Source organism: Ottowia sp. (assembly GCF_047601385.1).
In the GTDB taxonomy this organism is placed as follows: domain Bacteria; phylum Pseudomonadota; class Gammaproteobacteria; order Burkholderiales; family Burkholderiaceae_C; genus Ottowia.
On the sequence record NZ_JASGJP010000001.1, the window covers coordinates 3,528,350 to 3,583,216 of the forward strand.

The window sequence follows — 54,867 nt, forward strand, 5'->3', positions numbered from 1 at the left end:
CCGTGATGTCACCGCTGGCGCGGATGATGTGCTCCAGCTCTTCTCTTGTCATGCCGGCGCCTTGGCTGCCTTGCCAGACGGTTCTTTGGGCGCACCGCCGATTTCAATGCCTCGCCTGAGGTCGCTCGCTTGCCGCAGGATGCGCTGGCGGCTCTCTTCGGGGAGAGTCGTGACGAGCGGCGAGGCCTGCCTCAACTGCTGGGCATGCCGTGTGCGCCCCAGCACCTTGCGCCAGGTGCCTGCCTTCAGGATGTCTGCCCATTCGCGCCACAGGATGGCAGAGCGGACATCGCCGGCGGCGAGCCAGCGCTGGACGGTGTCCTGGGCTTGCCGAACCAGGGCCGGGTCGGCCTTGGCCAGCCGCACGGCTTCTTCATGGAGGGCCAGACTCTGCAAGTCCTGAAGCTGGTGCTTCGCCTGGTCCGCGGACACGCGGATCCGCACGACCGGCGCCGCACGCCGTGACCGTGCCGCGGCGGAATCCGCTGGCGCGGGCGCAAGCGTGTCACCAGCCAGCAAGGCCAGGTCGCCGCCGATGCCCAGCACGGACATGACGCGCAGATAGGTGCCGATGGCTGGCGCAGGATCGCCTGCTTCGACCGCGCGCAGGGTATTGCGGGCGATGCCGGCGCGTGCCGCGGCCTCCACGGTTCCCAGCCCTTGCGCCTTGCGCAGGCGTTTGAGACGGTCGCCCAGTTGCAGCAGGAGCTGTCGCTCCAGGACAAGGTGGATATCTGAATCGCTCATTTGATCATTGATTTGACCAAATCATCATTATTTGGTCAATATACTGATCAAATGAGCGGCCTCAAGGCGCCAGCCGCTCGCGCACCCAGGCGCCGCCGTCCAGCCGGTAGCACAGCCGGTCGTGCAGCCGGCTCTTGCGCCCCTGCCAGAACTCCCAGCGGTCGGGCTTCAGCCGGAAGCCGCCCCAGTGCGGCGGGCGCGGTGGGTTCAGCAGAAATTTGGCGCCGTACTTGGCGGCGGCGGCGACCAGCACGGAGCGGTCGGTGATGACCTCGCTCTGCGGGCTGGCCCAGGCGCCGATGCGGCTGTCGAGCGGGCGGCTGGCGTAGTAGGCGTCGCTCTCGGCGTCGCTCACCTTCTCCACCAGGCCCTCGATGCGCACCACGCGCTCCAGCTCCACCCAGTGGAACTGCAAGGCCGCGTAGGGGTTGCCGGCCAGCTGGCGGCCCTTGCGGCTGTCGTGGTTGGTGTACCAGACGATGCCGCGCGCGTCGAAGTCCTTGACCAGCACGATGCGCGTGCTGGGGCGCAGGTCGTGGCCGACGGTGGCCAGGGTCATGGCGTTGGGCTCGGGCACCTCGCCCCGGCGGGCCTCGTCGAACCACTGGGCGAACTGCGCCAGCGGGTCGGCGTGCGAGGCGCCCTCGGACAGCTCGGCGCGCTCGTAGCTCTTGCGCAGGTGGGCGATGTCGGCGGCGGTCATGCGGGCAGTATAGGAAGCGCGGGCTCGTCGGCGTGCGCCAGGATGCGGCCCAGGCGCCGGTCGTCGATGCCCTGCTCGCGCAGGCTGGCGTGCGTCTGGCGCGCGTAGTCCAGCGTGCTGCCGTAGCGCCCCTGCGCGTGGCGGAAGATGTGGCGGTACTGTTCCGCCGTCAGCTCGCCGGTGAACGAGGGGCTGCGGCGCGACAGGGTGAAGGCCAGCGCCGGCACCGGGCCGTGCGGCGTGGCGCAGGGCAGCCAGCGGGCGTCGTACACGCCGCTGGGCATCTCGCGCGCCCACAGGGTTTGCAGCACCGCCTCGGCATCGCGGTGGGGCACGCGGTAGACCACGCCCCGGCAGCTGCCGCCGGGCAGCAGGGCGAACACCAGGCCGGGCTGCTCGGGCGTGCCGCGGTTGACGCGGCTCCACATCGCCAGCGCGCGGTGCCAGCCGCGCACGCGGGCGGCGTGGCGCCCGGCGTGGTCGAAGTCGGGCCGCCAGATGAGCGAGGCGTAGCCGAACACCCACAGGTCGGCCTGCGCGCCGGCCTGCCGGTGCCACTGGGCGCGCGCGGCGTCCAGCATGCGCAGCGGGTCGCGCCCGGGCTGGCGCAGGTGGGCGTAGGGGGCGTGCGCGGAATCGTCGGCGGGGGCGGCGGGGGGCATGGGCGGACTTTATACAATCGCCCCACTTTTCATCGCCGGGCCGCCCCAGGATGAAAAAGCCCCCCAGGGGGCAGCGTGCCCTGCGAAGCAGGGGGGCGTGGGGGTCAATTTCTCTTTGGAGCATTCATGAGTACACAAGACGACGACTACCAGGGCGTGCTCTGGCCCGTGCTGTTCGGCATCCTGCTGCTGGTGATCGGGCTGGTGCTGGGCATCGCCATCTTCCGCACGGGCAAGCCGGCGGCCGCGCCGCTGGCGCCGGCCTCGGCATCGGCGTCCGGCGTGGTCTCTGGCGGCATGGTGCTGGGCACGGCGGCCACGGCCCTGCCCGACGGCGCCAGCGTGCGGGTGGAGGAGGGCGTCGTCAAGTTCTACTTCGCCAGCGGCAGCGCGGAACTGGCCGCCGGCGCCAAGGAGGCGCTGGCCGACGTGGTGATGGGCGTGGCGGCGGGCAGGAAGGCCGTGATCAGCGGCTACCACGACACCACCGGCGACCCGGCCCAGAACGAGGAGCTGGCCAAGCAGCGCGCCATCGCGGTGCGCGACACGCTGGCCGCGCTGGGCATTGGCGACGACAAGCTGGAGCTGAAGAAGCCCGAGGTGACCACCGCCACCGGCAGCAACGCCGAGGCGCGCCGCGTCGAGGTACGGCTGGAGTGAAGATACTATGAATAAGTGAGCTGCCGACGCTTGTCTGGCGGGCGCTGAAGGCACTTTTCATACTGAACCCGGCCGAGGCCGGGTTTTGTTTTGCCGAACGTCAGCGCAGGCCGCCGCCTGCGGCCTCGTCGCCGCGCTGGATCAGCTCGATCTTGTCGGTGGGGTGAGCGGCATCCCGATTGATTCCCAAATCATACGCAATGATATACAGAAAATGTCAACTTCCGCGTATGATTCGGGCGTGCCGTCCATTGAATCGTATTTCGAGGGGCATCTTGCCCAAGGCCGCGCCTACTTCACGCGAGAGGAGGCGCAGGCTGCGCTCGGCCTGTCGCCGCACGCCTTGAGCGTCGCGCTGATGCGGCAGGCCAAGAAAGGACGTCTCGCGCGTCCACGGCGCGGCTTCTATCTGATCCTGCGCCCGGAGGATCGCGCCTTCGGCGCTCCCGACCCGGCGCGCTGGGTCGACCCGCTGATGAAGTACCTCCAGCTTGACTACCGCGTGGCCTTGCTGCGTGCCGCGGCGTTCCACGGTGCGTCGCACCAGGCGGCGATGGTGTTTCAGGTCATCGTGCCTCGGCAGATGCGCGGTTTCGAGCTTGGACGGCAGCGGCTCGAATTTGTGTATCAGGGCGCGGAAGCCTTTGCCCAGGTCAACCGGCCCGGCTGGTTGGGCGCGATCAAGAGCGAGGCCGGGTTTGCGAAGGTCGCGGGTCTGGAGCTGACGCTGCTGGATTGCGCCCGCTACTTCCACAAGGCGGCGGGCATCAACGGCCTGGCGCAGATCGCCAAGGACCTGGGCGGGCAGGCCAAGCCCGACGATCTGGCACAGATCGCAGTGCACTACGAGAACTCGGCGGTGCGTCGCCTGGGCTATCTGCTGGAGCGGGCGGGCCATGTGGCGCAGGCCGATGCGCTGCGGCCGTTCGTGCGCCAGGCCAAGACGGCCGCGCTGCTCGACCCATCGGTGAAGCCGCTGGTGGAAGGGCTGTCCGACCTGCACGAGAAAGCGCCCGGCTGGCGCCTCATCGTCAACGAATCTGTCGAGGTCGATTTTTGATTCCCCAAGCCTATCTCCAAGCCTGGAGCGCGACGGCGCCGTGGCCCGACTTTCGACAGATCGAGCAGGATCTGATCATCTGCCGCGCCTTGTGCGATCTGTTCAACGCGCCAGCGCTGCGCGGCAAGATTGCGTTTCGCGGTGGCACCGCGATCAACAAGCTGCTGTTCGCGCAGCCGCTGCGCTACTCGGAAGACATCGACCTCGTACAAACGCAGCCGGAGCCGATCGGCGCCACTGTCGATGCGATCCGCGAGGCACTGGCATGGCTCGGGCCGTGCAAGCGCGAGCAGGCGGGGCATTCGATGCACCTGGTGTTCCGCTTCGCGCCGGAAGCCGACCCGCAGTCGATGCTCAAGCTGAAGGTCGAGATCAATACACGCGAGCACGAGTCCTTGCTCGGCGTGCAGTCCTATCCCTTCGCTGTGGAGAACGGCTGGTATCGGGGCCAAGCCGAGATCGCGTCCTTCGCGGCCGAGGAGTTGTTCGGGACCAAACTGCGCGCGCTGCTGCAACGGCGCAAGAACCGCGACCTGTTCGACCTGGCCCAGGGACTGGAGCAGTTGGCGTTCGACGTGGACAAGCTGGTGGCCGGCTTCGACCACTACCTCGCCCTGGAGGACAAGGCCATCACCCGTGCGATGGCCGAGCAGCGCATGCTGGAAAAGCTCACGCGCAACCTGACGGAAGACATTGCGCCGCTGCTGCCGGCGGGAGTCCGCTTCGACGAGGCCGATGCACTGCGGGCCTTCGAGTGTGTGTGGACCGGGTTGGTGGCACGGCTCAAGGGCGATCCGTGGAAGTCCACGGACAAGGTGGTGGCCGCACTGCGCGAGAAGGGCTATCCGGGGCTCCTGAAAAGCTGTTGAGCCTGTGAAAACGCCCTCCGCGGGGGAGGGCGTTGGAATCAAACCGGACCTCTTGGCTATCCCGACACATGGGTGGGGACCCCTTGCGGGGCGGGGTCAACGCACAGCATTCGCTGCTCCGTTCATACGCTGACGCTTCAACGGTAACGCATCGGTGGGCTTGGGGCAACCGCAGCCTGGTCCTCGGCGGCAAGGAACGGCGACGTTTGCCGTGATGCTCCCTCGCCGCATCCCAGTTTCTGTTGCCTATCTGCTATGCGTTGCGCAGTGGATCGGTGTTTTTGGCGGCTGACTGGCGGCTGTCATCGTAATTTGTTGATTTTGTTTGTATTAATTCGATCTTGTAGCCGTCCGGGTCGGTGACGAAGGCGATCACGGTGGTGCCGCCCTTCACCGGGCCGGGCTCGCGCGTGACGTTGCCGCCGGCGGCCTTGATCCTGTCGCAGGCGGCGTAGGCGTCGGGCACGCCGAGGGCGATGTGGCCGTAGGCGGTGCCTGGGTCGTAGCGGTCGGTGCCCCAGTTGTAGGTCAGCTCGATCTCGGCCTGGCCGGGGTTGCCGCCGCCGTAGCCGACGAAGGCCAGGCTGTACCTGTACTCGGGGTTCTCGCTGGTGCGCAGCAGGCTCATGCCGAGCACCCGGGTGTAGAAGTCGATGGAGCGCTGCAAGTCGCCGACGCGCAGCATGGTGTGCAGAAGTCGCATGGGGGTGGCCGTGTTGGTCGCGGGATAAGGTGCCGATTGTCGGTCCGCGCCGGGACCATGCATGAAAATCGGCCCCAGCGCCGGCCGGGAAAGCGCTGGAAGCTATACTAAAAGTAGCAAACGACGCCTGCGGCCGGCTTGGGCGCAGCGGTCAAGGGGGTCAGCACGGATGCGCGGCGCCGGCACAGGGCCGATACTGCGACGGCGGATCGATTCGACGCCGGCCGGCCAGCCGGCGCCCGGGTGCAGTGGGAGGAGCAAACCCTGATGAGTTCAGACAACCGAATGCGCGAAGGCCCCGTCGGCCGCACGCTGCACGTGCTGTGCGACGTGTGCGCCGTGGTCGGGGGCGCGGTGCTGATCGCCATGGCCGTCATGACCGTGGTCAGCGTGATCGGGCGCACCTTCTTCGATGCGCCGATCCTGGGCGACGTCGAGCTGGTGCAACTGGGCCTGGCGGTGTGCGTCGCCACCTTCCTGCCCTACACGCAGTTCCGCAGCGCCAACATCATCGTGGACTTCTTCACCACCAGGGCCACGCCGCGCACGCAGCGCTGGATGGACGGGCTGGGCTGCCTGCTGTATGCCCTGATGACGGCGCTGATCGCCTGGCGTGTCTACGCCGGCGGCATGCTGAGCATGGAGAACCAGGAGACCTCGATGCTGATGAGCCTGCCGATCTGGCTGCCCTACCTCCTGATGGTGCCTGGCCTGGTGCTGTGCACGCTGGTGGGGCTGTACCAGGCGGTCCGCTGCTGGACCACGCCGCCTGACGGCTCGCAGGTGCAGGCATGAGCGCGCCAGGCCGTTCCCAAGCGCGAATCCCGCAGCGCGCGGCGCGGAGGGCAGTCCCGTGAGCACCTTGACCATCGGCCTGCTGCTGTTCGCCTTCATGCTGGTGCTGATGGCCATCCGCGTGCCCATCGCGGTGGCCATGTTCGTGCCTGGCGCCGTGGGCTACGTCATCCTGTCGGGCTGGGACCCGCTGATGGCGCACCTGCGCGGCGCGGTCTATGGCCGGGTGTCGGTGTACGACCTGTCGGTCATCCCGCTGTTCATGCTGATGGGGGCGTTCGCCGTCAACGGCGGTTTGTCCAAGGCATTGTTCGACTTCGCCAACGCGCTGCTCGGCCGCTTCAAGGGCGGCATGGCGATGGCCGGCATCCTGGCCTGCGCGGCGTTCGGCGCCATCTCGGGCTCCACCGTGGCGACCACCGCCACCATCGCGCAGGTGGCGTACCCGGAGATGCGGCGCGTGCGCTACTCCGGCCGGCTGGCGACGGCCGCGCTGGCCACGGGCGGCACCATGGGCGTGCTGCTGCCGCCCTCGGTCACGCTGATGGTCTACGCCATCCTGACCGAGCAGAACATCACCAAGACCTTCCTGGCGGCCTACGTGCCGGCCATCCTGGCGGCGCTGGGCTATCTGGTGGTGATCGCCCTCTACGTGCGCCTGCGGCCCGGCCACGCGCCCGAGGCGCGCGCCGCGTCGGGCGCCGAGATCGCGCAGAACGCCGCCGGCGTGTGGCCGATCGCGCTGATCTTCGTGGCCGTGTTCGGCGGCATCTACGGCGGCTTCTTCACGCCCACCGAGGGCGCGGCCATCGGCGCCACGCTGACCTTCGTCATCACGCTGCTCAGGCGCCAGCTCACGCTGCAAAAGGCCATCGAGTCGATCCGCACCACGGCCGTCACCTCGGGCATGATCTTCATGATCTTCATCGGCGCCGACATGATGAACGCCGCGCTGGCGCTGTCGCAGCTGCCCAACCAGCTCGCAGACCTGATCGCCCACGCCGCCATCCCGCCGGTGGTGGTGATGGCGGTCATCATGCTGTTCTACGTGGCCTTGGGCTGCGTGATGGACGAGATGTCGATGATCCTGCTCACCGTGCCGGTGGTCTTCCCGGTCATCATGGGCATGGACTTCTTCGGGCTGGACGTGTCCGACAAGGCGCTGTGGTTCGGCATCCTCATCCTCACCGTGTGCGCCATCGGCATGATCTTCCCGCCGGTGGGCCTGAACGTGTACGTGATGAACGGCCTGGCCAAGGACGTGCCGATGGTCGAGACCTACAAGGGCGTGTTCATCTTCCTGGCCTGGGACTTCATTCGCCTGGCGCTGCTGATTCTGTTCCCTGGCATCACGCTGTGGCTGGTGCATCTGTTGACCTGAAGCCGTTGAAACAAGGAGACACTCTGATGGCCTCGACATTGACCAAACTGGCCGCCGCCGCGGCCCTGGCCTTCGCCGCCGGCGCCGCCGCGCAGGCGCAAACCATCCTGAAGGTGCACCACTTCCTGCCTTCGGGCGCCAGTTCGCACCAGAAGATCATCGCGCCCTGGTGCGCCAAGGTCGAGAAGGAATCCGGCGGCGAGCTGAAGTGCCAGATCTACCCCGCCATGCAGCTCGGCGGCACGCCGCCGCAGCTGCTGGACCAGGTGCGCGACGGCGTGGCCGACATCGTGTGGTCCGTGCCCACCTACACCGCCGGGCGCTACACCAAGTCGGAGGTGTTCGAGCTGCCCTTCATGGCCGTCAACGCCAAGCAGGGCTCGCAAGCGCTGTGGGAGTACACGCAGAAGTTCGCGCTGGACGAATACAAGGGCATCAAGCCGCTCTTCATGCACACCACCGAAGGCTACGTGCTGCACTCCAACAAGCCCATCCACAAGCTGGAGGACATGAAGGGCAAGAAGATCCGCACCGCCACCCGCATCAGCGCCCGCATGATGAGCGCGCTGGGCGGCACGCCGGTGCAGATGCCGCTGCCGCAGGTGGCCGACGCGCTGTCCAAGGGCGTGGTCGACGGCGTGCTGGTGCCGTGGGAGGCCATCCCCGCCACCAAGCTGCACGAGATCGTCAAGTACCACCTGGACGCGCCGCTGGGTTCGCCGCGCTTCGCCAACACCATCTTCATCTTCGGCATGAACCAGGCCAAGTACGACAGCCTGACGCCCAAGCAGAAGAAGGTGATCGACGACAACGCCGGCCTGGCCGTCTCGGCCTGGGCCGGCGAAGAAGGCTTCGACAACATCGTCGAGCCCTATTCCAAGCTGGCGCGCGACCGCGGCAACACCATCTCCGTCATCGATCCGGCCGAGCTGGCGCGCTGGGAGAAGGCCACCGCCGGCGTGGACGAGATCTGGCTGAAGGACGTGGCGGCCAAGGGCGGCGACGGCAAGAAGCTGATCGAGGAAGCCAAGGCGCTGCTGAAGAAATACGCGCCGGCCAAGTGACCGGAGGGCGGCCGGCGCCGCCTCTTCGCGCGAGACGGAAAGCCGCTGCGCCGCAGCGGCTTTTCTATTTTCGGGGGCGAGGATTTTGAATGATTTCGGCCTCCAGCGCTTATGTGGCAAGCGCCGGCAGCTATCGAATAGTGAGCAATCGATCTATGCCGGCACGGTGTAGTTCAGCGCCATGCGCCCGCCGTCCACCATGACGATCTCGCCGGTGACGTAGCTGGCCGCGTCGCTGGCCAGGAAGGCCACCACGTCGGCCACCTCGCCCGGCGCGCCCAGGCGCTTGAGTGGCGTGCGCATCATGATCTTCCGCTTGGCTTCCTCGCTGGTCAGCACCGCCTGGGCGGCCAGCTCGGTGGCGATGGTGCCGGGGCCGACGGCGTTGACGCGCACGCCCTTGTCCGCCAGCGCCAGCGCCATCGCGCGGGTGAGCTGGTTGATGCCGCCCTTGCTGACGTTGTAGCTGGCGATGCTGGGGATGGCCAGCACGCCGTTGACCGAGCTCATGTTGACGATGCTGCCGCGCCCGGCCCGCGCCATCACGCGCGCCACGGCCTGGCCCATCAGGAAGCTGCCCTTCAGGTTGACGCGCAGCACGGCGTCGAAGTCGGCCTCGGTCACGTCGAGGAAATCCGCCGCTTTGAAGATGCCGGCGTTGTTCACCAGCACGTCGATGCGGCCGTGCGCCTGCGCGACCTGCGCCACCAGGGCATCGACCTGGGTCTTGTCGCCCACGTCGCAGTGCAGGTAGCGCGCCTTCAGCTCGGCGGCCAGCGCCTGGCCGCGCGCGTCGGCCACGTCGGCGATGACGACCTCGGCGCCCTCGGCGGCGAAGCGCCGCGCGCAGGCTTCGCCGATGCCTTGCGCGGCGCCGGTGACGATGACGACGCGGCCTTGCAGGCCGAAGGAGATGGCGGCGGAGGGGGTGTTCATGCGGGACGGATGGGGTTGCGGGAGGATCAGGACTTGCCGCCGCTTTCGATGAAGCGCGCCAGCGCCTCGTGGCCGGCGCGGCGGGCGTGGTCGGCGGCGCTGAGGCCGGCGCGGTCGGCGCGGCGCGGGTCGGCGCCGGCCTCGATCAGCAGGCGCACGAGGGTCACGTCGCCGCGGCGCGCGGCCAGCATCAGCGCGGTGCGGCCGGCGCCGTCGGCGGCGTTGGCCGGGGCGCCTTGCTCCAGCGCGCTGCGCGCGGCGGCGGCCTGGCCGGAGGTGGCGGCGGCCAGCAGGCGCTGCTGCGGCGTGAGCGCGAGCGGCGCGGCCGGTGGCGCAGGCCGCGCGGCCTGCGTCGGGAAGGTGGTGCTTTCGCTGGCGGCGTCGGCGCTGCGGGGTGGGGCATCGGGCAGCGCCGCGCGCTCGCGGGAGAGCGTGGCAGGCGCGGCACCGGCGGGCGCGGGCTGGGGCGCTTCGGCCGTGCCGGCTTCAGCGCGGGCTGCTTCGGCTTTCTGTGCGGCGGCGCGCCGGGCCTCGGCACGCTTTTCCGCGGCCTGTTTCTCAGCGGCCCGCTTTTCCTCGGCGCGCCGGGCTTCGGCGCGCTGCTCCTCGGCTTTTTTCTCGGCCGCGCGTTTCTCGGCCGCACGCTTTTCGGCGGCGGCGCGCTGCTCCGCCGCCTGGCGTTCCTCGGCACGGGCCGCGTCGGCGGGCACGGCAACCGGTGGGGGCTCGGCAACCGGTGGGGGCTCGGCAGGCGCGGCTGGCGCGGAGGGTGGCGCCACGGGGCTGGCGGCGCCGGCTTGCGCTTCGGCAGGCGCCGGGGCCGGTGCGGGCATGGCGGCGGGGGGCGGGGCGGTGGCGGCCGGCCGGCCGAGCGCCAGGTCCTGCTCGTCGCCGCTGCCGCTGTCGAACTGCAAGGCCAGCAGGCCGGCCAGGCCCAGCACGGCCACGCTGGCGATGGCGGGGATGAACCAGCGCCGGTCGTTGGCGGCGTCGGCGTGCGGCGTCGGCGCCAGCGGTTGAGAGGAGAAATCGACCTCGGCGCCCGTCCCTCCAGCGCGGTCAGCTATGTTTTCAGGAGTCTTCGGGTCGTCGCTGGCCTCCTCGGCGCGCTTCCAGGCCAGTACCTGCGCCTGTGCCAGCACGGCGGCGCGCAGGTTGGCGTCGGGGACCGTGCCTTCCAGCGCGGCGGCCTCGTGGTAGCGGGCGACGATGTCGTCGTCGGTGGGGCGCGGCAGCGGTGTCGTCATCGAACTGCCCTCCGTCCTTCGGACTGCGGGTGCGAGCGCCTTCGGAGCGGCCGGGCGGCACTCATGCCATGTCCTCCAGGGCGCGGCGCAGGGCGGCGCGGGCGTAGCGCAGGCGGCTCTTGGCCGTCTCCAGCCCGACGCCGGCGGCGGCGGCGATCTCGGCCACGCTCATCCCGCCCTCGGCCTGCAGCAGGAAGGCGTCGCGCTGCGCGGCGGGCAGGGCGTCGAGCGCGGCCATCAACTGCGCCGCCTGCTGGCGGTTCTCGATGCGGCGCACGGGGCCGAAGCCGGACGGCGCGGCCAGGGTGTCGAGCAGGGTCTGCTCGTCCGCCAGCGGTTCGTCCAGGCTGGCGGCGGGGCGGCGCAGGCGCAGGTGGTCCACCACGCGGTGCCGCGCCAGGGTGAACAGCCAGGTGGTGAAGCGCGCCACCGGGCGGCCCTCGGCGCCGGCGCGCGGCGCGTAACCGGCGGCCTGGGTGGCCACGCGCAGCCACACGTCCTGCGCCAGCTCGTCGGCGGTGGCGGGGTCGTGCACGCTGCGCAGCACGTAGCGCCACACGCGCGTGGCGTGGCGGTCGTACAGCGTCTCGAAGGCATGGGCGTCCCCGGCGGCGTAGGCGCGCATGAGCTGCTCGTCGGCGGTGGCGGCCGGGGGGGACATGCGTCCGATTATGGCGAGCGCGCGCCAGCCCCTGGCCGCGTGGCCGCCACGGGCTTCTCAGCGCCAGGTGGGCGGGTCGGGCGTGTAGCCGCGCGCGGTGGATTCAGGGAACGGCGCCGGCCGCTGCGCCTGCGGCGGGTAGGCGGGGATGACGCCCATCGCGACCAGGTTCTCGTGGCTGTCGTAGCGGAGGGTGATGACCTCGTCCGGCCGGCTGGCGCGGCGCTCGAACCGGGTGTGGCTGACCCACGAGTCCTCGCGCGCGCCGTGGCCGGTGCCCAGGCGCGGCGCGGCCTGCTTGGCGACGGCGCTTTCCTCCATTTCGGCTGTGGCGGCCGAGGAGCGCGCCGCATCGCCGGCCGCGGGTGCCGCCTCGCGGCGCAGCGAGGGCGCGGGCATGGGCGCGATCGGCGGCGGCGGGGGCGCGGCCTTCTCGCGGAACACCGCCACGCCGATCACGCCCACGTGGTCTGGCCGGCCGGTGCGCGCGGCGTAGGAGTTCGGCAGGGCGGTGAAGTGGAACGCCGCCACCTCGGCGTCGCTCTTGCGCCAGCCGGTGATCTGCGTGGTCTGCCAGCGCGACAGCACGTAGCCCGTCTGGTCCCAGCCGGCCGTCTCGCCGCTGACGATGTTGACGCCGTCGACCGCCATCACGCCCATCACGCGCGCGCCGGTGGCGTTGCGCACCTGGATGGCGTAGCGCGCGCCGGGGCGGCCGGCCACCCACCATTCGCCGTTGTGGCGGTAAAGGGGCAGCTGCGCGCCGCTGTCGCGGTCGATCACGTTGAGGTCGACCAGGCGGCCCACGGCGTGCGCCGGCGCGGCCAGCAGCGCGCCGGCGGCCAGGGCCAGGGCGCAGAGCAGGGGAGAGAGCGGTTTCATGCGGGACTCCAATCAGGTAGTGGAGTGCACTTGAACGGTGGTGGGGCGCTGATGGGGTTGCGAGGCGCCGCTGTTTGTTGTAACCGTTTGAACTCGCCGACACTGTAGAGATGACGATGCTTACCCTGCCCACGCTCTACACCGCCGCCGACGGCCGCGCGCGCTTCCGCGACGATCCGCTGCCGCTCGCCGACGGCACGCCCGCCACCCGCCTGTCGGCGCTGATGGCCTCGGGCGGCTGCCAGTTCCGCAGGAGCCCGCCGGGCTTCGCCAGCGCCTTCCACTGCACCACCACGCCGCAGTGGCTGGTGGTGCTGCAAGGGCGCATGGAGATCGGCCTGCAGGACGGCACGTCGCGCGTCTTCGGCCCCGGCGAATGCTTCTACTCCAACGACACGCTGCCCGAAGGCGCCGTGTTCGATGCCGCCGTGCACGGCCACCGCAGCCGCCTGCTCGGCGACGAGCCGCTGGTGACCCTGTTCGTGCGGGCGTAGATTGCTACTATAAATGTAGCTTACAGCGCTTGCTGGGCGGGCGCTGGAGGCCGATTCGATGCATGAAAACCCGGCGCCTCACCATGCCCGCGCCACCATCCACGCCCCCAGCAGCACCAGCGCCACCATGAAGCACTGGCGAAAGCGCGTGGCCGACAGCCGCCCGCGCAGCCACTGGCCGACGGCCATGCCGGCCAGCGCCGGCAGCAGCAGCAGCGCCGAGCCGCCCAGCACCGCGGCCGGAAACTGGCCGTTCAGCGCCAGGCCGGCCGCCAGCGCCACGGTGGAGACGGTGAACGACAGGCCCATGGCCTGCACCAGCGCGTCGCGCTGCATCCCCAGCGCCTGCAAATAGGGCACGGCCGGGATCACGAACACGCCGGTGCCGGCCGTCACCACGCCCGTGGCCGCGCCCGCCAGCGGCCCCAGCCAGCGCTGCGCCGGCGCCGGCACCTGCGGCAGCCGCGCGCCCGACAGCCCCCAGCCGCCGTACAGCACCAGCGCCGCGCCCAGCGCCACGCTGGCCCAGGCGCCGGCCGGCGCGCCCAGCAGCCAGGCGCCGCCCAGCGTGCCGGCGGCCACGCCCAGCTGCATGCCGGCCAGCCGCCGCGCCAGCGGCGCCAGCGTGCGCCAGGGCCGCATCTGCCAGACGTTGGTCACCAGCGAGGGCAGCACCAGCAGCGCCGCCGCCTGCGCCGGCGCCATGGCCAGCGCCAGCAGGGCCATCGCCAGCGTCGGCAGCCCCAGCCCCACCACGCCCTTGACCACGCCGGCGGCGGTGAACACCAGGGCGCTGAAGAGCCACGGCGCGGCGGAGGCGGCGGTGAAGTCGGGCATGGCTGTATTGTGCGTGCTATCTGAAGAATAGCTGCTGGCGCTTGTCCAGCAAGCGCTGGCGGCCCAAAAGACTCATGAAAAAGGCTCCCGCAGGAGCCTTTCCGATACCAGCTGGCGGCCGGCGTTCAGCGCCCGTAGCCGCCGCCCGCGCGGTTGCCGCCGCCGAAGTTGCCTCGCCCGCCACCACCGCCACCGCGGTTGTTGCGCTTGTTGCGGCCACCGCCGCCCTTGCCCATCACGTCGATGCTGGTGCGCATCGGGTCGGGCTGGCCGACGGCGCCGTGGCTGGGGCCGCGCGGGGCGCTGCGGCGGCCGTGCAGGTTGGTCTGCAGCGGGTCGATGTTGCGGGGCAGGTGGTCGGGCTCGCGCTCGTCCTCGTCGTCGAAGCCGAACTCGCGCGTGGCACGCGGCTGCGGTTGCGGCTGGCCGGGCTGGCTCTGGCGCGGGGGCGGCATGGCGGGGCCGTTGGCGTTGCCGCCGCGGCCGCCACGGCGGCGGCGGTTGCGCGAGGGGCGATCGCCCTGCGGCATGCCGCCTTCGGCGTTTTGTGCCGGTTCGTCGTCGCCGGGGCCGTCGATGCCTTCGGCGCGCGGCGCCTGCGGCCGGGCGCGCTGCGGCTGCTGGCCGCGGCCGCCGCCGCGCGGGCCTTGCGTGGCTTTGTTCTCGCGGATGCGCTGCATCATCTCCTGGCGCGCCGAGCGGGCCGCGGCCTGCATCACCTCGCGGCTGGGCGGCTTGCCGAGGCCGCCCCACAGGGTCTGGCGGCCCATGGCGATGGGCTCGGCGCGCTCGCCTTCGGCGGGGCCGTAGCCGTCGAGGATCTGCACCGGGATCTGCTGCCTGGTGAAGCGCTCGATCTCGTGCATGAAGCCTTCCTCGTCCATGCACACCAGGCTCACGGCCTGGCCGCTGGCGCCGGCGCGGCCGGTGCGGCCGATGCGGTGCACGTAGTCCTCGGGCACGTTGGGGATGTCGTAGTTGACGACGTGCGGCAGCTCGTCGATGTCGATGCCGCGCGCGGCGATGTCGGTGGCCACCAGGGCGCGCAGCTCGCCGCTCTTGAACTCGGCCAGCGCCTGGGTGCGCGCGCTCTGGCTCTTGTTGCCGTGCAGCGCCATGGCCTTGATGCCCTGCGCGTTCAGGAAGTCGGCCACCTTGTTGGCGCCGAACTTGGTGCGCGTGAACACCAGCACCTGGCTCCAGTCGCCGCCGGCGATGAGGTGGGCCAGCACGTCCTTCTTGCGGTCGCGGCCGACGGGGTAGATGAGCTGGGCGATGCGCTCGACCGTGGTGTTGGGCGGCGTGACCTGGATGCTCTTGGGGCTCTTGAGCAGGCCGTTGGCCAGCTCGCGGATCTCGTTGCTGAAGGTGGCCGAGAACAGCAGGCTCTGCTTGGCGCCGGGCAGCAGGGCCAGCACTTTCTTCACGTCGTGGATGAAGCCCATGTCGAGCATGCGGTCGGCTTCGTCGAGCACCAGGATCTCGACGTGCGAGAGGTCGAGGTGGCCCTGCTGCTCCAGATCGAGCAGGCGGCCGGGCGTGGCCACCAGGATGTCGACGCCGGCGCGGATGCGGTCGATCTGCGGGTTCATGCCGACGCCGCCGAAGATCACGGTGGAGGTCAGGGAGAGGTACTTGCCATAGGTGCGCACCGAGTCCTCGACCTGCGCCGCCAGCTCGCGCGTGGGCGTGAGCACCAGGGCGCGGATGGCGCCGGGCCGGGCGGCGGGGCGGGTGGACAGCAGTTGCAGCATCGGCAAGGTGAAGCCGGCGGTCTTGCCGGTGCCGGTCTGCGCGCCGGCCAGCAGGTCGTGGCCTTCCAGCACCACGGGGATGGCTTGCGCCTGCACGGGGGTGGGCTGGGTGTAGCCCTGCTCTTGCACGGCCCGCAGGATGGCGGGGGCCAGGTTCAGATCGTCGAAGTTCATCAGTCGGAGGCGCCGGTGTCTGTGGCGGCGCGGCTGCTCCAGGCCCTCTCCGGCGGGTGCCGGCCAGTCAGCGGGGCGAAGCGGGTTCTTCAGGGGTTGGGCGCGCGGGGCGCCCCAGCGGAAGAGCTGGTTTGGCGGCGAACTGTGGCCGGCCAAGCGCGTGGATTATCGCATGCGCCCCGTGCGGATCGGCGCTGCGCCGATAATCGGCCTTGAGCGGCGCGGCGCCCGGGTGGCCGCGCCGTCATTCATTTCTTAAGCCAAATCGGCCTCCAACGCCCAGCTGGCGGGCGCTGGCAGCTATCAATACGAGAGTAAACCACATGGCCCAATACGTCTTCACCATGAACCGCGTCGGCAAGATCGTGCCGCCCAAGCGCGCGATCCTGAAGGACATCTCGCTCAGCTTCTTCCCCGGCGCCAAGATCGGCGTGCTGGGCCTGAACGGCTCGGGCAAGTCCACGCTGCTGAAGATCATGGCCGGCATCGACAAGGAGATCGAGGGCGAGGCCACGCCCATGCCCGGCCTGGACATCGGCTACCTGCCGCAGGAGCCGCAGCTCGACCCCGAGCACACCGTGCGCCAGGAGGTGGAGCTGGCGATGGGCGAGGTGAACGCCGCCAAGGCGCGGCTGGAGGAGATCTACGCCGCCTACGCGGAAGAGGACGCCGACTTCGATGCGCTCAGCGAGGAGCAGGGCAGGCTGGAAGCCATCATCGCCGCCGCCGGCACCGACAGCGAGCACCAGCTGGAGATCGCCGCCGACGCGCTGCGCCTGCCGCCGTGGGACGCGGTGATCGGCAAGCTCTCCGGCGGCGAGAAGCGCCGCGTGGCGCTGTGCAAGCTGCTGCTGTCCAAGCCCGACATGCTGCTGCTGGACGAGCCCACCAACCACCTGGACGCCGAGAGCGTGGAGTGGCTGGAGATCTTCCTCAAGCGCTTCACCGGCACCGTGGTCGCCATCACGCACGACCGCTACTTCCTCGACAACGCGGCCGAGTGGATCCTGGAGCTGGACCGCGGCCACGGCATTCCCTACAAGGGCAACTACAGCACCTGGCTGGAGCAGAAGGAGGCGCGCCTGAAGCAGGAGCAGCGCACCGAGGACGCGCGCGCCAAGGCCATGAAGAAGGAGCTGGAGTGGGCGCGCGCCAACCCCAAGGGCCGCCAGGCCAAGTCCAAGGCGCGCCTGGCCCGCTTCGAGGAGCTGAGCGACTACGAATACCAGAAGCGCAACGAGACGCAGGAGATCTTCATCCCCGTGGCCGAGCGCCTGGGCCATGAAGTGTTCGAGTTCACCAATGTCAGCAAGAGTTTCGGCGACCGCCTGCTGATCGACAACCTGAGCTTCAAGGTGCCCGCGGGTGCCATCGTCGGCATCATCGGCCCCAACGGCGCCGGCAAGTCCACGCTGTTCAAGCTGATCGCCGGCGTCGAGAAGCCCGATTCGGGCGAGGTGAAGGTCGGCCAGACGGTGCAGATGGCCTTTGTGGACCAGAGCCGCGACGACCTGGCCGACAGCAAGACCGTGTGGGAGGACATCTCCGGCGGCCTCGACATCATCACCGTCGGCAAGTTCCAGATGCCCAGCCGCGCGTACGCGGGCCGCTTCAACTTCAACGGCCAGGACCAGCAGAAGAAGGTCGGCATGCTCTCCGGCGGCGAGCGCGGGCGGCTGCACCTGGCCAAGACGCTGATGCAGGGCGGCAACGTGCTGCTGCTGGACGAGCCGTCGAACGACCTCGACGTCGAAACCCTGCGCGCGCTGGAAGACGCCCTGCTGGAGTTCGCCGGCAGCGTGATGGTCATCAGCCACGACCGCTGGTTCCTTGACCGCATCTGCACCCACATCCTGGCCGCCGAGGGCGACAGCCAGTGGGTGTTCTTCGACGGCAACTACCAGGAATACGAGGCCGACAAGGTCAGGCGCCTGGGCGAGGAGGGCGCGCGGCCGCACCGCGTGCGCTACAAGGCATTGAAATGAGCGCGCTCCAGACTTGGCGTGCCGGCGTTGCCGCGCCTGCCTTCGTGGCCTGCCCGGTGGAGGATCGATGAGCATCACCAAGAACGTCTTGGTGGTGACCGGCTTCGATTCAACTCACCTCGATCTGGCGGAGGACATGGCGGCGTCGTTCCGCCGCGCTTACCAGGACCGCTACCCATTGGCCGCCATCGTGTTCGGCGGATGCCGGATGCCGCCCTCGCTGGCCAGCCGTTTCGACGCCGTGGTCGAAGTTCCCCCCGACCAGGGGTTCGATGGCGTGCAGGGCTATTTTCTGGCTTATACCGGCCTCAAGGCACGGCTGCCGGAGTTGTTCCCAGGCTATGCGAGCTATTGCTGGGTCGATGCCGATTGCTGGTTTCAGGGCAGCGAGTCGCTGCCCCGGATCATGGCGGGCGTGCCGAATGCCGAGCTCTGCATCCATCCCGAATTCGACGTTCACTATCTCCGCTACCCTACGCCCAGCAACCGCACCCTGCACATCTACCGGAAGAACGAAGCCGCCCACCTGAACGCCATGCCCCTGTCGATGCCGATGGTGAACGCCGGTGTCATCGCCATGGCGGCCGACTCCAGGATCTGGGCATTGTGGGCGCGTGAGCTGGCATTGCTGCGCGAGCGGCATGACCGGGGAGAGAGCGTCTATTTCTCCGACCAGATACCGCTGCACAAGATCGTCTACCTGAACCAGGTGAGACTGCTCCCTCTGCGCGCGGTGGACAACTGGCAGACCTACGCGTGCCTGCCGCTTGTTCATCGCGCCTCGAAAAGCCTGCGTGTGCCGACGCCGCCGCACGAACTGATCGGCATCGTCCACCTGGCCGGAAAGATGAAGGATGCCGCCGTGTCGCTCGACGGCGAGACGCTGACCCTGCGCTACCGGGACATGGCCCGTTTTCTGGGCTGGTGAGCGTTTCCGCCAAAAGCGCGGAGCACCGCGCCCCAGCCGGGCGTGGCGCGCGAGGGTCTTGCTCGCTCAGGCCGAGGCCGGTGACGATGTCTTTCTCGCGCGCGAACATCTCGCGGGCGAATGCCGCATACGCCTTGTGGTCGCGGTAGTCGCTGCGCACGCCATAGGGGGCCATGGTTTTCTTGACTTCGGGGTCGTCCAGCGCGGCCTTCACGGCGGCGTCGGGCTTGGCGTTGCGCATGTCCAGCAGGCCCAGGGTGCCGCCGGCGCCGGCCTTGTTCTCGACGATCACCGTCTGCTTGAGCGTGTTGCTCATGCTGCGGGCGAAGGCGCGGCCCAGGATGTCGGTGGTGCCGCCGGGGGCGTAGGGCACGACGAGGGTGATGGGGCGGGCGGGAAAGTCCTGCGCCTGGGCCGCCGTGGCGGCCTGGGCCAGGGAGCCGCTCAGGGCGAGGAGGGCGAGGAGGGCGGGGTGTCGGGTTATGCGAAGGGCCTTTTTTGGGGAGTGGAGCAGGAAGCTCCCCATTCTTGGGCATTTCGCACCACGCGGAACTGGCGGCAAACCCTTGGAGGCGCGCGACGACGCGGCAGCGCATCCGCGCGGAGCCAGGCCGGGGAAACGAACAAGGCGGCCCGGAGGCCGCCTTGTTCTGAACGGGTGGTGGGTCCTGTAGGATTCGAACCTACGACCTACGGATTAAGAGTCCGCTGCTCTACCAACTGAGCTAAGAACCCGTGCCGATGTGTGGTGGAGAGGAGGAGGATCGAACTCCCGACCTCCGCATTGCGAACGCGGCGCTCTCCCAGCTGAGCTACCCCCCCACACGGGCAGCGCGTATTCTAGCGCGGCTTTGCCGCCCCCGTGCGCCATGGTGCGCCATCAGGCACGACGCTCCTCGATCGATAGCTGCTGGCGCTGGGCCGGCGGGCGCTGGGGGCGGTTTTTCGCCCGATGCGGTTTTACCCGGCCCTGTGCGCGGCACGCCGTTTGCGACAATAGCGCCCACTTTCTGCCCGCCCCTCATGGCCCGACCCAACGACTCGTCCCGCCGCGACCAGCCCGACACCCAATGGCTGGAGCGCATGTACAACAACCGCCTGCGGGTGCCGGACCATGGCGACTATTTCGCGCGCTGGGCCGCCGAGTCGGCGCTGGCGCGGCGCAGCCTGCCGTGCGAGCTGGACGTGGCCTACGGCGACGCCCCCGGCGAGCGGCTCGACGTGTTCGCCGCGCCGCGCGCCGGCGCGCCGGTGGTGGTGTTCATCCACGGCGGCTACTGGAAGGCCATGGACAAGGCGCAGCACAGCTTCCTGGCGGCGGCGCTGCGCGGGCAGGGCGCGGCGGTGGTGGTGCCCAACTACGCGCTGTGCCCGCATGCCACCATCCCGCGCATCACGCTGCAGATGGTGCGCGCCGTGGCCTGGGCCTGGCGCCATGCGCATCGCTTCAACGGCGACCCGCGCCGCCTGGTGGTGATGGGCCATTCGGCGGGCGGCCAGTTGGCGGCCATGATGCTGGCCTGCGCCTGGCCGGCGGCCGACGCGGCGCTGCCGCGGGGCGTGGTGAAGGCGGCGCTGGGCATTTCCGGCCTGTACGACCTGGAGCCGATCATGCACACGCCCAGCCTGCAGGAGGTGTTGCGCCTGACGCCCGCGCAGGTGCGCCAGGCCAGCCCGGCGCGGCTGCCGGCGCCGGCGCGCGGGCGGCTGCTGGCGGTGGTGGGCGGCGACGAAAGCGGCGAATACCTGCGCCAGAACCGCCTGCTGCAGCGGGCCTGGGGCCGCGAGCGCGTGCCCGTGGCCGCCGCGCTGCCCGGGCTGAACCACTTCAGCGTGCTCGAATCCCTGGCCCGTCCGGGCGCCCACCTGCATGCGCTGGCACGGCAACTGCTACGCCAGATCGCCGCCTGAGCCTTTGCGCTTGCGCGGCGGCGTGCGGCGTGACAGCCCGATGGTTGCGAGCGGAATTGATGTCCATCAAGGTCCGGGGCTGCCCGCAGCGCCGACAATGCCGCGTGGCTTCCGGGCGCCGCCCCGCCATCGTCCCAGCCCTCAGAACCAGGAGTTTTCATCATGTTCCGCTTTGCCGCCATTGCCGCCGCCTCCCTCGTCCTGGCCGCGCCCGCCTTCGCCGCCGACTGCAGCGTGCAGGTCGAGGCCAACGACGCGATGCAGTTCAACACCAAGAGCATCGACGTGCCCAAGTCGTGCAAGAGCTTCGAGGTGCAGTTCAAGCACGCGGGCAAGCTGCCCAAGGCCAGCATGGGCCACAACTGGGTGCTGGCCAAGACCGCCGACGTGGATGCCGTCAACAAGGACGGCATCGCCGCCGGCCTGGCCAGCGGCTACCTCAAGGCCGGCGACGCGCGCGTGATCGCCGCCACCAAGATGCTGGGCGGCGGCGAGAGCGACAAGGCCACCATCGACGTGTCCAAGCTCAAGGCCGGCGACGCCTACACCTTCTTCTGCAGCTTCCCGGGCCACGCCGCGCTGATGAAGGGCACCTTGCAGATCAAGTAAGCCAGCGCCTGCGCTGATGAAGAAACGGGGGCCTTGCGCCCCCGTTGTCTTTTGCTATTGATAAAATAGCTGCTCGCGCCCGGCTGGCGGGCGCTGGAGGCCTAAAAGGCTTACATCAGCAGATGCTCGCCGGCGTTGTCGCCGCCCAGGATCACGTAGTTCACGCGGCGGATGTCCAGCAGTTGCCGCCCGCCCGCGTAGCTGATGGAGCTCTGCACGTCCTGCTCCATCTCGGTCAGCGTGTCGGCCAGCCTGCCCTTGATCGGCTCCAGGATGCGCTTGCCTTCCACGTGGCGGTACTCGCCCTTGTTGAAGTCGCTGGCCGAGCCGTAGTACTCCTTGAACAGCGCGCCGTCCACCTCCACCGTGCGGCCGGGCGATTCCTCGTGGCCGGCGAACAGCGAGCCGATCATCACCATCGTCGCGCCGAAGCGGATCGACTTGGCGATGTCGCCGTGGCTGCGGATGCCGCCGTCGGCGATGATGGGTTTGGTCGCCACGCGCGAGCACCACTTGAGTGCGCTGAGCTGCCAGCCGCCGGTGCCGAAGCCCGTCTTCAGCTTGGTGATGCACACCTTGCCCGGGCCCACGCCCACCTTGGTGGCATCGGCGCCCCAGTTCTCCAGGTCGATCACCGCCTCGGGCGTGGCCACGTTGCCGGCGATCACGAACGATTGCGGCAGCTTCGCCTTGATGTGGGCGATCATGTCCCGCACCGTGTCGGCGTGGCCGTGGGCGATGTCGATGGTGATGTATTCAGGCACCAGGCCCTCGGCGGCCATCGCATCGACGGCGGCGTAGTCGGCCGGCTTGACGCCGACCGAGATTGACGCGTACAGCCCGCGCGCGTGCATGCGCCGCACGAAAGCCACGTTGTCCAGGTCGAACCGGTGCATGACGTAGAAGTAGCCGTGCTCGGCCAGCCAGGCGCAGACCGGCTCGTCCACCACCGTCTTCATGTTGGAGGGCACCACCGGCAGCTTGAAGCGCCGGCCGCCGAAGTCGATGCCGGCATCGCATTCGCTGCGGCTCTCCACGCGGCATTTGCGCGGCAGCAGCAGGACGTGGTCGTAGTCGAAGATTTCCATGAGAACCAAGCTCCATCCAAAAGTTGAAAAGATGGGCGCTTGGTCTGGCCCCGGCGTTTTGTGCGGGCACAAAAAACCGGGCCAAGAAATCTTGGGCCCGGTGCTTGATTCTACGGCCTTCGCGCCGCGCACGCCGACTGCGCCGCCGCCAGCACGCGCCCGCGCGCATCGCTGACCCAGCCGATCACCTCCAGCCGCTCGGCTGTTGCGCCTTCGGGCACGTTCATGGGGCGCCAGATCTGCCCGAAGCTGCCTTGTGGCCGCGCCGCGATGGGCTCGGCGATGAGGTTGCGCACCAGCGCGCGCGGCACCGGCGTGCCCTCGGTGCCGGCGGGCAGCAGCTCGACCAGCGCCAGCCAGCCGGTGAACGGGCCGCGCGCGCCGCGCGGCGCCTCGAAGCGCAGCGACGTGCCCATGTAGCCGCCCAGCGCCAGGCCGTGCGCCACGCGCAGGCGCGCGCTGCCGCCGCGTGCCAGTTGCTTCAGATTCGATAGCTGCCGGCGCTCGCCGGACAAGCGCAGACCCAGGAAGTCGGCCCGGTCCCGGGCCTCGCGCCGCGCCACGGCGGCCAGCGGCGCGTCGTCGCCCTGGTCGCCCGGCAGCACCCAGTCCAGCGCCAGCGTGCCGCGCGGCGCGGCGCGTGTGTCGCGGGCTGCCCAGCACTCGGCGCAGTCGGCACTGATGAAGCGCTCCAGCAGCGCGCGCGGCACGGGCCGGCCGGCGCTGTCGCACAGCGGCGGCTGCGCCTGGGCGGAGGCGGCGAACAGGGCGCAGGCGAGGGCGAGGCAGTGGCGCAAGGGGGCCTTTCTACAATCGCCGCATGTTCCCACAAACGGATGCGCCGCACGCGGCCGACTTGCCGCTGCTGGCTGGCCTGAACCCCGAGCAGCTGGCCGCCGTCACCCTGCCGCCCGAGCACGCGCTGATCCTGGCCGGCGCCGGCTCGGGCAAGACGCGCGTGCTCACCACCCGCATCGCCTGGCTGCTGCAAACCGGCCAGGTGTCGCCCGGCGGCGTGCTGGCGGTGACCTTCACCAACAAGGCGGCCAAGGAGATGCAGACGCGCCTGACCGGCATGCTGCCGCTGAACGTGCGCGGCATGTGGATCGGCACCTTCCACGGCCTGTGCAACCGCTTCCTGCGCGCGCACCACCAGCTGGCGAACCTGCCGCAGGCGTTCCAGATCCTCGACACGCAGGACCAGCTCTCGGCCATCAAGCGGCTCGTCAAGCAGCACGGCATCGACGAGGAGCGCTTTCCGCCCCGGCAGCTGCAATGGTTCATCGGCGGCTGCAAGGAAGACGGCCTGCGCCCGGCCGACGTGGCGGCGAGCGACGTCGAGACGCGCCGCAAGGTGGAGATCTACCAGCTGTACGAAGAGCAGTGCCAGCGCGAGGGCGTGGTGGACTTCGGCGAGCTGATGCTGCGCAGCTACGAGCTGCTGCGCGACAACGAGGCGGTGCGCCTGCACTACCGGCGGCGCTTCAGGCACATCCTGATCGACGAGTTCCAGGACACCAACCGCCTGCAATACGCCTGGATCAAGGTCATCGCCGGCCTGCCGGCCGAAGGAGGCGGCGGCGCCATCATGGCGGTGGGCGACGACGACCAGAGCATCTATGCCTTCCGCGGCGCGCGCGTGGGCAACATGGCCGACTTCGTGCGCGAGTTCCACGTGCGGCACCAGATCAAGCTGGAGCAGAACTACCGCAGCCACAGCAACATCCTGGATTCGGCCAACGCCCTCATCGCGCACAACAAGCGCCGCCTGGGCAAGGACCTGCGCACCACTCAAGGGCCGGGCGAGCCGGTGCGCGTCTATGAGGCACCCACGGACTTCGCCGAAGCCGAGTGGGTGGTGGACGAGCTGCGACAGCTGGTGCGCGACGACCTGGCGAGGTCGGAAATCGCCATCCTCTACCGCAGCAACGCGCAGAGCCGCGTGATCGAGACGCAGCTGTTCAACGCCGGCGTGCCCTACCGCGTGTACGGCGGCCTGCGCTTCTTCGAGCGCGCCGAGATCAAGCACGCGCTGGCCTACCTGCGTCTGCTGGAGAACCCGCGCGACGACACCAGCTTCCTGCGCGTGGTCAACTTCCCGCCGCGCGGCATCGGCGCGCGAACCATCGAGCAGTTGCAGGACGCGGCGCGCGCCGCCGACCTGCCGCTGGTGGACGCCGTGGCCAGCGTGCCCGGCAAGGCCGGCGCCAACCTGGCCGCCTTCGTCGCCCGCATCGACGTGCTGCGCGAGCAGACCGAGGGCAAGACGCTGCGCGAGATCATCGAGCTGATGCTCGACCAGAGCGGCCTGATCGAGCACTACCGCGCCGAGAAGGAAGGCCAGGACCGCATCGAGAACCTGGAGGAACTCGCCAGCGCGGCCGAGAGCTTCGTCACGCAGGAAGGCTTCGGCCGCGACGCCGTGGCGTTGCCGGTGGACGAGACCGCCGCGCTGACGCAGAGCCTGACCCAGAGTCCCGTCAGCCAGGGCCTGGACCCCGACGCGCCGCTGCTGGGCCAGCCGCTGCCGCAGCCGCCCGGCCCGGTCGATGCCGCCACCGGCGAGACGCTGAGCCCGCTGGCCGCCTTCCTGACGCATGCCGCGCTGGAGGCCGGCGACAACCAGGCCCAGGCCGGGCAGGACGCCGTGCAGCTGATGACCGTGCACGCCGCCAAGGGCCTGGAGTTCGACGCCGTGTTCATCACCGGGCTGGAGGAGGGCCTGTTCCCGCACGAGAACGCCATGAGCGACCACGACGGGCTGGAGGAGGAGCGCCGGCTGATGTACGTGGCCATCACGCGCGCGCGCAAGCGCCTGTACCTGACGCACGCGCAGACGCGCCTGCTGCACGGCCAGACGCGCTACCACGTGCGCAGCCGCTTCCTGGAGGAACTGCCCGAGGACTGCCTGAAGTGGATCACGCCTAGGCGCGCGGGCTTCGGCGCGTATGCTCCTGTTTCAGGAGCTTCTGGCGCTTACCAGACGGGCGCTGGAGCCCGATTTGGCTTGAAACCCGAAGCCTTCGCCAGCAGCGCGCCCGCGGCGGCCGGCGGCATCGTGGTGGGCACGCGCGTGTTCCACAACAAGTTCGGCGAAGGCCAGGTGCTGGCGCTGGAAGGCGTGGGCGACGACGCGCGCGCGCAGGTGAGCTTCCCGCGCCACGGCACCAAGTGGCTGGCGCTGGCGATCGCCAAGCTAACCGTGGTCGATTGATTCAACGGGTGCCGGCTCATCCGCCGCGAAGCTGTCGCGGAAGGTGAACCACAGCGAGGCGTAGAACATGCTCGCCACCAGCACGCTCAGCGGCAGCAGGCCGCTCAGGGCCAGGCCGATGTTGCCCAGCACGGCCGCCACGATCAGCAGGGCGCCCCAGCCGACGCTGGCCACCGCCGCCCAGCCGAGCCCGTACACCAGGTAGGCCGTCGTGTTGCGCAGCACGGCGACGGCGCTGAAGAACAGGCTCTTGCCCACCGGCAGGCCGTGCCAGTGCACCAGCGCCGGCGCGTGCCACATCAGCACCGCCACCGGCACGTAGAGCAGGCTGCCCACCAGCATCTGGCGCATCGAAGCCTGCGCGGCCTGTTGCAGCGCGGGGTCGGCCATCAGATCGGGCGTGAGGCGCCCGCCGTGTTTCTCGACCAGGCGCGCCAGCTGGCCGTCGTCCAGCGAGGCCGAGAGGATCATGATCAGCAGCAGCGCGGCGGCGTAGAGCGCGCCCAGCGCCAGCATGGCGCGGGTCTGCCGGGGCGACTGCCTGAACGCCGCCAGCAGCGTGGCGGGCATGGGAAAGCGCCCGTCCAGCGCCTGCCGCGTGGCCGCCATCAGGCCCACCGTGGCGGCCGGGATCATCATCAGCGCCAGCGCGTCGCCCACCACCGGGATGATGGACAGCACCACCGTGGCGGCCAGGAACATGAAGAACAGGCCGGCGAAGGCCAGCGGCATGCGGAAGAACACGCGAATGCCTTCGCGCACCCATTGCATGCCGGTCCGGGCCGGGACGATGTTGAGCCTCACTGCGCGGACCTCATGCGTGCAGCGGTGTAGTCACGCGCTGGCGCAGCACGCGCTCGAAGTGGGTCGGGTCGTGGGGCTTGAGCATGCTGGCCTCGCGCGGCAGGTGGAAGTCCCACAGCCGCGACAGCCAGAAGCGCAGCGCGCCGGCGCGCAGCATCGCGGGCAGCAGGCGGCGCTCGGCGCCGGTCAGCGGGCGCACGGCCTGGTAGGCGTCCAGCAGGGCGCGGGTGCGCGCGGCGTCGGTGCGGCCGGTGGGCAGGTCGATCGCCCAGTCGTTCAGGGTCACGGCCAGGTCGAACAGCCAGGTGTCCACGCCGGCGAAGTAGAAGTCGAAGAAGCCCGACAGCGCGGGCTGCTCCGCCGTGCCGGTGAACATGACGTTGTCGCGGAACAGGTCGGCGTGCACCGCGCCGCGCGGCAGGGCGGCGTAGGCGCTGCCGGCGGCCACGTGGTTCTGGTAGGCCAGCTCGGCGCGGATCAGGGCGGACTGCGCGGCGTCCAGGTAGGGCAGCACCACCGGCACGGTGTCGTTCCACCACGCCAGGCCGCGCAGGTTGGGCTGGCGGCGGTCGTAGTCGCGCGCCGCCAGGTGGGCGCGCGCCAGCATGTGGCCGACGGCGGCGCAGTGCGCGGGGCCGGGGGCCAGCTCGCTCTTGCCGTGCAGCCGGTTGACCACGGCGGCGGGCTTGCCGCACAGCGTGTGCAGGATGGCGTCCTCGCCCGGGCCGACGCGCGCGCCTTCGCGCTTGGCCTGCGGGTCGGGCACCGGCACGCCGTGCCGGGCCAGGTGCTTCATCAGGTGCAGGTAGAAGGGCAGCTGCGCGTGCGTCAGGCGCTCGAACAGCGTCAGCACCCATTCGCCCTCGGTGGTGGTGGCGAAGTAGTTGGTGTTCTCGATGCCGCCCTCGATGCCGCGCAGCGCGGTCAGCTCGCCCAGGTCCAGCGCGCCCAGCAGGGCGGCGGCCTCGTCGAAGGCGACTTCCGTGTAGACCGCCATCGGGCTAGAAGCTGAGGATCTTCCAGGTGCGCTGGCCGGCGCCGCCGGGCCCCGCCTCGGGCAGGGAGGGGCGCGTCACGTCGGCAGGCTGCACGTCGTAGGCCGGCACGTTGGCCTTGGGCTGCACGGTGATGGACTGCGTCTCGCCGCCGGCGCGCACCTCGTCGACGCGGCTGCCCGCGTCCTCGACGTGGATGTGCTCGATGCGCTGGGTCGTGCGGTCCAGCGTGGGCTCGTCGCGCAGCAGGGGCGCCTGGGCTGCGCCCGGCGCGGTCTGTGCCCACGCGCAGGCGCAGGCGCTCAGGCCGAGGGCGATCAACCAGGCGCGGGAACGGAGAAGGTAGGCAGGCATGGGCCTATTCTAGGCCGGTGCATCGCCGCACGGCGTGCACAATGCCGCCATGACCGACGCCGCTTCCGACGCGCCCGCCGACCAGCGCCCCACGCTGTTGCTGGTGGACGGCTCCAGCTACCTCTACCGCGCGTTCCACGCCATGCCGGACCTGCGCGCCGACCCCGGCAACCCGGCCAGCCAGCCCACCGGGGCCATCCGCGGCATGATCAACATGCTGGCCGCGCTGCGCAAGGACTACCCGCGCGCGCAGTACGCCGCCTGCGTGTTCGACGCGCCGGGCAAGACCTTCCGCGACGACATCTACCCCGACTACAAGGCGCAGCGCGCGCCCATGCCCGAGGATCTGCGCAGCCAGATCGAGCCGATCCACGAGGCCGTGCGCCTGCTCGGCTGGACGGTGCTGTGCGTGCCCGGCGTGGAGGCCGACGACGTCATCGGCACGCTGGCGCGCGCCGGCGAGGCCAATGGCATGGACGTGGTGGTCTCCAGCGGCGACAAGGACCTGGCACAGCTGGTGACCGGGCGCGTCACCATCATCGACACCATGAGCGGCAAGCGCCGCGACGAGGCCGGCGTGCTGGCCGAGTTCGGCGTGGCCGCCTCGCAGATGCTGGACTACCAGACGCTGATGGGCGACGCCGTCGACAACGTGCCCGGCGTGGACAAGGTCGGCCCCAAGACGGCCGCCAAGTGGCTGAACGAATACGGCTCGCTGGACGAGATCGTGGCCCACGCGGGCCAGATCAAGGGCGCGGCGGGCGAGAACCTGCGCCAGGCGCTGGACTGGCTGCCCACCGGGCGCGACCTGCTGCGCATCCGTACCGACTGCGATCTGGCGGGGCACGTCGATGGCCTGCCCGCTCTGGATTCGATAGCTGCTCGCGCACAGCAGACGGACGCTCTGGCCGATTTTTATCAAAAATTCGGATTCAGGACGCTGACCAGGGGCTTGCAGAAACCCGCGCCCGAGGCCACGCCCGCCGACGCGGCCGACGCGGCCGACGCCAGCGCGCAGGCGAGCGCGGAGGCCAGCCAGGCCCAGCACCGCGCCGTGCACTACGAGACCATCCTCACCTGGGCGCAGCTGGACGACTGGCTGGCGCGCATCCAGGCCGCGCCGCTCGTCGCGCTCGATACCGAGACCACCTCGCTCGACGAGCTGCGCGCCGAGATCGTCGGCATCTCCTTCAGCGTGGAGCCGGGCAGCGCCGCCTACATCCCCCTGGCCCACAACGGCCCCGACGCGCCCGAGCAGCTACCGCTGGCCGAGGTGCTGGAACGCCTCAAGCCCTGGCTCGAAACCCCCGAGCGCCTGAAGCTGGGCCAGCACGTCAAGTACGACCGCCACGTGTTCGCCAACCACGGCATCGACGTGCGCGGCTACGCCCACGACACCATGCTGCAAAGCTACGTGCTCGAAGTGCACAAGCCCCACGGCCTCGCGAGCCTCGCCGAGCGCCACACGGGCCGCAAGGGGATCAACTACGAAGACCTGTGCGGCAAGGGCGCCAAGCAGATCCCGTTCTCGCAAGTGGCCGTGGACAAGGCGTCGGCGTATTCGTGCGAAGACTCCGACCAGACGCTCGACGTGCACCGCGTGCTCTGGCCGCAGCTCGAAGCCGACGAGAAGCTGCGCGGCATCTACGAACTGGAGATGGCCAGCAGCGAGACGCTGTTCCGCATCGAGCGCAACGGCGTGCTCATCGACGCCGCGCGCCTGGCCGCGCAAAGCCACGACCTGGGCCAGCGCATCCTCAAGCTGGAGCAGGAGGCGTTCGACATCGCGGGCCAGCCCTTCAACCTCTCCAGCCCCAAGCAGCTCGGCGAAATCTTCTTCGACAAGCTCGGCATGCCCGTCGTGAAGAAGACCGCCACCGGCGCGCGCAGCACCGACGAGGAGGTGCTGGAAAAGCTCGCCGAGGACTACCCTCTGCCCGCCAAGCTGCTGGAGCACCGCAGCCTCTCCAAACTCAAGGGCACCTACACCGACAAGCTCGCGCAACTGGCCGACCCGCAGGGCCGCGTGCACACGCACTACGCCCAGGCCGTCGCCGTCACCGGCCGCTTGTCGAGCAACGACCCGAACCTGCAGAACATCCCCATCCGCACGCCCGAGGGCCGCCGCGTGCGCGAGGCGTTCGTCGCCCCGCCGGGCCGCGTGATCGCGAGCTGCGACTACAGCCAGATCGAGCTGCGCATCATGGCCCACATCAGCGGCGACGAGGCGCTGCTGCGCGCCTTCCACGAGGGGCTGGACGTGCACCGCGCCACGGCGTCGGAAGTGTTCGGCGTGGCGGTCGATCAGGTCAGCAGCGAGCAGCGCCGCTACGCCAAGGTCATCAACTTCGGCCTGATCTACGGCATGAGCAGCTACGGGCTGGCGCGCAACCTCGGCATCGACAACACCGCCGCCAAGAACTACATCGACCGCTACTTCCAGCGCTACCCCGGCGTGAAGCAGTACATGGACGAGACCAAGGCCCAAGCCAAGGCGCGCGGCTACGTCGAGACCGTGTTCGGCCGGCGCCTGTACCTGCCCGAGATCAACTCCCCCAACGGCCCGCGCCGCAGCGCCGCCGAGCGCGCCGCCATCAACGCGCCCATGCAGGGCACGGCGGCCGACCTCATCAAGAAGGCCATGGTGCAGGTGCAGGACGCGCTCGACGCCGCCAAGCCCGAGGTGCTCATGATCATGCAGGTGCACGACGAACTCGTCTTCGAGCTGCCCGAGGGCGAGGTGGACTGGCTGCGCGCCGAAGTGCCGCGCATCATGGCCGGCGTGGCAGAGCTGAAGGTGCCGCTGCTGGCCGAGGTGGGCGTGGGGCCGGACTGGGACAAGGCGCACTGACCGGCAATGACTTCCCCTTGCGGGGTCAGGCACGAAACTTTCCATAAAATGGGAGTAATTCTCATTACCTCCCGGCCAATCCTCCCGTTGGCCCTGGGATACAGGAAAGCCATCTTGGACACCGCCCCGTCCGCGTTCCAGCAACAGCAGGTCGAAACCCTGTACGCCAACCACCACGCGTGGCTGCAGGGGTGGCTGCGCCGCCGCCTGGGCAACGCGGCCGATGCAGCCGATCTGGCGCACGACGCCTTCGTGATCCTGCTCGCCAGGCCGCGCCGCTTCGACAGCACCCCGGAGGCGCGGGGCTACCTGCGCAGCATGGCCAACGGCCTGTGCGTGGATCTCCAGCGCCGCCGCGCCATCGAACAGGCCTGGCTCGATGCGCTCGCCGCCCGGCCTGAGGCCCTGGCGCCCTCGGCCGAGCACCAGGTGATGGTGCTCCAGGCCCTGCAGGAGGTGGACATCATGCTGCGCAGCCTGCCGCCCAAGGCGGCCACCGCCTTCGTGCTGGCCGAGGGCTGCGAGATGACCGACCGCGAAGTGGCCGAAACCCTGGGCGTATCCGACCGCATGGTGCGCAAATACGTCGCCCAGGCCATGCTGCACTGCATGCGCCTGGAGGCGCGGCAGGCCCTCGAAGGCGTGCCCCGCAGCGGCGAGGCACCATCCGTTCAGGCCATACCGGTGTTCACCGCCGGCTGACAGCGGGCCGGCCCGTCCCGTGACCGCTGCCGACACCTCGCCCGTGCCCACGTCCGGGCCGCTGCCCGAACCCTCGCACCAGGCGATGGAACAGGCCGCCGAGTGGTTCGCCCTGCTGCGCTCCGGCGAGGCGACGGACGCCGAGCGCGGCCAATGGCAGGCGTGGCTCGACAGCTCCGACGAACACCGCCAGGCCTGGGGCTGCGTCGAGCGCGTCAGCCACCGCTTCGCGCCCATCAAGCAAAGTCCCGACAGGCACACCGCCGCCACCGCCTACCGCGAGGCCAACGGCAAATTGCTGCGGCGCCGGCAGGGCCTGCTGGGCATCGCCGCCCTGGCAGGCACCGGCCTGCTCGGCTGGGCCGCCTGGCGGCACACCCCGCTGCCCGGCATGGCCCTGGCGTGGATGGCCGACCACCACACCGGCACCGGCGAAGTGCGCGAAGTCGCGCTGGCCGACGGCACCCGCGTCTGGCTCAATGCCGCCAGCGCCTTCAACGTGGACTACCGTGCCGACCTGCGCCGCCTGAACCTGCTGGCCGGAGAAATCCTCATCCAGACCGCCGCCGACGCCGGCGGCCGGCCCTTCGCCGTCGATACCCCGCAGGGCCGGCTGCGCGCTCTGGGCACCCGCTTCACCGTACGCATGGACGAAGGCCACAGCCTCGTGGCCGTGCAGGAGGGCGCCGTGGAAGTGCGCACCGCAGGCAGCGGCACCACCGCCGTCATCCAGGCCGGCCGGCAGACCCGCTTCACCGGCGAGTCGCTGGGCGCCATCGAAGACGCCGAAACCGCCCGCGAAGCCTGGACGCGCGGCATCCTCTTCGCCGATGACATTCCCCTGTCCGACGTGGTGCGCGAACTGCGCCGCTACCGCAGCGGCCACCTGGGCCTGGCGCCCGAAGTGGCCGACCTGCGCGTCTTCGGCAACTACCCGGTGAACGACCCCGACCGGGCGCTGGCCATGCTCGAATCCGTGATGCCCATCCGCGTGCGCCGCACGCTGCCGTGGTGGGTCAGCATCGAGCCCCACGATTGACTCGATAAGCCCCTCTCCCCTCGTGGGAGAGGGGTTGGGGAGAGAGGGGGCGCGGCCGTGGTGCCGGAAACACTCCTGAAAAATTTCTTCGGCTTTCTCAAAAAAGGGGTTCCGCATCCGGGCCTCTCATTCGATTAACCGATTGAGACACCACTTGAACGGCGTCCACAACCCAGCCCTCGGCCAATACCGCAGCGGGCCGTGGTTCGTGCGTCGCCCACCCATCGCCCGCGCCGGCCGCAGGGCGTTCCGGCAGCAATTCCGGGTCAGGCAACGGTGGTTCGACCTTGTTTACCAACCACCTTCGTGCGAGGAGGCACGTTTGCCATGTCCCAGAGATCGAGTCACCTTTCCCTGTCCGCGCCCGGGCTGCGTCCCACGGCGCTCGCGGCGGCCGTTCACCTGGCGCTGGCCGGCGTCCTGCTGACGGGCTGGCAGCCCGCCGCCCATGCGCAAGCCGCCGCAGCCGATGCGCGCAGCTACGACATCCCTGCCGGACCGCTCGGCACCGTGCTCAAGCGCTTCGCCACGGAATCCGGCGTTCTGCTCGCGGCCACGTCCGAACTGGTGCAGGGTCGGCAGAGTCCGGGCGTGCGCGGCAGTTACAGCGCGCAGGCGGCGCTGGCTGCGCTGCTGGCTGGCACCGGGCTGGCGGCCGAGGGGAATGCGCAGGGGGGATACCGCCTGCAGGTGGCTGACACCAGCGCGGCGAAGAAAGGAACTGCGGGCGCTGCCGCAACGAACGCCAATGTGTCGACGCTTGCTGAGGTGACAGTGACGGCGGAGGCTGACAGGGACGGCACCACCGAGGGGTCGGGCTCGTACAAGGCCGCCTACACCAACACGGCCACCAAGCTGAACCTCACGCCCCGGGAGACGCCCCAGACCGTCACGGTCATCACGCGCCAGCAAATGGACGATCTGAACACGAGTGCAGTATCAGATGCGCTCCAGTACGCCAGCGGCGTCCAGATCCAGCAGCGCGGGGCGCAGGGTGAGACTCTTTACAGCAGGGGGTTTACCACCCAGTCGCAGTTCGATGGTGTGCCCAACCCGATCGGTCTCAGCGAATACGAAAAAGGCTCCGCCATTGACACCGCCTTTCTTGACCGCATCGAGGTCTTTCAGGGCGCGGCGGGTCTGACCAGTGGCGCAGGAGACCCGGGCGGCACCATCAACCTGGTGCGCAAGCGCCCTACGCAGGACTTCCAGGCTTCGGTAGAGGCGCGGGTCGGATCTTGGTCGAGCAAGCGGCTCCTGGCCGATGTTTCCGGCCCGCTGATTGAATCGGGCCGCGTTCGCGGGCGCCTGGTCGGGCTAAACGATGACGGTGACTCCTTTTCCAACTACACCTGGCACCAGCGCCGAGGCCTGTACGGCGTCGTCGAGGCCAATCTCTCTCTCATCACCTTACTGACCGCCAGCGTTCAGTATGAGCATGAAAAGCTCAATGCAGCCTGGGGGATTCCGTTCGCGGCAGACGGTTCTGATCTAAACCTGCCCCGTTCGAGCTATTTTGGCAATCCCCGCGCATGGCGCGAAAGGGACAGCGTCTTGTATACGCTGGCGCTCGAACAAAAACTGGCCAACGACTGGAAGCTGAATGCCACTTTCATCCATGGCAGCGCCAACAATGAGCCTCTGAATTATTCCTATACATGGGGGTCTGTCGATCGATTGACCGGTGATGGCTTGAACATATACCAGCAAGCGCATTTCGATAAAGAAATGAATTCAAATGCGTTCGACGTCAACGTTTCCGGAAAATTCGACTTCCTGGGCCGCACGCATGAAGGGGTGTTTGGTACCAATGGCTACTCGTTCAAAAATAATATGAGTGGAAACGACTACAATGAAACACCTGTCAACGTCTACACTTTCAATCCCGCACTGCTTGCCGATTCAGCCGTCACAGCTGGTTATACACTTCATCAAAAAACCACCCAGGCTGGTGTTTACGGCGCTGTCCGGCTCAATCTTTCGGATTCGCTGAAGGCCATTGTGGGCGCCCGGGTTACCAACTATGAATTCAAAGACCCCACGGACAGCACCAGCACCAGCAATACGAAGAAAAACGGCGTCGTGCAACCTTACGGCGGGCTGTTGTACGACATCAACAAGCAGTACACAGCCTACGCCAGTTACTCGAGCATTTTCAGTCCGCAAAGCGACTACACGGCAATCGGTGGGGGCACCCTCAAGCCCGTGGTCGGGAAGAACTACGAGGTTGGCGTCAAGGGCGAGGTGCTGGACAAGAGGTTGAATGTCAATGTGGCCGTGTTCCGGCTCGATCAAACCAATCTGCCGGTTCTCGATTCATCTGCCACCAGCGCCGAAGCGGCCCAATGCAACGGCTATTGCTACAAGGCTGCTGGTTTGGTTCGAAGCCAAGGCATTGACTTGGGCGTGAATGGTGCTATCGGCGAAGGCTGGAACGTGATGGCTGGCTACACCTATGTCAACAGCAAATACATGACGGGTGATACGTCTGGCTGGCGCTACAACGACAAGATGCCCCAACACCAATTGCGCCTGGCCACGACCTATCGAATTCCAAACACGGCCTTCACCATTGGCGGCAACGTTCGTTTCCAAAGCAAGATCGACAGCTACCCGAACGCCCCTGACACCAGTGCGTACGTTCACCAGGGCAGTCTGGCGGTTTATGGGCTGACCGCAAAATACCAAATCAACCGGCAGGCCGAGATCACGCTGGCCATTAACAACCTGTTCGACAAGCGCTATTACTCCACGATCAGTCCTTTGACGGCAAACTTCTACGGAGATCCCCGCAACGGGTCGATAAATTTCAAATACCGCTTCTGACCCGTGTGCGCCGCCTTCGTGGTGGTCCACCGCTGGGCGGGCCTGTTCATCGCCGTGCTCCTGTTCGCCGCGGGCGCCACTGGCGCGGTGATTGCGTGGGACCACGAACTGGACGAATGGCTGAACCCGCACCTGTTCCATGCGCGCAGCAGCTCGGGTGCAGTCCGCTCGCGCCGCTGGAACTTGTGCGGCGGGCCGAGGCCGCCGACCCGCGCCTGCGGGTCGGCTTCGTGCCCTGGTTCATCAAGCCCGGTCAAACGTTGCTGGTGGGCGCGGCTCCCCGCGTCGATGCCGCCACCGGTCAGCGGTTCGTGCTGGGCTTCAACCAGATGGCGCTGGACCCTGTTAATGGCACGGTGCAGGGCACGCGCGATTGGGGCGCACTCTCGCTCTCCCGCGAAAACCTGCTGGCCGCGCTGGCCTTCGGGTGGCGCCGCTGCTCAACGCGCCGACGACCGACAGGCACCCGGGCGTGACGCTGCCTGCGGGCGATTGGGGGCTGGCCGGGTTCGGTCTGACGATGCTCGGGCTGGCGGCGATGTTCGGCGCAGTGGCGCTCAGGCTGCGGCGGTGCCGGAAGGCCTCGGCCGCCGTGCGTGGACGCGCAGGCATCAGCCGCGCCACGACCTTGCCGTGGCGGGTGATGTCGATTTCGGCGCCGCCATCCACTTCGGCGAGCAGGGCGGAGAAGTGGCTTTTGGCCTCGACGACTTGATTCTGACCAGATGGTCATAACAGGCGGTGCCCAGCGGAAGGTCAAGCCATGCTGACGAGCCTGCGTTCGAGCGATGTGGCCTGCCATCGCCTGGGCGTGGGGCCGGACTGGGACAAGGCGCATTGAGCGCCGCCGGCCGCCAGGATTTACAAGGGAAATCGGGCTCCAGCACTTGCTGGACAAGCGCTGGCAGCTATTCTTTTGATAGCTATCGTTGCTGGGGCTGTGGAACGGCTTGGCCGTCCTGCTCCAGGTGATAGCGCGTCACGCGCTCCACCTCGTTCCTGCTGCCCAGGATCACGCTCACGCGCTCGTGCAGTTGCTTGGGCTGGATGTCCAGGATACGCTGGCGGCCGTTGGTGGCGGCACCGCCGGCCTGCTCGATGAGCCAGCTCATGGGGTTGGCCTCGTACAGCAGGCGCAGCTTGCCGGGCTTGTTCGGCTCGCGCTGGTCCCAGGGGTACATGAAGATGCCGCCGCGCGTGAGGATGCGGTGCACGTCGGCCACCATGCTGGCCACCCAGCGCATGTTGAAGTCCTTGGCCCTGGGGCCTTCCTTGCCGGCCAGGCACTCGTCGATGTAGCGGCGCACTGGCGCGTCCCAGTGGCGCATGTTGCTCATGTTGATGGCGAATTCCTTCGTGTCCTCGGGGATGCGCAGGTTTTCCTGCGTCAGCACGAAGCTGCCCTGCTCGCGGTCCAGCGTGAACATGTGCACGCCGTCGCCGACGGTGAGCACCAGCGTGGTCTGCGGGCCGTAGACGCAGTAGCCGGCGGCCACCTGCCGGCTGCCGGGTTGCAGAAAGTCGCCTTCATCGACGCCGCGGTCGTCGTCGGGCATCTTCAGCACGCTGAAGATGGTGCCGATGCTGACGTTGACGTCGATGTTGCTGGAGCCGTCCAGCGGGTCGAACAGCAGCAGGTATTCGCCCTGCGGGTAGCGGTTGGGCACGACGTAGATGCCGTCCATCTCCTCGCTGGCCATGGCCGCCAGGTGGCCACCCCATTCGTTGGCCTCGATCAGCACCTCGTTGGCGATGATGTCCAGCTTCTTCTGCACCTCGCCCTGCACGTTGGCGCTGCCGGCCGAGCCGAGCACGCCGCCCAGGGCGCCCTTGTTGACGGCGTGGCTGATGCTCTTGCAGGCGCGCGCGACGACTTCCAGCAGCAGGCGCAGCTGCGAGGGGATGTGGCCGGCGACGCGCTGCTTCTCGACCAGGTGGCGGGTGAGGGAGACACGGGTGCTCATGCGGGATCCTTCGGTTCTTCGGTGCCGGCTCCGGTCTCGGCCCCGTCATCGGCGGCGAGGGCGCGGGCGACGACCTCGCGCACGTCGTTGCTCAGGCCGGGCCGCGCGGCGACGCGGGCGATGGCCTCGCGGGCGGCGGCGCGGTAGGGCTCGGCCAGGCGCGCCCAGGCATCCATGGCGCGCGCCAGGCGGGCGGCCACCTGCGGGTTGAGGGCGTCGAGCTCCAGCACGCGGTCGGCCCAGAAGACGTAGCCGGCGGCGTCGCGCCGGTGGAAGCCGGCCGGGTTGCCGTGGCAGTAGCTGAAGATGACGCTGCGCGCGCGGTTGGGGTTGCGCAGCTGGAAGGCGGGGTGGCGCGTCAGCTCGCGCACCAGCGGCAGCACGTTGCCGCCGCGGTCGGGCATGCGCGCCTGGAGCGCGAACCACTTGTCGAGCACCAGCGGCTCGTCGCGGAAGCGGGCATGGAAGCCTTCCAGCGCGCGGGCCGCCAGGCCGTGGCCGCCGTGCACCAGTGCCTGCAGCGCGTTCAGCCGGTCGGTCATGTTGCCGGCGTCCTTGAAGCGCTGGTACGCCTTGCCGGGCCACACAGCCTGTCCTGAGCCCGTCGAATGGCCGCCCTCGCGCGCGGCCAGGCACAGCATGCGCAGCGCCAGGCCGGCCAGCGCGCGCCGGCCGCTGGAGACCGGGTCGGGCCGGTAGGCGCCGGTGTCGTGGTTCTGCTCGTAGGCGTGCTGCCAGTCGTCATGCAGCGCGGTGGCCAGTTGCAGGTCCATGGCGTCGGCCACGGCGTGGACGCGCTGCGGGTCCACCACGTGGAGCTGCTCGGCGATGTAGCTCTCGCTCGGCAGGGTCAGCACCAGGGCCTTGAAGGCGGCGTCCAGCGCGGGGTCGCGCAGCACCGCCCGCAGGGCGGCGACGTAGGCATCGTTCAGGGGTGTGGCGCTTGCTGCATCTGCGCCGGAAGCTATGTTTTCAATAGCAATCCGCAGCGCGGCCTGCTGCCCGGCCTCCCAGCGGACGAAGGGGTCGTTGTCGTGCGCCAGCAGGTGCAGCAACTGTCCGGCGCTGTAGTCGCAGACCAGTTCGACGGGGGCGGAGAAGCCGCGCAGCAGCGAGGGCACGGGCGCGCCGTCCACGCCGGTGAAGCGCAGCGTGGCCTCGGCCTCGCTCAGCACGAAGACGCCGTCGTGCACGGCGTGCGGGCCGGGCGCCAAGCTCAGCGGCAGATCGCGCCCGTCGGCGCCGAGCAGGCCGAGGCGGATGGGGATGACGAAGGGCGCTTTCACCGGCTGGCCCGGCGTGGCGGGGCAGCTTTGCGAGAGCGTCAGCGTGTAGGCGCGGGCATCGGCGTCGTACGCGCCCCGTGCCTGGACCACCGGCGTGCCGGCCTGGCTGTACCAACGCTTGAACTGGGGCAGCAGGCGGGCCAGGTCGCTGGCGGGGTTGGCGTCGGCCATGGCGGCCGCGAAGTCGTCGCAGGTGACGGCCTGGCCGTCGTGGCGCTGGAAATACAGGTCCATGCCGCGCCGGAAGCCGTCGCGCCCCAGGGGGTCAGACTGACCTGCGGTCAGGGTCTGCATCATGCGCACCACCTCGGCGCCCTTCTCGTAGATGGTGGTGGTGTAGAAGTTGCTGATCTCCAGGTACTCGTCGGGCCGCACGGGGTGGGCCATGGGGCCGGCGTCCTCGGGGAACTGGGCGGCGCGCAGGGCGATGACGTCCTGGATGCGCTTGACGGCGCGCGCGCTGGGCGTGCCGGCCAGGTCCATGCTGAACTCCTGGTCGCGGAACACCGTCAGGCCCTCTTTCAGCGAGAGCTGGAACCAGTCGCGGCAGGTGACGCGGTTGCCCGTCCAGTTGTGGAAGTACTCGTGGCCGATGACGGCCTCCACGCCGTCGAAGTCGGCGTCGGTGGCGGTGGCGGGCTTGGCCAGCACGTACTTGGTGTTGAAGACGTTCAGGCCCTTGTTCTCCATCGCGCCCATGTTGAAGTCGCCGGTGGCGACGATCATGAAGCGCTCCAGGTCCAGCGCCAGGCCGAAGCGCGCCTCGTCCCACAGCACGGCGTGGATCAGCGAGCGCATGGCGTGCTCGGTCTGGTCCAGGTCGCCGGGGCGCACGTAGACCTGCAACAGGTGCTCCTGCCCCGAGCGCGTGGCGATGCGCTGCTCGCGCGCCACCAGCCGGCCGGCGACGACGGCGAACAGGTAGCAGGGCTTGCGGTGCGGGTCGTGCCAAGTGGCGAAGTGGCGGCCGTCCTCCAGATCGCCCGCGTCCACCAGGTTGCCGTTGGACAGCAGCACCGGCCAGCGCGCCTTGTCGGCGCGCAGGGTGACGGTGTAGGTGGCCATGACGTCGGGCCGGTCCAGGAAGTAGGTGATGCGGCGGAAGCCCTCGGCCTCGCACTGGGTGAAGAAGTCGTCCCCGCTCATGAACAGGCCCATGAGCTGGGTGTTCTTCTCGGGCGCGCAGGTGGTGAAGATCTCCAGCTCGAACGGCTCGGGGCCCTCGGGCAGGTTCTCCAGCACCAGCGTCTCGCCCTCCATGCGGAACGAGCAGCCGGCGCCGCCGAGCAGCACGCGCGCCAGGTTCAGGTCCTGGCCGTCCAGGCGCAGCGGCTGCGCCGGCACCTCGGGGTTGCGGCGCAGGCGCATCTTGTTCAGCACGCGGGTCTTGGCGGGGTCGAGGTCGAACGCGAGTTCGACGGTGTCGATCCAGAACGCGGGCGGGGCGTAGTCCAGGCGCCGGGTGACGGTGGCTTGTCCTTCACGCATGGGGAGTCCTATTCACTTTTAATTTGATAGCTGCTGACGCAGTCTGGAAGCCGGCTGGCGGCGAATTTCATCCTCATGCCTTGTCTCCTCAAGTGTCCTGGGTGGAGGCTGCTCCCGCAGGATGCAGCAGTCGGCCGGGATTTCGGGCCGGCGCGACAGCCGCTGGCGCGCCTCTTCCAGTCTGCCGGGCATGATGCTCACGTCGTACTTGCGCTGCTCATAGTCAAAAGAGAGCATCGTCAGCAGAAAATCGCCGGGAGTACTCAGATGGAGGGCAAGGGTATCTTGAATGAGGCCCTCCACCCGCTGGATCTGGGCGCTGCTGTACGGATACGAGACCACCTCCACCTCGCGCAGGTCGGGGTCGCGTTGCAGGTGCTGCAACTGCTCCGGCTTGGGCTGATGGACATACCCCCGGAAATGGGGAGCGCCCAGCAGGCGGTCGTCCCATCGCCCCGACAACAATTGATGGCCAAACAATGCCTGAAGGGTGGGCCAAAACTGGGCGTTTTGTACCGAGGCGTGTTGTTTGAGGCCGTGCTGAAGGAGGACCGCTTCGGGAAACGCGTTGATCGATTGGAGGCTGGGATATCGAACGTCGTACGTGCTCATGAGGGCCGCCTTCCCTTGAGGATGCCCCGCTTCCCGCATCAGGCCCTCTTTTCGAAGGCGCTGCGCAAGCGCCTCCGCCTCGCCCAGCGTATAGGCGGAAGGGGCCAATTGCACGTTCGGCAGTTGGGGGTCGGTCTTCACGCGCGCGATGTCCGCCGCGCTGAGGTTTTTGACGAAGTAAAGAATCCTGGGTTGCGGCGGGTCCAGCGCGAGCACGTAGCCCAGGTAGCGGCCGGCAAACATGTGGTTCAGTCGCGGTACCTGTGCTTCGGCGGCTGCGCGCTGGGCGGGATATCGCAGCACCAGGTCAATGGGAAGACTGGCGATGCTTTCTTCGTTTGCGCCGCCGGCGTTGTAGCAGCAGTCCTCCAGGAATTCGATCTTCAACGCCCGAATCTGCTCGGCGCTGAGCTGTTTTGAAGCGGCCGGCACCGGCTGCGCCGCGCACACGCCCATCGCGAGCGTGCAGGCCATCAGGCTGGCAGCCGCTGATCGGACGAACAGTCGAAGGCGCATGAGGGTGTCTATCTGGCGAGTTGTGGCTAGTGCACGCGCTGATGCCTGAGAGCGCTACACGCCCTGCTTCAGGCTGGCCTCGATGAACGCATCCAGGTCGCCGTCCAGCACCTTCTGCGTGGCGCTGATCTCCACGCCGGTGCGCAAGTCCTTGATGCGGCTGTTGTCCAGCACGTAGCTGCGGATCTGGTGGCCCCAGCCGACGTCGGTCTTGCTGTCCTCCAGCTTCTGCTGCTCCTCCTGGCGCTTGCGCATCTCGTGGTCGTACAGGCGGCTGCGCAGGCGGCGCCAGGCGACGTCGCGGTTGCTGTGCTGGCTGCGGCTGTCCTGGCACTGCACGACGATGCCGGTGGGCAGGTGCGTCAGGCGCACGGCCGAGTCGGTCTTGTTGATGTGCTGGCCGCCGGCGCCGCTGGCGCGGTAGGTGTCGGTGCGCACGTCGGCGGGGTTGATCTCGATCTCGATCGAGTCGTCGATCTCGGGGTAGACGAAGATCGAGGCGAACGAGGTGTGCCGCCCGCCGGCCGAGTCGAACGGGCTCTTGCGCACCAGGCGGTGCACGCCGGTCTCGGTGCGCAGCAGGCCGTAGGCGTATTCGCCCTCGACCTTGATGGTGGCGCCCTTGATGCCGGCGGTCTCGCCCGGCGTCTCGTCCTCGATGTCGGTCTTGAAGCCCTTGCGCTCGGCGTACTTCAGGTACTGGCGCAGCAGCATGCTCGCCCAGTCCTGCGCCTCGGTGCCGCCGGCGCCGGCCTGGATGTCGATGAAGGCGTTGCTCGGGTCGGCCGGCTGGTTGAACATGCGGCGGAACTCCAGGTCCTCGACCTTGGCGGCCAGCTGATCCACGTCGCCGTCGATGGACAGCAGAGCGGCTTCGTCGCCCTCGTCGCGGCTCATCTCGTACAGCTCGGCGTTGTCCGACAGGCCCTGCGCCAGCTCGTCGAGCACCGTCACCACGCCGTCCAGCGCCTTCTTCTCCCGGCCCAGCTCCTGGGCCTTCCTGGGGTCGTTCCAGACCGCCGGGTCTTCCAGCGCGGCGTTCACGGTCCTCAGGCGTTCGGCCTTGGCAGGGTAGTCAAAGATACCCCCGTAGCGCGCCCGTGCGCGCGCGCAGGTCGTCGATGCGGGAGCCGATCTGGTTGATGCGTTCTGCGTCCATGGTGTGTCCTTGCGTGAGTGGCGCGCGGCGGCCCGCGCGGAACCCACGATTTTCGCACGCGGGGCGCGCCGGATCAGGCCAGGAACGACTCGATCAGCTCGGCCACCGCCCGCGGCTGGTCGTGGTGCAGCATGTGGCCGGCGTCCGGCACCACGGCGACGCGGCAGTCGGGCACGTGCTTCAGCCGCTCGTGGTACTCGTCCAGGGTGAAGCGGTGCTTCCACCACTGGCTCAGGCTGTCGCCGTCGGCCTCCACCGCCAGCACGGGCGCGGTGATGGCGGCGTACAGGGCCAGTTGCTCCTCCACGCGGAACAGCTGCGGGTTGACGACCTTGTGCGCGGCGTCGCCCAGGATCCGCCACTGGCCGCCCGCGTCCTGCCGCGCCCACTGGCCGGCCAGCCAGGCGGCCTTCTCGGGCGGCAGGCGGGGGTTGGTCTTTTGCAGGCGCTCGGCCACGGCGTCCAGGCTGGGGTAGGGCCGCATGGCGATGCCGCCCTCGCGCAGCTGCTTCAGCTCGTCCAGCCACTGCGCCAGCCGGCGCGGCGCGCTGGTCGGCCGCATGGCGGGCATGCCGAAGCCTTCCAGGTTCACCAGCCGGCGGATGCGCGCCGGCCGCGCGCCGGCGTACTGCATGGCGACGTTGCCGCCCATGCTGTGGCCGACCAGATCGACCTGCTGCGCGCCGGGGGCGTAGTGGTCGAGCAGCGCGTCCAGGTCGCCCAGGTAGTCGGCGAAGGCGTAGTGGTCGCACGGCGCCGGCGGCGTGGTCAGGCCGAAGCCGCGCCAGTCCGGCGCGATGATGAGGCGCCCGCCGGCGAAGGCTTCGCCGAACGCGTCCACCACGAACTGCCAGGAGGCGCCCACGTCCATCCAGCCGTGCACCAGCACCAGCGGCGGCGCGTCCGGCGCGGGCGCGCCCCAGCGGGTGACGTGGGCGTCGAGGTGGCGCAGCGGCAGGGTTTCGCTGCGGCCGGGGCGTTGCGGGGTGTAGGTGGTGGTCATGGGCCACGATTATTTCTCGTGCCGCGCCGCGGAAATGAACAAACCGCCCGAAGGCGGTTTGTCAGGGCGCGGGGAGGCTGGATCAGCCGCGCCGGCGGCGCAGGCGCGCGGCACCCAGCCCGGCGGCCATCAGGCCGAGCAGGGCCAGGCTCCATTCGGTCGTGGTGGGCACGGCGGTCACGGTCGGGATGCTGGGAGTGGTGGTGGCGCAGTTGCCGGTGAAGGGCATGGGGTTGCTCCATTCGTCAATGTCCATCTGCACGCCGCCGGCCTCGCTCGAGTTGTCATACATCACGGCGCCACCGTCGAGACCGTAGAAAACGCCGTTCATGTCGTTGGCGAACCAGCTCACCACCCCTGGCGAGAAGTTGCTGGCGGTGTAAGCGCTGGCAGGAACGTTTTCGTCAGTGACTTCGCTGAACACGCTCGTCAGCACGCCGCTGGCGTCGGTGGTGACGGTGCCAAGGGCGGTCGCAGGCGGCCTGGCGACGAGGTTCTGCATGTACACCACGTTGCCGGCGTTGTTCATGTGCCAGATGGCGCAGGTCAGATGGGCCGGCCCCCAGGTCTGCGACTGGGCGGTGCTGCCCCCATTGTCGAACACGAAGGTGACGGAGTAGGTCTGGCCGTCGATGACTCCAGGGGGGAGTGGGTACCCTTCCGAAGTGTCGATCACGCCGTTGTAGGTGATCCCATAAGGCGCAGCCGCGGCGGTGGCGGCGAAGCCCGCGAGCAGGGCGGCGCTCAGCGCGCGCCTGAAAACGGGGAGGGAGGAAAAAGGCATGGTGTTGTAGAGCAAGTGGTTGAATGGACGAGCCACCGCGCAACTGCCTGCGTGACTATCGGCGCGATTTATTCACACGGCCGCAACAGCGGTCAATATCACGAATGGCGTATGGACAAAGACTTCGTCGCGGCTTAACGCCTGATCGGACGCGCCAGACTCGTTCACGGCTTCTGAGCCGGCAGCGGCGCTGGGTTATGGTTGCGCCTTTCCCGACAACGGACCGGCACCGACATGAACACCATCCCCCTGGGCGCCAGCGACCTGCGCGTCACCCCGATCTGCCTGGGCACCATGACCTTCGGCGAGCAGGTGGCCGAAGGAGATTCGCACGCCATCATGGACCGCGCCGTCGAGCGCGGCGTGACCTTCTTCGACACGGCCGAGATGTACCCCGTGCCGCCCAGCGCGCCCACCTACAGCCGCACCGAGACCTTCATCGGCAACTGGTTCGCCAGCCGCCCCGGCATGCGGCAGAAGCTGGTGCTGGCCACCAAGGTGGCCGGCCCCTCGCGCGGCATGCCGTGGGTCCGCGAAGGGCAGGGCCTGACGGCTGCCGACATCGAAGCGTCGTGCAACGCCAGCCTGAAGCGCTTGCAGACGGACGTGATCGACCTCTACCAGATCCACTGGCCTGAGCGCCACGTGCCTGCCTTCGGCAGCCTCTACTACGACCCGAAGCACGAGAAGTCGCAGACGCCCATCCACGACCAGTTGGAAGCGCTGGCCAGGCTGGTGCGCGCCGGCAAGGTGCGCCACATCGGCCTGTCGAACGAGACGCCCTACGGCGTGCACGAGTTCGTGCGCCTGGCCGAGCAGCATGGCCTGCCGCGCATCGCCAGCACGCAGAACCCCTACTGCCTGATCAGCCGCACCTACGACAACGGCCTGGACGAGACCTGCCACCGCCTGAGCGTGGGCCTGCTGGCCTATTCGCCGCTGGGCTTCGGCCTGCTGACGGGCAAGTACGACGCCACCGGCTTCCACGCCGCCGACGCCCCGCGCGGCCGCATGAGCCTGTACGAACGCATGAAGAGCCAGCGCTGGGGCCGCGAGGCGGCGCTGGCCGCCGCGCGCCGCTACAACCAGCTCGCGCGCGACCACGGCCTGACGCCGACGCAGCTGGCGCTGGCCTTCTGCTACCGCTCCTGGCGCGTGGCCAGCACCATCATCGGTGTGACCTCGCTGGCGCAGCTCGACGAGGATCTGGATGCGTGGAGCGTGCAGCTCTCCGACGACGTGCTGGCCGCCTGCGACGCCATCCGCCTGGAACTGCGCGACCCCGCGAATTGACGGCCGTGGCCAAGGCCCAGCACGTCAGCGAGACGCCCGCCACCGCGCTGCTGCGCGCGCACGGCATCGCCTTCACCGAGCATCCCTACGAGTATGTGGAGCACGGCGGCGCCGAGCACAGCGCGGCGGTGCTGGGGTTCGACCCGTTCAGCGTGGTCAAGACCCTGGTCATGCAGGACCAGGACGCCAAGCCGCTGATCGTGCTGATGCACGGCAACCGCAAGGTCAGCACCAAGGCCCTGGCGCGCCAGATCGGCGCCAAGTCGGTGGAGCCTTGCAAGCCCGAGGTGGCCAACCGCCACAGCGGCTACCTGGTGGGCGGCACCTCGCCCTTCGGCACGCGGCGCGCCATGCCGGTGTACGTCGAGCAAACCATCCTCGATCTGCCGCGCATCGCCCTCAACGGCGGGCGGCGCGGCTACCTGATCGGCATCGATCCGCGGGTGTGCGTGCAGCTGCTGGGCGCCAGGCCGGTGCAGTGCGCCATCGATCTCTAGTGGCAAAATAGGGTTCCCGCGCTTGTCCATCAAGCGCCAGCAGCTATGAATTCAGGAGTATCCATGCTCGGGCCCATCCTCGCGGCGCTGGCCGCGTACCTGGTCGGTTCGCTCAGCTTCGCCGTCATCGTCAGCCGCGCCATGGGTCTGTCGGACCCGCGCACCTACGGCAGCGGCAACCCCGGCGCCACCAACGTGCTGCGCTCCGGCAGCAAGGCGGCGGCTATCGTCACGCTGCTGCTCGACGCCGCCAAAGGCTGGCTGCCGGTGATGCTGGTCAAGTGGTTCGGCGCCGCGCACGGCCTGGGCGAGGGCACGCAGGCGCTGGTGGGCGTGGCGGCGTTTCTGGGGCACTTGTACCCGGTGTTCTTCCGCTTTCAGGGCGGCAAGGGTGTGGCCACGGCGGTGGGGGTGCTGCTGGCGTTCAACCCACTGCTGGCGCTGGCCACGGTGCTGACCTTCGCCATCATCGTGTTCTTCTTCCGCTACGTGTCGCTGGCCTCGATGGTGGCGGCGGTGTTCGCGCCGGCCTACTACCTGATGGGCGACGGCGTGGCCTGGGCCGCCTCGGGCGAGAAGACGCTGGCCATGGCGGCGATGGCTCTGCTGCTGATCTGGCGCCACCGCGAGAACATCCGCCGCCTGCTGGCGGGCACCGAATCGAAACTGGGAAGCAAGAAGAAATGACCACCATCACCCGCCTGTGCGTGGCGCGGCGCTACAGCGAAGCCGCCGTATTCAACGGCGTCGTCTATCTGGGCGGCATGGTGCCCGAGGGCGGCGCCACCGACATCCGCGGCCAGACGGCCGACGTGCTGGCGCAGATCGACGCCCACCTGGCCGCCTGCGGCAGCGACAAGTCGCGCATCCTGCGCACGCAGATCTTCCTGGCCGACATCGCCGACATCGCCGCCATGAACGAGGTGTGGGACGAGTGGGTGGCCCCCGGCCACGCGCCGCCGCGCGCCACCGTGCAGGCGGCGCTGGCCGACCCGGCGTGGCGCATCGAAGTGGTGGTGACCGCCGCCGTGGGAGGTTGAGCGTTCAGCGTGCGGTTTTCCCGCTCAACGCTCGACGCCCAACGCTGAACTTCAATATTAATAGCTGTCAGCGCTTGTCTGGCGGGCCCTGGAGCCCGATTTTGTTTAAAGCTCAGCGCTTGATCAGCATCATCTGATCGCCGTCGCGCCGCATGTTGAAGCGCGACAGGTAGCTGTTGCCCAGCAGCACGTAAGGCATGCCGATGGGGGTGACGACGGCGTCCACCTCGTAGGCCACCACGTCGCCCACGCGCAGCGTGGGTATCTTGAAGGTCCAGCCGATGGCCATGCCATTGGCCGTGGCCATGCGCACCTGCCGGCCGTTTTGATAGGCCAGGCCCAGCCGGTCCGCCTCGGCCTGGCCGATGGCCACCACCGAAGCGCCCGTGTCCACCATGAACTGCACCGGCCGGTTGTTGATGCTGCCCTGCGTGAGGAAGTGGCCGCGCCCGTCGGCCGTGAGCGCGATGCGGTCGCCGCCGGCGGGCGCCGCGCCGCCCACGCTGGCCGGCGCCTCGCCCACGCGCAGCGTCAGGCGCTGGCCACCCGCCAGCACCACCGCCTGCTCGCCGCTGGTGGACAGCACCTTCACGCCCTGCCAGGTCTCGCCCGGCGCCACCGCGCGCGGCACCCCGCCCACCACCAGCAGCGCCTTGCTGCCGAGCATGCCCTGCAGGCTGACGGCCTGCGCGCACGCGGCGCCAGCGCCCAGGGCCAGCATCAAGACGGCCAGCGCGCGCATGAGGTCAGTCGCGGAAGTTGTCGAAAGACAAAGGGAGATCGGCCATCTCTTTGCGCACCAGCGCCATCACGGCCTGCAAATCGTCGCGCTTGGCGCCGGTGACGCGCACCGCATCGCCCTGGATGGCGGCCTGCACCTTCAGCTTGCTGTCCTTGATGAGCTTCTGGATCTTCTTGCCGTCCTCGCTGGCGATGCCGCTGCGCACCTTCACCGCCTGCTTGACCTTGTCGCCGCCGATCTTCTGCACCGCGCCCTTGTCCAGGAAGCGCACGTCCACGCCGCGCTTGGTCAGCTTGCCGCGCAGGATGTCTTCCACCTGCTGGAGCTGGAACTCGGCGTCGCCCAGCAGGGTGATTTCCTTGTCTTTCAATTCGATGGCCGCGCTCGTGCCCTTGAAGTCGAAGCGCGTGCCGATCTCCTTGGCGGCGTTCTCCACCGCGTTCTTCACTTCCACCATGTCGGGTTCGCAAACCGTGTCGAAGGAGGGCATGGATACCTCTTGAATTGCATGTCGAATGCGACAATTCTCCCATGATCGTGGAACGCAACGTGCCCCTGCAGCCGCTCAACAGCTTCGGCATCGCCGCGCGCGCCGCCACGCTGGCGCGCGTGCGCGGCGGGGCCGACGTGCGCGCGCTGCTGGCCGACGCCGAACTGGGCGCGGCACCGAAGTTCGTGCTCGGCGGCGGCAGCAACATCGTGCTGACGGGCGACGTGAAGGCCGTGGTGCTGAAGGTCGAGGTGCCCGGCCGCCGCATCGTGGGCGAGACGGCGCGCGGCACCGTCGTCGAGGCCGGCGCCGGCGAGAACTGGCACGACTTCGTCGCCTGGACGCTGGCGCAGGGCCTGCCCGGCCTGGAGAACCTGGCCCTGATCCCCGGCACCGTGGGCGCCAGCCCGGTGCAGAACATCGGCGCCTACGGCGTGGAATTGCAGGACCGCTTCCACGAACTCGATGCGATCGACCTGCACAGCGGCGAGCCGTTCACGCTGAACGCCGGGCAGTGCGGCTTCGGCTACCGCGACTCGGTGTTCAAGCACGCGGCAACGCCCGGCGGCCTGGGCCTGGCCGGCCGCGCGCTCATCCTGCGCGTGCGCTACCTGCTGCCCAGGGTGTGGCAGCCGGTGCTGGGCTACCTGGACCTGGAGCGCCGCATGCACGAGACCGGCATCGCCGCGCCCGACGCGCGCCAGGTCTTCGACTGGATCGTCGCCATCCGCCGCGCCAAGCTGCCCGACCCGGCCGTCATCGGCAACGCCGGCAGCTTCTTCAAGAACCCCACCGTCACCCCCGAGCAATGCCAGGACATCATCGGCCGCGACCCGAAGGTGGTGCACTACCCCATGCCCGACGGCAGCGTGAAGCTGGCCGCCGGCTGGCTGATCGACGCCTGCGGCTGGAAGGGCAAGAGCGTGGGCAACGCGGCGGTGTACGAGAAGCAGGCGCTGGTGCTGGTCAACCGCGGCGGCCCCGCGCAGCCCGCGACGGGCGGCGAGGTGATGACGCTGGCCAAGGCGATCCAGACCAGCGTGTACGAGCGCTTCGGCATCCGGCTGGAGCCGGAGCCCGTGGTGGTGTGAGGGCATCGATCATGGCAGCAGGAAGACATCACTCAGGAACTTCTGACAGCAGCGGCGGAAAGGGGCATGCCACCGCGATGCCAGGCCGCCCAGGATTTATTCCCATGGCCCGGCGCCTCGCAGCAGTGCTGGCCGCCGTGACTTCGAGCACGGGTTTCATCGCGCCCTCCCTTGCAGCGGCGCCGTCATGGCAAGAGGACGACATCGAGGCGCAGGGGCCATTGGCCCGCTTGCAGGGCACCTTGCTGATGCCCCGAACTTCAGGGGAGCGTTCGCCGCCCGTCGTCCTGATCGTTCCCGGTTCCGGGCCCACCGACCGCGACGGCAACAGCCCGCAGGGCCTGCGGGCAGGCACCTACCGTCTGTTGGCCGAGGGCCTCGCCGCGCGAGGCATTGCCAGTGTGCGCATCGACAAGCGGGGCCTGTTCGGCAGCGCCGCCGCGGTGCGCGACGCCAACGACGTCACGGTCGGAGACTACGCGCACGACGTGCGCCAATGGGTCGCCGCCGTGCGTGCGCGCACGCAGGCGCCTTGCGTGTGGGTGGCGGGACACAGCGAGGGCGGCGTGGTGGCGCTGAAGGCCGCGCAGGACGGCACGGGCATCTGCGGGCTGGTGCTGGCAGGCACGCCCGGCCGGCCGCTGGGCCAGGTGCTGCGCGCGCAGCTACGCGCCAACCCCGCTAATGCGCCGCTGCTGGAAGCCGCCGACCAGGCCATCCAGACGCTGGAGGCAGGGCGGCGCGTGGACATGGCGACGGTGCCGCCTCCGCTGCGGCCGCTGTTCCGCCCGGCCATACAGGGGTTTCTCATCGACAGCTTCGCCATCGATCCGGTGCGGCTGGCTGGCGCCTACAGGGGGCCGATGCTGATCGTGCAGGGGGCGCGCGACTTGCAGATTGACGCCGACAGTGCGCACCTGCTACGGCAGGCGGCGCCGCAGGCCGAGCTGGTGATGCTGCCTACCGCCAACCACGTGCTCAAGCCCGTCGCCAGCGACGACCGTGCGGCCAACATGGCGACTTACGGCCAGGCTGATCTGGCGCTTGCCCCGGGCGTGGTGGAGGCAGTGGCGCAGTTCGTGGCGGCGCATCCCGCGCGCTGATGGCGGCGCCGTCGCGTCCAAGCCGATGCTCGACACCGGCGCGTGCGAGCGCTTCGAAACCCGGTCGGAGCCGGTGGTGGTGTGGCAAGCGGCCACTTCAGAGCGCGTATAGTGTGCATAATTCTGTACAACCTCTGAAGGTTTTCCTCGCATGGCCATTTCCGCCGCCGACGTGATCCCGCTCTCCCAGGCCAGGGCCACCCTGTCCGATTTGGCTGACCAGGTGCGGGCAGGGGCCGAGAAGATCATCACCAAGAACGGTGAAAGCTACGTGGCCCTCATCGACGCCCAGCGGCTGGACTACTACCACCGGCTGGAGCGCGAGCGCATCCACCTGCTGCTGGTGGACGAGGCCAGCAAGGGTCTGGCCGACGTGGCCGCGGGCAAGGTGAAGGGCGCCCGCGGCGCGTTGTCCGCCCTCAAGCGCCGCCGCGTGGCCCAGGGCGCTGGCTGACCGGCCGCCTCGCACCGTGACCGCCAGGCACGCCGTCAAGCTCACCGCCCATTTCGAGCGCAACCTGGCGGAGATCGAAGCCTTTCTGCTGGAGGCCGAGGCGCCGCACGCCTTCGATACCCTGCTGGATGAACTGCTGGAAACCACCCTCCCGAATCTGGAGCACTTTCCGGGCATGGGTCGCCTGTTCCTTGAGCGGCCCGCGCGTTCGGTGGAGGTCGCCAATGGCATGGCACGCCTGGCCCGGCAGCTTGGCGCCCTCGCCAAGGACGGCGAATTGCGCGAATATGTGATGGCGCACTACCTGCTGCTGTATGCGCGGATCAAGGGCACGGTGTATCTGCTCTCGATCCGCCACCAGCGGCAGCTTTCGTTCGATTTCCAGGCGCTGTGGCGCGGCAGTTGACGTGTTTTGAGGGCGCAGCGCCCGCCAGTCCTGTGCCGGCAGCTACTGTTATTGAAGCAAACCACTTGTCTCTGCGCACCATCGAAATCTTCCGCCTGCGCCGCGTGCGCGACAAGCCGCGCGCGCTGGCCGTGATGCAGGCGTTCGCCGGGCTGGGCGCCGATGCCGCGCGGCATGCGCTGGACCAGGCCATCGGCGGCGGCAAGCCGAGGTTGCAGCTGCCGGACGACGAAGCGGCGCGCGCATGCATCGCCGCGCTGGCGCCTGCCGGCTTCATCGCACGCTTCGCGGCGGCGGCGGACTTCGATGCGCAGGCGCGGGCGGAAGCGGCGATCCTGGCCGTCGTCCATCGCCTGCCGAGCGAGGTCGGCGACGGCGCGGGCGCGCTGCTGCTGGCCGGCGACTGGCAGGCCGCTCTGGCGATGTGCGTGCAGGCGGCGCACGCGGGCGGCGCGGGTGGCGGCGGTGCGGGGCGGCTGCTGCGCGAGGCGGCCCTCGAAGCCGGCGTGCAGCCGGGGGTGCAGGGCAACGGTTGACGCCGCGCCGCTTACCGCTTCAGACCGAACGAAAGGGAAGACGACATGCGTTTGTCCACCGTGATGGCCGTGCTGCTCATCGGGGCGGTCCTGTACTTCGTCATGGCCGTCATCCGGGCGGTGGCCGTTGGGCGGATGGAGGGCATGCAGGACGAGGCGCTCGCGTACCGGCGGAAGGCCGTGCGCGCAGCCGTGTTCGGCGCCGTGGCGCTGGCCGTCATGCTGCTCACCGACTGGTTCTGAGGCGCAGGCCTGTCTTGCTCAGCGCGGGCCTTCGACCTGCATCGGCCCCGAGCCGGGCAGGCGCGTCACCAGGTCGGCGCCAACCAGCCGAGCCGGGGTGTAGGCGCCGCCCGCCGGGGCGTGGTTCATCAGGTGCTCGATCACGGCCACCGCCCCGGTGACGGTCACGCTGTACACGTTGGCGGTGCGGATGCGCGCGGTCACGGTCTGGCCGCGTGCGTTGCGCGCCTCGCCCCAGACGAAGGTGGGCAGCCTGGCGCGGGTGCGCTCGTCGGGCCCCTGCACGGCCAGGTCCACGCCGGCCTTGAGCATCTGCTGCACCCACGGCAGGGCGAACCACGGGCGCAGGTAGTTCGAATAGCGCGCGCCCGCCACCACCTGCGGCGGCGCCGGGACGAACACCTCGATGTTCGAGATGCCGGTGGTGTGGAAGGCGGTGGAGACGTCGCCCCACGGGATCGTCATGGCCGTCTTCTCGCCGTCGCCGAAGTCGATGCGGCGCACGGCGTGGGCCAGCGGAACCGATACCAGCTTGCCGTCCCGGCGCACCTTGCCGCCCGCCGACAGCCCCTCGGCGCCGGTCTTGGCGGTGCCGGGCGAGGCGCCGCCTCGCGAATCGAAGCCCAGGGCCAGGTGGGTGGCGTCGGGCAGGCGCTCCTTCAGCACGGCGGCGATGCAGTCGGTGGGGACGACGTCGAAGCCCACGCCGGGGCACAGCACCACGCCGGCCGCGCGCGCCCGCGCGTCCAGCGACTGCGCCAGCTCGAACACGGCGATCTCGCCGGTGATGTCGAGGTAGTGCGCGCCGGCTTGCAGGCAGGCGTCCATCATCGGCCGGGCGGTGGCCGAGAAGGGGCCGGCGCAGTGCATCACCAGCGCGCAGCCTTCGAGCTGCCGGGCCAGCTCGGCGGCGTCGTCCAGGCCGAAGATCCGCGCATTCAGCCCCAACTCGCGCGCCAGCGGTTCGATGCTTTCGCGGCGGCGCCCGGCCAGCTCGGGCTTCAGGCCGCGTTGCACCGCCTCGCGCGCGATCAGCTCGCCGGTGTAGCCGTTGGCGCCGTAGATCAGCCAGCGCGGGTTCCGGGGGGAACGGGTTTTGCGAGGCATGGTGTGTTTCTCCATGGATGGTCGGGACGATTCGGTGGCGGGGCCGCCCGCTGGCGCGCCGGGGCTGATGGCCGGTGGCGTCGAAGACCCGGCCCGGCATCCAGCCGCTCAGCGCCATGCCCCGCATGGTAGCCATAGCGACGGCGCCCACGCGCGCGCCGGCCAACGGACCAGGCGCAGTGTCCGGCTGAGGGTATTCCCGAATATTGCCTTGGGGAGTTTGTCAACGGCGTGATAGTTGGCGCGTGCCCGCGGCTCCTACCATGCGGGTCGTCCCATACCTCTGAGTCCATCTCTTGCCTCCCCAGCCGGCCGGCGCGACGCCGGACCGACCCAGGAGAACACCCCCATGAAACACCCCGATACCCTCATGGCCGCGGCCGCGGCCGATGCCGGCGAGATGGCCAACTACCCCATGCACTACATGGGCGCGCCGGTGGCGATGACCACAGCGCCCAATGGCGCCGTCATCGGCGAGAAAGCGTTCCACGCCCGCAGGGCGGTGGGCTACCACGCGCTCACGGTGGAGCAGGTCGCCGAGGGGGTCTGGCTGGTGGGCGGCTACTCGATCGCCAACACCGCCGTCATCGAGGCGCCGGAGGGGCTGATCGTGTACGACACCGGCTCCGACCGCGAGGAGGGCCTGCGGCTGCGCGCCATCATCGAGGAGCAGATCAGCCGCAAGCCCGTGCGCGCCGTCATCTACAGCCACAGCCACTACGTGCACGGCACGGGCGCGCTGGTGGACGACGCGGCGCAGGTTCCCGTCTACGGGCACCCGCTGCTGAACGGCTCCATGGGCGGCAGCGGCTTCGCCGCCATTCCGGAGCTACTGCCCGTGCTGATGGCGCGCCTGCTGGTGCAGTTCGGCAACTTCCTGCCCGACGAGGGCGAGGATGCCGCCCTGGGCGCGCGCATCACGAAGAAGGGCACCGATGCGTTCCTGCCGGTCACGCGGCCGGTACAGAACGGCGAGACGGTGCGCGTCGCGGGCATGGACCTGCAGTTCTTCACCGAGCACGTGTCGGATGACCACAACGTCACCGTATGGCTGCCGAAGCAGAAGGTGGTGCTGAACAACTTCTTCTGGCCCGGCACGCCCAACCTGTACACCATGCGCGGCGCCATCTACCGCGACCCCCAGGTGTGGCGCGACGGCCTGCGCGTGATACGCGACCTGCAGCCCGAGCACCTGCTGAACACCCATGCGCGGACCATCTCCGGCGCGCGGCAGGTGCAGGAGGCGCTGACGCGCTACATGGACCTCATCACGCTCACCTACGACCAGACCCTGCGCGGCATCCTGCGCGGGCTGGGCGCCGAGGAGCTGCGCCACTTCATCTACCAGCCGCGGGCGCTGAGCGAGCCCTACTACAACGCCCAGACCTATGGCGAAACGCCGTGGTTCCCACCGGCGATCTACCAGTACCAGATGGGGTGGTACAACGGCGATGCCACCGAACTGATGCGGCTGCCCCCGGGCGAGTCGTCGGCCCGGCTGGTGGCGCTGATGGGCGGGGCGGACCAGGTCGTCGCCGCGGCCCAGACCGCGTTCGACAAGAAGGAGTACGCCTGGGCGGCGGAGCTGGTGCAGCACGTCTGCCGCATCGACCCGGACCATGCCGCGGCGCGCGCCCTCAAGGTGCGGGCGCTGCGCGTGCTGGGGCAGGTATCGCCGTCGTCGATCGGCCGCGCCTTCTGCCTCAGCGCGGCGCGCGCGCTCGAAGGCAGGGAGAACGTGCCCATCGCCGTGCCGCCCGCACCCGGGCTCGTCACGGCTGATCCGGCGCGCTACGTGAACATGTTCCGCGTGCGCATCGATCCGCGCCGGGGCGAGCACGTGGACAAGGTGCTCAGCTTCCGGTTCGGCGACAAAGCGGCGGGGCTGCACGTGCGCAACGGCATCGTCGAGTTCCTGCCCGAGCCGGCGCAGTACCTGCGCCAGGCCGACATCGCGCTGGCCATGGACGCGGCGGTGTGGGAGCGGCTGTACCTGGACCCGGCGGAATTCGCGGCCCTCGCGCAGTCGGGCCAGGTCAGGGTGACCACCGGCAGCGTGGAGGAGGCGGCCGCCGTGTTCGCGCTGTTCGACCGGCTGGGCGCCGCCTGAGCCGCGGC

General features: G+C 69.3%; 53 protein-coding genes, 2 tRNA genes and 2 pseudogenes (1 of these 57 running past the window's edge). 29 read left to right on the forward strand and 28 right to left on the reverse strand.

The features are described 5' to 3' along the window. The 4 genes from QM772_RS17095 to QM772_RS17110 all read right to left on the reverse strand — a co-directional run. Nucleotides 1-52: the beginning of a DUF6036 family nucleotidyltransferase gene (locus QM772_RS17095; protein ID WP_415138589.1), read on the reverse strand. Its footprint begins 479 nt before the window's first position; 52 of the gene's 531 nt are visible here — the first part of the coding sequence; the start codon lies at nucleotides 50-52; its stop codon lies off the left edge, out of view. Next, nucleotides 49-747 (reverse strand): helix-turn-helix transcriptional regulator, encoded by a 699-nt coding sequence (locus QM772_RS17100; RefSeq protein WP_415138591.1) that lies wholly within the window; start codon nucleotides 745-747, stop codon nucleotides 49-51. The genes QM772_RS17095 and QM772_RS17100 overlap by 4 nt, the downstream gene beginning before the upstream one ends. Before the next feature lie 61 nt (nucleotides 748-808). Beyond that, entirely contained in the window at nucleotides 809-1,450 is a 642-nt protein-coding gene (gene pdxH, locus QM772_RS17105) for a pyridoxamine 5'-phosphate oxidase (RefSeq protein WP_415138593.1), read from the reverse strand. Then, nucleotides 1,447-2,112 carry a gamma-glutamylcyclotransferase gene (locus QM772_RS17110; RefSeq protein WP_415138595.1) on the reverse strand — a complete coding sequence of 222 codons (666 nt, stop codon included), beginning with the start codon at nucleotides 2,110-2,112 and terminating at the stop codon, nucleotides 1,447-1,449. Before QM772_RS17110 ends, pdxH begins: the two co-directional genes overlap by 4 nt. 126 nt (nucleotides 2,113-2,238) lie before the next feature. On the opposite strand from QM772_RS17110, the gene QM772_RS17115 reads away from it, so the two are divergent. The 3 genes from QM772_RS17115 to QM772_RS17125 all read left to right on the forward strand — a co-directional run bounded on the left by QM772_RS17115 (nucleotide 2,239) and on the right by QM772_RS17125 (nucleotide 4,701). Next, nucleotides 2,239-2,772: an OmpA family protein gene (locus QM772_RS17115; protein WP_415138597.1), complete on the forward strand. Its 534-nt coding sequence runs from the start codon at nucleotides 2,239-2,241 to the stop codon at nucleotides 2,770-2,772. 214 nt (nucleotides 2,773-2,986) lie between these two features. Then, nucleotides 2,987-3,832 (forward strand): type IV toxin-antitoxin system AbiEi family antitoxin domain-containing protein, encoded by an 846-nt coding sequence (locus QM772_RS17120; RefSeq protein WP_415138599.1) that lies wholly within the window; start codon nucleotides 2,987-2,989, stop codon nucleotides 3,830-3,832. Then, nucleotides 3,829-4,701 carry a nucleotidyl transferase AbiEii/AbiGii toxin family protein gene (locus QM772_RS17125; RefSeq protein ID WP_415138601.1) on the forward strand — a complete coding sequence of 291 codons (873 nt, stop codon included), beginning with the start codon at nucleotides 3,829-3,831 and terminating at the stop codon, nucleotides 4,699-4,701. Before QM772_RS17120 ends, QM772_RS17125 begins: the two co-directional genes overlap by 4 nt. A 253-nt stretch (nucleotides 4,702-4,954) precedes the next feature. Here QM772_RS17125 and gloA read toward each other — a convergent pair whose 3' ends face one another. Next, nucleotides 4,955-5,404 (reverse strand): lactoylglutathione lyase, encoded by a 450-nt coding sequence (gene gloA, locus QM772_RS17130; RefSeq protein ID WP_415138603.1) that lies wholly within the window; start codon nucleotides 5,402-5,404, stop codon nucleotides 4,955-4,957. A gap of 267 nt (nucleotides 5,405-5,671) precedes the next feature. On the opposite strand from gloA, the gene QM772_RS17135 reads away from it, so the two are divergent. From QM772_RS17135 to QM772_RS17145, 3 genes are read left to right on the forward strand one after another with little or no spacing between them, the layout of a single operon-like run. Then, nucleotides 5,672-6,199 (forward strand): TRAP transporter small permease, encoded by a 528-nt coding sequence (locus tag QM772_RS17135; RefSeq protein ID WP_415138605.1) that lies wholly within the window; start codon nucleotides 5,672-5,674, stop codon nucleotides 6,197-6,199. Between the two features lie 58 nt (nucleotides 6,200-6,257). Beyond that, on the forward strand, nucleotides 6,258-7,580 hold the full coding sequence (locus tag QM772_RS17140) for a TRAP transporter large permease (RefSeq protein WP_415138607.1): 1,323 nt from the start codon (nucleotides 6,258-6,260) through the stop codon (nucleotides 7,578-7,580). A 26-nt stretch (nucleotides 7,581-7,606) separates the two neighbouring features. Continuing rightward, complete coding sequence (locus tag QM772_RS17145) at nucleotides 7,607-8,644, forward strand: TRAP transporter substrate-binding protein (protein ID WP_415138609.1); 1,038 nt, start codon at nucleotides 7,607-7,609, stop codon at nucleotides 8,642-8,644. A gap of 153 nt (nucleotides 8,645-8,797) precedes the next feature. Here QM772_RS17145 and QM772_RS17150 read toward each other — a convergent pair whose 3' ends face one another. The 4 genes from QM772_RS17150 to QM772_RS17165 form a co-directional block, all read right to left on the reverse strand. Further along, nucleotides 8,798-9,580, reverse strand: a complete 783-nt coding sequence (locus QM772_RS17150; protein ID WP_415138611.1) for an SDR family NAD(P)-dependent oxidoreductase — start codon at nucleotides 9,578-9,580, stop codon at nucleotides 8,798-8,800. 26 nt (nucleotides 9,581-9,606) lie between these two features. Further along, a complete protein-coding gene (locus QM772_RS17155) occupies nucleotides 9,607-10,827 on the reverse strand; it encodes an ankyrin repeat domain-containing protein (protein WP_415138613.1) in 1,221 nt (406 codons plus the stop codon). Between the two features lie 61 nt (nucleotides 10,828-10,888). Continuing rightward, complete coding sequence (locus tag QM772_RS17160) at nucleotides 10,889-11,488, reverse strand: sigma-70 family RNA polymerase sigma factor (protein ID WP_415138615.1); 600 nt, start codon at nucleotides 11,486-11,488, stop codon at nucleotides 10,889-10,891. 57 nt (nucleotides 11,489-11,545) lie between these two features. Further along, the gene (locus QM772_RS17165) at nucleotides 11,546-12,370 is read right to left on the reverse strand and encodes a hypothetical protein (protein ID WP_415138617.1); all 825 of its coding nucleotides are present in this window, start codon (nucleotides 12,368-12,370) and stop codon (nucleotides 11,546-11,548) included. 110 nt (nucleotides 12,371-12,480) lie between these two features. Here QM772_RS17165 and QM772_RS17170 point away from each other — a divergent pair, with 110 nt between their 5' ends. Continuing rightward, a complete protein-coding gene (locus QM772_RS17170) occupies nucleotides 12,481-12,864 on the forward strand; it encodes a hypothetical protein (RefSeq protein WP_415138619.1) in 384 nt (127 codons plus the stop codon). Between the two features lie 78 nt (nucleotides 12,865-12,942). On the opposite strand, the gene QM772_RS17175 is transcribed toward QM772_RS17170, so the two are convergent. Then, nucleotides 12,943-13,701 (reverse strand): TSUP family transporter, encoded by a 759-nt coding sequence (locus tag QM772_RS17175; protein ID WP_415138621.1) that lies wholly within the window; start codon nucleotides 13,699-13,701, stop codon nucleotides 12,943-12,945. 125 nt (nucleotides 13,702-13,826) lie between these two features. Beyond that, on the reverse strand, nucleotides 13,827-15,629 hold the full coding sequence (locus QM772_RS17180; protein ID WP_415138623.1) for a DEAD/DEAH box helicase: 1,803 nt from the start codon (nucleotides 15,627-15,629) through the stop codon (nucleotides 13,827-13,829). Nucleotides 15,630-15,952: 323 nt separating this feature from the next. Between QM772_RS17180 and ettA the strand changes: the two genes are divergently transcribed. After that, a complete protein-coding gene (gene ettA, locus QM772_RS17185) occupies nucleotides 15,953-17,614 on the forward strand; it encodes an energy-dependent translational throttle protein EttA (protein ID WP_415138625.1) in 1,662 nt (553 codons plus the stop codon). 67 nt (nucleotides 17,615-17,681) lie between these two features. Beyond that, a complete protein-coding gene (locus QM772_RS17190) occupies nucleotides 17,682-18,542 on the forward strand; it encodes a hypothetical protein (RefSeq protein WP_415138627.1) in 861 nt (286 codons plus the stop codon). 232 nt (nucleotides 18,543-18,774) lie between these two features. Here QM772_RS17190 and QM772_RS17195 read toward each other — a convergent pair. From QM772_RS17195 to QM772_RS17205, 3 genes and pseudogenes are all read right to left on the reverse strand, one after another. Beyond that, nucleotides 18,775-19,068 (reverse strand): annotated as a pseudogene (locus tag QM772_RS17195) (hypothetical protein); the annotation flags it as partial. Between the two features lie 133 nt (nucleotides 19,069-19,201). Further along, nucleotides 19,202-19,277: transfer RNA gene (locus QM772_RS17200), tRNA-Lys, on the reverse strand. Between the two features lie 11 nt (nucleotides 19,278-19,288). Beyond that, a tRNA-Ala gene (locus QM772_RS17205) sits at nucleotides 19,289-19,364 on the reverse strand. Nucleotides 19,365-19,565: 201 nt separating this feature from the next. Here QM772_RS17205 and QM772_RS17210 point away from each other — a divergent pair. Further along, nucleotides 19,566-20,453, forward strand: coding sequence for an alpha/beta hydrolase (locus tag QM772_RS17210; RefSeq protein WP_415138629.1), 888 nt, complete (start codon nucleotides 19,566-19,568; stop codon nucleotides 20,451-20,453). A gap of 162 nt (nucleotides 20,454-20,615) precedes the next feature. Beyond that, nucleotides 20,616-21,062, forward strand: a complete 447-nt coding sequence (azu, locus tag QM772_RS17215; protein WP_415138631.1) for an azurin — start codon at nucleotides 20,616-20,618, stop codon at nucleotides 21,060-21,062. Between the two features lie 110 nt (nucleotides 21,063-21,172). On the opposite strand, the gene QM772_RS17220 is transcribed toward azu, so the two are convergent. Next, nucleotides 21,173-22,150: a GMP reductase gene (locus QM772_RS17220; RefSeq protein ID WP_415138633.1), complete on the reverse strand. Its 978-nt coding sequence runs from the start codon at nucleotides 22,148-22,150 to the stop codon at nucleotides 21,173-21,175. 110 nt (nucleotides 22,151-22,260) lie between these two features. Continuing rightward, nucleotides 22,261-22,947, reverse strand: a complete 687-nt coding sequence (locus QM772_RS17225; protein WP_415138634.1) for a hypothetical protein — start codon at nucleotides 22,945-22,947, stop codon at nucleotides 22,261-22,263. Nucleotides 22,948-22,970: 23 nt separating this feature from the next. Between QM772_RS17225 and QM772_RS17230 the strand changes: the two genes are divergently transcribed. Continuing rightward, nucleotides 22,971-25,364: a UvrD-helicase domain-containing protein gene (locus QM772_RS17230; protein ID WP_415138636.1), complete on the forward strand. Its 2,394-nt coding sequence runs from the start codon at nucleotides 22,971-22,973 to the stop codon at nucleotides 25,362-25,364. Here QM772_RS17230 and QM772_RS17235 read toward each other — a convergent pair. Genes QM772_RS17235 through QM772_RS17245 form a run of 3 tightly spaced genes read right to left on the reverse strand, consistent with a single transcriptional unit; the run spans nucleotide 25,347 to nucleotide 27,517 of the window. Next, on the reverse strand, nucleotides 25,347-26,168 hold the full coding sequence (locus QM772_RS17235) for a BPSS1780 family membrane protein (protein ID WP_415138638.1): 822 nt from the start codon (nucleotides 26,166-26,168) through the stop codon (nucleotides 25,347-25,349). The genes QM772_RS17230 and QM772_RS17235 overlap by 18 nt on opposite strands. A 10-nt stretch (nucleotides 26,169-26,178) precedes the next feature. Next, nucleotides 26,179-27,165 carry a homoserine kinase gene (locus tag QM772_RS17240; protein ID WP_415138640.1) on the reverse strand — a complete coding sequence of 329 codons (987 nt, stop codon included), beginning with the start codon at nucleotides 27,163-27,165 and terminating at the stop codon, nucleotides 26,179-26,181. A gap of 4 nt (nucleotides 27,166-27,169) precedes the next feature. Then, on the reverse strand, nucleotides 27,170-27,517 hold the full coding sequence (locus tag QM772_RS17245; protein ID WP_415138642.1) for a hypothetical protein: 348 nt from the start codon (nucleotides 27,515-27,517) through the stop codon (nucleotides 27,170-27,172). A 49-nt stretch (nucleotides 27,518-27,566) separates the two neighbouring features. On the opposite strand from QM772_RS17245, the gene polA reads away from it, so the two are divergent. From polA to QM772_RS17275, 6 genes and pseudogenes are all read left to right on the forward strand, one after another. Next, on the forward strand, nucleotides 27,567-30,368 hold the full coding sequence (gene polA / locus QM772_RS17250; protein ID WP_415138644.1) for a DNA polymerase I: 2,802 nt from the start codon (nucleotides 27,567-27,569) through the stop codon (nucleotides 30,366-30,368). A gap of 114 nt (nucleotides 30,369-30,482) precedes the next feature. Next, nucleotides 30,483-31,070: a sigma-70 family RNA polymerase sigma factor gene (locus QM772_RS17255; RefSeq protein WP_415138646.1), complete on the forward strand. Its 588-nt coding sequence runs from the start codon at nucleotides 30,483-30,485 to the stop codon at nucleotides 31,068-31,070. A gap of 19 nt (nucleotides 31,071-31,089) precedes the next feature. Further along, nucleotides 31,090-32,109, forward strand: coding sequence for a FecR domain-containing protein (locus QM772_RS17260; RefSeq protein WP_415138648.1), 1,020 nt, complete (start codon nucleotides 31,090-31,092; stop codon nucleotides 32,107-32,109). Nucleotides 32,110-32,436: 327 nt separating this feature from the next. Then, nucleotides 32,437-34,935, forward strand: coding sequence for a TonB-dependent siderophore receptor (locus QM772_RS17265; RefSeq protein WP_415138650.1), 2,499 nt, complete (start codon nucleotides 32,437-32,439; stop codon nucleotides 34,933-34,935). Between the two features lie 54 nt (nucleotides 34,936-34,989). Next, a pseudogene (locus QM772_RS17270) lies at nucleotides 34,990-35,046 on the forward strand (hypothetical protein); the annotation flags it as partial. Nucleotides 35,047-35,051: 5 nt separating this feature from the next. Beyond that, a complete protein-coding gene (locus tag QM772_RS17275; RefSeq protein WP_415139673.1) occupies nucleotides 35,052-35,411 on the forward strand; it encodes a hypothetical protein in 360 nt (119 codons plus the stop codon). 447 nt (nucleotides 35,412-35,858) lie between these two features. Here QM772_RS17275 and QM772_RS17280 read toward each other — a convergent pair whose 3' ends face one another. The 6 genes from QM772_RS17280 to QM772_RS17305 form a co-directional block, all read right to left on the reverse strand. Next, nucleotides 35,859-36,899: a class 1 fructose-bisphosphatase gene (locus QM772_RS17280; RefSeq protein ID WP_415138652.1), complete on the reverse strand. Its 1,041-nt coding sequence runs from the start codon at nucleotides 36,897-36,899 to the stop codon at nucleotides 35,859-35,861. After that, a complete protein-coding gene (gene pepN / locus QM772_RS17285) occupies nucleotides 36,896-39,673 on the reverse strand; it encodes an aminopeptidase N (RefSeq protein ID WP_415138654.1) in 2,778 nt (925 codons plus the stop codon). Before pepN ends, QM772_RS17280 begins: the two co-directional genes overlap by 4 nt. An 18-nt stretch (nucleotides 39,674-39,691) precedes the next feature. After that, entirely contained in the window at nucleotides 39,692-40,801 is a 1,110-nt protein-coding gene (locus QM772_RS17290) for a hypothetical protein (protein WP_415138656.1), read from the reverse strand. Nucleotides 40,802-40,855: 54 nt separating this feature from the next. Further along, nucleotides 40,856-41,960, reverse strand: a protein-coding gene (gene prfB / locus QM772_RS17295; protein ID WP_415138658.1) for a peptide chain release factor 2 whose coding sequence is annotated in 2 segments (ribosomal slippage) — nucleotides 40,856-41,878 and nucleotides 41,880-41,960 — 1,104 coding nt in all. Because the reading frame shifts where the segments join, the coding sequence is not laid out codon by codon here. Nucleotides 41,961-42,033: 73 nt separating this feature from the next. Beyond that, nucleotides 42,034-42,963: an alpha/beta fold hydrolase gene (locus QM772_RS17300; RefSeq protein WP_415138660.1), complete on the reverse strand. Its 930-nt coding sequence runs from the start codon at nucleotides 42,961-42,963 to the stop codon at nucleotides 42,034-42,036. A gap of 82 nt (nucleotides 42,964-43,045) precedes the next feature. After that, nucleotides 43,046-43,747, reverse strand: a complete 702-nt coding sequence (locus tag QM772_RS17305) for an IPTL-CTERM sorting domain-containing protein (protein ID WP_415138662.1) — start codon at nucleotides 43,745-43,747, stop codon at nucleotides 43,046-43,048. Between the two features lie 234 nt (nucleotides 43,748-43,981). Here QM772_RS17305 and QM772_RS17310 point away from each other — a divergent pair, with 234 nt between their 5' ends. The 4 genes from QM772_RS17310 (at nucleotide 43,982) to QM772_RS17325 (ending at nucleotide 46,577) form a co-directional block, all read left to right on the forward strand. Then, nucleotides 43,982-45,040 carry an aldo/keto reductase gene (locus tag QM772_RS17310; protein WP_415138664.1) on the forward strand — a complete coding sequence of 353 codons (1,059 nt, stop codon included), beginning with the start codon at nucleotides 43,982-43,984 and terminating at the stop codon, nucleotides 45,038-45,040. 5 nt (nucleotides 45,041-45,045) lie between these two features. Next, nucleotides 45,046-45,537, forward strand: coding sequence for an aminoacyl-tRNA deacylase (locus QM772_RS17315; protein ID WP_415138666.1), 492 nt, complete (start codon nucleotides 45,046-45,048; stop codon nucleotides 45,535-45,537). Nucleotides 45,538-45,600: 63 nt separating this feature from the next. After that, on the forward strand, nucleotides 45,601-46,224 hold the full coding sequence (gene plsY, locus QM772_RS17320) for a glycerol-3-phosphate 1-O-acyltransferase PlsY (RefSeq protein ID WP_415138668.1): 624 nt from the start codon (nucleotides 45,601-45,603) through the stop codon (nucleotides 46,222-46,224). Further along, nucleotides 46,221-46,577, forward strand: coding sequence for a RidA family protein (locus QM772_RS17325; RefSeq protein ID WP_415138670.1), 357 nt, complete (start codon nucleotides 46,221-46,223; stop codon nucleotides 46,575-46,577). The genes plsY and QM772_RS17325 overlap by 4 nt, the downstream gene beginning before the upstream one ends. Before the next feature lie 112 nt (nucleotides 46,578-46,689). Here the strand turns inward: QM772_RS17325 and QM772_RS17330 are convergent, their stop codons facing one another. Together QM772_RS17330 and QM772_RS17335 are read right to left on the reverse strand one after the other, a co-directional pair. Then, on the reverse strand, nucleotides 46,690-47,319 hold the full coding sequence (locus QM772_RS17330; protein ID WP_415138672.1) for a TIGR02281 family clan AA aspartic protease: 630 nt from the start codon (nucleotides 47,317-47,319) through the stop codon (nucleotides 46,690-46,692). A gap of 4 nt (nucleotides 47,320-47,323) precedes the next feature. Beyond that, entirely contained in the window at nucleotides 47,324-47,809 is a 486-nt protein-coding gene (locus tag QM772_RS17335; RefSeq protein ID WP_415138674.1) for a YajQ family cyclic di-GMP-binding protein, read from the reverse strand. Between the two features lie 41 nt (nucleotides 47,810-47,850). Here QM772_RS17335 and murB point away from each other — a divergent pair, with 41 nt between their 5' ends. The 6 genes from murB to QM772_RS17365 all read left to right on the forward strand — a co-directional run bounded on the left by murB (nucleotide 47,851) and on the right by QM772_RS17365 (nucleotide 51,642). Beyond that, nucleotides 47,851-48,900, forward strand: a complete 1,050-nt coding sequence (gene murB, locus QM772_RS17340; protein ID WP_415138676.1) for a UDP-N-acetylmuramate dehydrogenase — start codon at nucleotides 47,851-47,853, stop codon at nucleotides 48,898-48,900. Between the two features lie 104 nt (nucleotides 48,901-49,004). Next, entirely contained in the window at nucleotides 49,005-50,003 is a 999-nt protein-coding gene (locus tag QM772_RS17345; protein WP_415138678.1) for an alpha/beta hydrolase, read from the forward strand. Between the two features lie 151 nt (nucleotides 50,004-50,154). Next, nucleotides 50,155-50,457 carry a type II toxin-antitoxin system Phd/YefM family antitoxin gene (locus tag QM772_RS17350; RefSeq protein WP_415138680.1) on the forward strand — a complete coding sequence of 101 codons (303 nt, stop codon included), beginning with the start codon at nucleotides 50,155-50,157 and terminating at the stop codon, nucleotides 50,455-50,457. A gap of 16 nt (nucleotides 50,458-50,473) precedes the next feature. Further along, a complete protein-coding gene (locus tag QM772_RS17355) occupies nucleotides 50,474-50,863 on the forward strand; it encodes a type II toxin-antitoxin system RelE/ParE family toxin (RefSeq protein WP_415138682.1) in 390 nt (129 codons plus the stop codon). A 65-nt stretch (nucleotides 50,864-50,928) separates the two neighbouring features. Beyond that, nucleotides 50,929-51,399, forward strand: a complete 471-nt coding sequence (locus QM772_RS17360) for a hypothetical protein (RefSeq protein WP_415138684.1) — start codon at nucleotides 50,929-50,931, stop codon at nucleotides 51,397-51,399. A 45-nt stretch (nucleotides 51,400-51,444) separates the two neighbouring features. Beyond that, nucleotides 51,445-51,642, forward strand: a complete 198-nt coding sequence (locus tag QM772_RS17365) for a hypothetical protein (RefSeq protein ID WP_415138686.1) — start codon at nucleotides 51,445-51,447, stop codon at nucleotides 51,640-51,642. An 18-nt stretch (nucleotides 51,643-51,660) separates the two neighbouring features. Here the strand turns inward: QM772_RS17365 and QM772_RS17370 are convergent, their stop codons facing one another. After that, nucleotides 51,661-52,749 (reverse strand): saccharopine dehydrogenase family protein, encoded by a 1,089-nt coding sequence (locus tag QM772_RS17370; protein WP_415138688.1) that lies wholly within the window; start codon nucleotides 52,747-52,749, stop codon nucleotides 51,661-51,663. A 349-nt stretch (nucleotides 52,750-53,098) separates the two neighbouring features. On the opposite strand from QM772_RS17370, the gene QM772_RS17375 reads away from it, so the two are divergent. Next, on the forward strand, nucleotides 53,099-54,859 hold the full coding sequence (locus QM772_RS17375) for an alkyl sulfatase dimerization domain-containing protein (protein WP_415138690.1): 1,761 nt from the start codon (nucleotides 53,099-53,101) through the stop codon (nucleotides 54,857-54,859). The last annotated feature ends 8 nt before the right edge of the window (nucleotides 54,860-54,867 follow it).

Excerpts from the sequence above, each read along its gene's own strand:
- QM772_RS17220 (WP_415138633.1), bottom strand. The coding sequence starts at position 22,150 with ATGGAAATCTTCGACTACGACCACGTCCTGCTGCTGCCGCGCAAATGC.
- QM772_RS17110 (WP_415138595.1), bottom strand. The coding sequence starts at position 2,112 with ATGCCCCCCGCCGCCCCCGCCGACGATTCCGCGCACGCCCCCTACGCC.
- gloA (WP_415138603.1), bottom strand. The coding sequence starts at position 5,404 with ATGCGACTTCTGCACACCATGCTGCGCGTCGGCGACTTGCAGCGCTCC.
- QM772_RS17325 (WP_415138670.1), top strand. The coding sequence starts at position 46,221 with ATGACCACCATCACCCGCCTGTGCGTGGCGCGGCGCTACAGCGAAGCC.
- ettA (WP_415138625.1), top strand. The coding sequence starts at position 15,953 with ATGGCCCAATACGTCTTCACCATGAACCGCGTCGGCAAGATCGTGCCG.
- pdxH (WP_415138593.1), bottom strand. The coding sequence starts at position 1,450 with ATGACCGCCGCCGACATCGCCCACCTGCGCAAGAGCTACGAGCGCGCC.
- QM772_RS17290 (WP_415138656.1), bottom strand. The coding sequence starts at position 40,801 with ATGCGCCTTCGACTGTTCGTCCGATCAGCGGCTGCCAGCCTGATGGCC.
- QM772_RS17150 (WP_415138611.1), bottom strand. The coding sequence starts at position 9,580 with ATGAACACCCCCTCCGCCGCCATCTCCTTCGGCCTGCAAGGCCGCGTC.
- QM772_RS17275 (WP_415139673.1), top strand. The coding sequence starts at position 35,052 with ATGGCTGAACCCGCACCTGTTCCATGCGCGCAGCAGCTCGGGTGCAGT.
- QM772_RS17370 (WP_415138688.1), bottom strand. The coding sequence starts at position 52,749 with ATGCCTCGCAAAACCCGTTCCCCCCGGAACCCGCGCTGGCTGATCTAC.
- QM772_RS17310 (WP_415138664.1), top strand. The coding sequence starts at position 43,982 with ATGAACACCATCCCCCTGGGCGCCAGCGACCTGCGCGTCACCCCGATC.
- QM772_RS17345 (WP_415138678.1), top strand. The coding sequence starts at position 49,005 with ATGGCCCGGCGCCTCGCAGCAGTGCTGGCCGCCGTGACTTCGAGCACG.
- QM772_RS17300 (WP_415138660.1), bottom strand. The coding sequence starts at position 42,963 with ATGACCACCACCTACACCCCGCAACGCCCCGGCCGCAGCGAAACCCTG.
- QM772_RS17375 (WP_415138690.1), top strand. The coding sequence starts at position 53,099 with ATGAAACACCCCGATACCCTCATGGCCGCGGCCGCGGCCGATGCCGGC.
- QM772_RS17280 (WP_415138652.1), bottom strand. The coding sequence starts at position 36,899 with ATGAGCACCCGTGTCTCCCTCACCCGCCACCTGGTCGAGAAGCAGCGC.
- QM772_RS17135 (WP_415138605.1), top strand. The coding sequence starts at position 5,672 with ATGAGTTCAGACAACCGAATGCGCGAAGGCCCCGTCGGCCGCACGCTG.
- QM772_RS17350 (WP_415138680.1), top strand. The coding sequence starts at position 50,155 with ATGGCCATTTCCGCCGCCGACGTGATCCCGCTCTCCCAGGCCAGGGCC.
- QM772_RS17115 (WP_415138597.1), top strand. The coding sequence starts at position 2,239 with ATGAGTACACAAGACGACGACTACCAGGGCGTGCTCTGGCCCGTGCTG.
- QM772_RS17100 (WP_415138591.1), bottom strand. The coding sequence starts at position 747 with ATGAGCGATTCAGATATCCACCTTGTCCTGGAGCGACAGCTCCTGCTG.
- polA (WP_415138644.1), top strand. The coding sequence starts at position 27,567 with ATGACCGACGCCGCTTCCGACGCGCCCGCCGACCAGCGCCCCACGCTG.
- murB (WP_415138676.1), top strand. The coding sequence starts at position 47,851 with ATGATCGTGGAACGCAACGTGCCCCTGCAGCCGCTCAACAGCTTCGGC.
- QM772_RS17210 (WP_415138629.1), top strand. The coding sequence starts at position 19,566 with ATGGCCCGACCCAACGACTCGTCCCGCCGCGACCAGCCCGACACCCAA.
- plsY (WP_415138668.1), top strand. The coding sequence starts at position 45,601 with ATGCTCGGGCCCATCCTCGCGGCGCTGGCCGCGTACCTGGTCGGTTCG.
- QM772_RS17175 (WP_415138621.1), bottom strand. The coding sequence starts at position 13,701 with ATGCCCGACTTCACCGCCGCCTCCGCCGCGCCGTGGCTCTTCAGCGCC.
- QM772_RS17230 (WP_415138636.1), top strand. The coding sequence starts at position 22,971 with ATGTTCCCACAAACGGATGCGCCGCACGCGGCCGACTTGCCGCTGCTG.
- QM772_RS17365 (WP_415138686.1), top strand. The coding sequence starts at position 51,445 with ATGCGTTTGTCCACCGTGATGGCCGTGCTGCTCATCGGGGCGGTCCTG.
- QM772_RS17145 (WP_415138609.1), top strand. The coding sequence starts at position 7,607 with ATGGCCTCGACATTGACCAAACTGGCCGCCGCCGCGGCCCTGGCCTTC.
- QM772_RS17160 (WP_415138615.1), bottom strand. The coding sequence starts at position 11,488 with ATGTCCCCCCCGGCCGCCACCGCCGACGAGCAGCTCATGCGCGCCTAC.
- QM772_RS17335 (WP_415138674.1), bottom strand. The coding sequence starts at position 47,809 with ATGCCCTCCTTCGACACGGTTTGCGAACCCGACATGGTGGAAGTGAAG.
- QM772_RS17240 (WP_415138640.1), bottom strand. The coding sequence starts at position 27,165 with ATGGCGGTCTACACGGAAGTCGCCTTCGACGAGGCCGCCGCCCTGCTG.
- QM772_RS17190 (WP_415138627.1), top strand. The coding sequence starts at position 17,682 with ATGAGCATCACCAAGAACGTCTTGGTGGTGACCGGCTTCGATTCAACT.
- QM772_RS17265 (WP_415138650.1), top strand. The coding sequence starts at position 32,437 with ATGTCCCAGAGATCGAGTCACCTTTCCCTGTCCGCGCCCGGGCTGCGT.
- QM772_RS17330 (WP_415138672.1), bottom strand. The coding sequence starts at position 47,319 with ATGCGCGCGCTGGCCGTCTTGATGCTGGCCCTGGGCGCTGGCGCCGCG.
- pepN (WP_415138654.1), bottom strand. The coding sequence starts at position 39,673 with ATGCGTGAAGGACAAGCCACCGTCACCCGGCGCCTGGACTACGCCCCG.
- QM772_RS17305 (WP_415138662.1), bottom strand. The coding sequence starts at position 43,747 with ATGCCTTTTTCCTCCCTCCCCGTTTTCAGGCGCGCGCTGAGCGCCGCC.
- QM772_RS17120 (WP_415138599.1), top strand. The coding sequence starts at position 2,987 with ATGTCAACTTCCGCGTATGATTCGGGCGTGCCGTCCATTGAATCGTAT.
- QM772_RS17245 (WP_415138642.1), bottom strand. The coding sequence starts at position 27,517 with ATGCCTGCCTACCTTCTCCGTTCCCGCGCCTGGTTGATCGCCCTCGGC.
- QM772_RS17180 (WP_415138623.1), bottom strand. The coding sequence starts at position 15,629 with ATGAACTTCGACGATCTGAACCTGGCCCCCGCCATCCTGCGGGCCGTG.
- azu (WP_415138631.1), top strand. The coding sequence starts at position 20,616 with ATGTTCCGCTTTGCCGCCATTGCCGCCGCCTCCCTCGTCCTGGCCGCG.
- QM772_RS17165 (WP_415138617.1), bottom strand. The coding sequence starts at position 12,370 with ATGAAACCGCTCTCTCCCCTGCTCTGCGCCCTGGCCCTGGCCGCCGGC.
- QM772_RS17170 (WP_415138619.1), top strand. The coding sequence starts at position 12,481 with ATGACGATGCTTACCCTGCCCACGCTCTACACCGCCGCCGACGGCCGC.
- QM772_RS17155 (WP_415138613.1), bottom strand. The coding sequence starts at position 10,827 with ATGACGACACCGCTGCCGCGCCCCACCGACGACGACATCGTCGCCCGC.